The sequence below is a fragment of the Nonomuraea sp. NPDC005692 genome, from assembly GCF_040631115.1.
Taxonomy (GTDB): Bacteria; Actinomycetota; Actinomycetes; order Streptosporangiales; family Streptosporangiaceae; genus Nonomuraea.
Window position 1 is genome coordinate 153,540 of record NZ_JBEXYU010000013.1, and the last position, 56,627, is coordinate 210,166.

56 protein-coding genes and 2 riboswitches (1 of these 58 only partly in view) are annotated in these 56,627 nt (G+C 70.5%); of the genes, 20 read left to right on the forward strand and 36 right to left on the reverse strand.

All coding sequences use genetic code 11. The features are described 5' to 3' along the window. Positions 1–65: 65 nt before the first annotated feature. From ABZ459_RS26450 to disA, 4 genes are read left to right on the forward strand one after another with little or no spacing between them, the layout of a single operon-like run. Positions 66–440 (forward strand): MerR family transcriptional regulator, encoded by a 375-nt coding sequence (locus tag ABZ459_RS26450; protein WP_357975287.1) that lies wholly within the window; start codon positions 66–68, stop codon positions 438–440. Next, a complete protein-coding gene (gene trxA, locus ABZ459_RS26455; RefSeq protein WP_357975289.1) occupies positions 437–745 on the forward strand; it encodes a thioredoxin in 309 nt (102 codons plus the stop codon). The genes ABZ459_RS26450 and trxA overlap by 4 nt, the downstream gene beginning before the upstream one ends. Positions 746–782: 37 nt before the next feature. Further along, positions 783–2,189, forward strand: a complete 1,407-nt coding sequence (gene radA, locus ABZ459_RS26460; RefSeq protein WP_357975292.1) for a DNA repair protein RadA — start codon at positions 783–785, stop codon at positions 2,187–2,189. A gap of 40 nt (positions 2,190–2,229) precedes the next feature. Further along, positions 2,230–3,306, forward strand: coding sequence for a DNA integrity scanning diadenylate cyclase DisA (gene disA / locus ABZ459_RS26465; protein WP_357975295.1), 1,077 nt, complete (start codon positions 2,230–2,232; stop codon positions 3,304–3,306). Between the two features lie 11 nt (positions 3,307–3,317). Here the strand turns inward: disA and ABZ459_RS26470 are convergent, their stop codons facing one another. Further along, positions 3,318–3,989, reverse strand: coding sequence for a hypothetical protein (locus ABZ459_RS26470; protein WP_357975298.1), 672 nt, complete (start codon positions 3,987–3,989; stop codon positions 3,318–3,320). Between the two features lie 78 nt (positions 3,990–4,067). Here ABZ459_RS26470 and ABZ459_RS26475 point away from each other — a divergent pair, with 78 nt between their 5' ends. Next, positions 4,068–4,943: an A/G-specific adenine glycosylase gene (locus ABZ459_RS26475; protein ID WP_357975301.1), complete on the forward strand. Its 876-nt coding sequence runs from the start codon at positions 4,068–4,070 to the stop codon at positions 4,941–4,943. Positions 4,944–4,959: 16 nt separating this feature from the next. Here the strand turns inward: ABZ459_RS26475 and ABZ459_RS26480 are convergent, their stop codons facing one another. Together ABZ459_RS26480 and ABZ459_RS26485 are read right to left on the reverse strand one after the other, a co-directional pair. Then, on the reverse strand, positions 4,960–5,376 hold the full coding sequence (locus tag ABZ459_RS26480) for a cupin (RefSeq protein WP_357975304.1): 417 nt from the start codon (positions 5,374–5,376) through the stop codon (positions 4,960–4,962). Positions 5,377–5,437: 61 nt separating this feature from the next. Next, positions 5,438–5,815 carry a cupin gene (locus ABZ459_RS26485; RefSeq protein ID WP_357975307.1) on the reverse strand — a complete coding sequence of 126 codons (378 nt, stop codon included), beginning with the start codon at positions 5,813–5,815 and terminating at the stop codon, positions 5,438–5,440. Between the two features lie 59 nt (positions 5,816–5,874). Between ABZ459_RS26485 and ABZ459_RS26490 the strand changes: the two genes are divergently transcribed. Next, positions 5,875–6,345 (forward strand): MarR family winged helix-turn-helix transcriptional regulator, encoded by a 471-nt coding sequence (locus ABZ459_RS26490; protein ID WP_357975310.1) that lies wholly within the window; start codon positions 5,875–5,877, stop codon positions 6,343–6,345. 42 nt (positions 6,346–6,387) lie between these two features. On the opposite strand, the gene ABZ459_RS26495 is transcribed toward ABZ459_RS26490, so the two are convergent. From ABZ459_RS26495 to ABZ459_RS26520, 6 genes are all read right to left on the reverse strand, one after another. Beyond that, entirely contained in the window at positions 6,388–7,326 is a 939-nt protein-coding gene (locus ABZ459_RS26495; RefSeq protein ID WP_357702269.1) for a TIM barrel protein, read from the reverse strand. A gap of 605 nt (positions 7,327–7,931) precedes the next feature. Continuing rightward, positions 7,932–10,433, reverse strand: a complete 2,502-nt coding sequence (locus tag ABZ459_RS26500) for an ATP-dependent Clp protease ATP-binding subunit (RefSeq protein WP_357975313.1) — start codon at positions 10,431–10,433, stop codon at positions 7,932–7,934. Between the two features lie 1,069 nt (positions 10,434–11,502). Next, positions 11,503–11,835, reverse strand: a complete 333-nt coding sequence (locus tag ABZ459_RS26505; RefSeq protein WP_125641669.1) for an Lsr2 family protein — start codon at positions 11,833–11,835, stop codon at positions 11,503–11,505. A gap of 525 nt (positions 11,836–12,360) precedes the next feature. Further along, entirely contained in the window at positions 12,361–12,849 is a 489-nt protein-coding gene (locus ABZ459_RS26510) for an RDD family protein (protein ID WP_357975315.1), read from the reverse strand. Positions 12,850–12,955: 106 nt separating this feature from the next. Beyond that, positions 12,956–14,557 carry an RDD family protein gene (locus tag ABZ459_RS26515; RefSeq protein ID WP_357975318.1) on the reverse strand — a complete coding sequence of 534 codons (1,602 nt, stop codon included), beginning with the start codon at positions 14,555–14,557 and terminating at the stop codon, positions 12,956–12,958. Between the two features lie 85 nt (positions 14,558–14,642). Then, the gene (locus ABZ459_RS26520; protein ID WP_357975321.1) at positions 14,643–15,212 is read right to left on the reverse strand and encodes an amino-acid N-acetyltransferase; all 570 of its coding nucleotides are present in this window, start codon (positions 15,210–15,212) and stop codon (positions 14,643–14,645) included. A 287-nt stretch (positions 15,213–15,499) separates the two neighbouring features. Further along, positions 15,500–15,651: riboswitch (cyclic di-AMP (ydaO/yuaA leader) on the forward strand. Between the two features lie 6 nt (positions 15,652–15,657). On the opposite strand from ABZ459_RS26520, the gene ABZ459_RS26525 reads away from it, so the two are divergent. Next, a complete protein-coding gene (locus ABZ459_RS26525; protein WP_357975323.1) occupies positions 15,658–16,701 on the forward strand; it encodes an NlpC/P60 family protein in 1,044 nt (347 codons plus the stop codon). Positions 16,702–16,727: 26 nt separating this feature from the next. Here the strand turns inward: ABZ459_RS26525 and ABZ459_RS26530 are convergent, their stop codons facing one another. Beyond that, on the reverse strand, positions 16,728–16,940 hold the full coding sequence (locus ABZ459_RS26530; RefSeq protein ID WP_132597751.1) for a LuxR C-terminal-related transcriptional regulator: 213 nt from the start codon (positions 16,938–16,940) through the stop codon (positions 16,728–16,730). Between the two features lie 278 nt (positions 16,941–17,218). On the opposite strand from ABZ459_RS26530, the gene ABZ459_RS26535 reads away from it, so the two are divergent. Then, a complete protein-coding gene (locus ABZ459_RS26535; protein ID WP_357975326.1) occupies positions 17,219–18,322 on the forward strand; it encodes a cytochrome P450 in 1,104 nt (367 codons plus the stop codon). On the opposite strand, the gene ABZ459_RS26540 is transcribed toward ABZ459_RS26535, so the two are convergent. Next, complete coding sequence (locus ABZ459_RS26540) at positions 18,312–18,710, reverse strand: helix-turn-helix domain-containing protein (protein ID WP_357975329.1); 399 nt, start codon at positions 18,708–18,710, stop codon at positions 18,312–18,314. The genes ABZ459_RS26535 and ABZ459_RS26540 overlap by 11 nt on opposite strands. An 80-nt stretch (positions 18,711–18,790) precedes the next feature. On the opposite strand from ABZ459_RS26540, the gene ABZ459_RS26545 reads away from it, so the two are divergent. Next, positions 18,791–19,720: an NADP-dependent oxidoreductase gene (locus ABZ459_RS26545; protein WP_357975333.1), complete on the forward strand. Its 930-nt coding sequence runs from the start codon at positions 18,791–18,793 to the stop codon at positions 19,718–19,720. 56 nt (positions 19,721–19,776) lie between these two features. Here ABZ459_RS26545 and lysX read toward each other — a convergent pair whose 3' ends face one another. After that, on the reverse strand, positions 19,777–21,258 hold the full coding sequence (gene lysX / locus ABZ459_RS26550) for a bifunctional lysylphosphatidylglycerol synthetase/lysine--tRNA ligase LysX (protein WP_357975336.1): 1,482 nt from the start codon (positions 21,256–21,258) through the stop codon (positions 19,777–19,779). A 148-nt stretch (positions 21,259–21,406) separates the two neighbouring features. Here lysX and ABZ459_RS26555 point away from each other — a divergent pair, with 148 nt between their 5' ends. Further along, on the forward strand, positions 21,407–21,883 hold the full coding sequence (locus tag ABZ459_RS26555) for a hypothetical protein (RefSeq protein ID WP_357975339.1): 477 nt from the start codon (positions 21,407–21,409) through the stop codon (positions 21,881–21,883). 65 nt (positions 21,884–21,948) lie between these two features. Here the strand turns inward: ABZ459_RS26555 and ABZ459_RS26560 are convergent, their stop codons facing one another. From ABZ459_RS26560 to ABZ459_RS26580, 5 genes are all read right to left on the reverse strand, one after another. Beyond that, positions 21,949–22,731 (reverse strand): type III pantothenate kinase, encoded by a 783-nt coding sequence (locus ABZ459_RS26560; protein WP_352318636.1) that lies wholly within the window; start codon positions 22,729–22,731, stop codon positions 21,949–21,951. Between the two features lie 3 nt (positions 22,732–22,734). Continuing rightward, positions 22,735–25,260, reverse strand: a complete 2,526-nt coding sequence (locus tag ABZ459_RS26565) for an L-aspartate oxidase (protein ID WP_357975342.1) — start codon at positions 25,258–25,260, stop codon at positions 22,735–22,737. A gap of 84 nt (positions 25,261–25,344) precedes the next feature. Continuing rightward, complete coding sequence (gene panC, locus ABZ459_RS26570) at positions 25,345–26,178, reverse strand: pantoate--beta-alanine ligase (protein WP_357975346.1); 834 nt, start codon at positions 26,176–26,178, stop codon at positions 25,345–25,347. Positions 26,179–26,200: 22 nt separating this feature from the next. Beyond that, on the reverse strand, positions 26,201–27,091 hold the full coding sequence (locus tag ABZ459_RS26575) for a DUF2520 domain-containing protein (protein WP_357975349.1): 891 nt from the start codon (positions 27,089–27,091) through the stop codon (positions 26,201–26,203). A gap of 334 nt (positions 27,092–27,425) precedes the next feature. After that, positions 27,426–27,650: a chaplin family protein gene (locus tag ABZ459_RS26580; RefSeq protein ID WP_352358570.1), complete on the reverse strand. Its 225-nt coding sequence runs from the start codon at positions 27,648–27,650 to the stop codon at positions 27,426–27,428. Positions 27,651–27,844: 194 nt separating this feature from the next. Between ABZ459_RS26580 and ABZ459_RS26585 the strand changes: the two genes are divergently transcribed. Then, positions 27,845–28,807, forward strand: a complete 963-nt coding sequence (locus tag ABZ459_RS26585; protein ID WP_357975352.1) for an SAM-dependent methyltransferase — start codon at positions 27,845–27,847, stop codon at positions 28,805–28,807. Here the strand turns inward: ABZ459_RS26585 and ABZ459_RS26590 are convergent. Next, positions 28,791–29,990 (reverse strand): cytochrome P450, encoded by a 1,200-nt coding sequence (locus tag ABZ459_RS26590; protein ID WP_357975355.1) that lies wholly within the window; start codon positions 29,988–29,990, stop codon positions 28,791–28,793. The two genes, ABZ459_RS26585 and ABZ459_RS26590, sit on opposite strands and share 17 nt — an antisense overlap. A 75-nt stretch (positions 29,991–30,065) precedes the next feature. Further along, positions 30,066–30,181, forward strand: a riboswitch (SAM riboswitch). Positions 30,182–30,308: 127 nt separating this feature from the next. On the opposite strand from ABZ459_RS26590, the gene ABZ459_RS26595 reads away from it, so the two are divergent. Continuing rightward, positions 30,309–31,523 carry an aminotransferase class V-fold PLP-dependent enzyme gene (locus tag ABZ459_RS26595; protein WP_357975460.1) on the forward strand — a complete coding sequence of 405 codons (1,215 nt, stop codon included), beginning with the start codon at positions 30,309–30,311 and terminating at the stop codon, positions 31,521–31,523. 2 nt (positions 31,524–31,525) lie between these two features. Here ABZ459_RS26595 and ABZ459_RS26600 read toward each other — a convergent pair whose 3' ends face one another. Then, complete coding sequence (locus ABZ459_RS26600; RefSeq protein WP_357975358.1) at positions 31,526–32,212, reverse strand: DoxX family protein; 687 nt, start codon at positions 32,210–32,212, stop codon at positions 31,526–31,528. Positions 32,213–32,335: 123 nt separating this feature from the next. Here ABZ459_RS26600 and ABZ459_RS26605 point away from each other — a divergent pair, with 123 nt between their 5' ends. Continuing rightward, on the forward strand, positions 32,336–33,481 hold the full coding sequence (locus tag ABZ459_RS26605) for an NADH-quinone oxidoreductase subunit D (protein ID WP_357975361.1): 1,146 nt from the start codon (positions 32,336–32,338) through the stop codon (positions 33,479–33,481). Beyond that, complete coding sequence (locus tag ABZ459_RS26610; RefSeq protein WP_357975364.1) at positions 33,478–34,545, forward strand: acyltransferase; 1,068 nt, start codon at positions 33,478–33,480, stop codon at positions 34,543–34,545. Before ABZ459_RS26605 ends, ABZ459_RS26610 begins: the two co-directional genes overlap by 4 nt. On the opposite strand, the gene ABZ459_RS26615 is transcribed toward ABZ459_RS26610, so the two are convergent. The 11 genes from ABZ459_RS26615 to dacB form a co-directional block, all read right to left on the reverse strand. Beyond that, positions 34,542–34,994 carry a DUF3180 domain-containing protein gene (locus tag ABZ459_RS26615; RefSeq protein WP_357975367.1) on the reverse strand — a complete coding sequence of 151 codons (453 nt, stop codon included), beginning with the start codon at positions 34,992–34,994 and terminating at the stop codon, positions 34,542–34,544. The genes ABZ459_RS26610 and ABZ459_RS26615 overlap by 4 nt on opposite strands. Continuing rightward, entirely contained in the window at positions 34,991–35,494 is a 504-nt protein-coding gene (gene folK / locus ABZ459_RS26620) for a 2-amino-4-hydroxy-6-hydroxymethyldihydropteridine diphosphokinase (RefSeq protein WP_357975370.1), read from the reverse strand. The genes ABZ459_RS26615 and folK overlap by 4 nt, the downstream gene beginning before the upstream one ends. Next, a complete protein-coding gene (gene folB, locus ABZ459_RS26625; protein ID WP_357975373.1) occupies positions 35,491–35,856 on the reverse strand; it encodes a dihydroneopterin aldolase in 366 nt (121 codons plus the stop codon). Before folB ends, folK begins: the two co-directional genes overlap by 4 nt. Then, positions 35,846–36,292 carry a nuclear transport factor 2 family protein gene (locus tag ABZ459_RS26630; RefSeq protein ID WP_357975377.1) on the reverse strand — a complete coding sequence of 149 codons (447 nt, stop codon included), beginning with the start codon at positions 36,290–36,292 and terminating at the stop codon, positions 35,846–35,848. Before ABZ459_RS26630 ends, folB begins: the two co-directional genes overlap by 11 nt. Next, positions 36,289–37,095 carry a dihydropteroate synthase gene (gene folP, locus ABZ459_RS26635; RefSeq protein ID WP_357975464.1) on the reverse strand — a complete coding sequence of 269 codons (807 nt, stop codon included), beginning with the start codon at positions 37,093–37,095 and terminating at the stop codon, positions 36,289–36,291. Before folP ends, ABZ459_RS26630 begins: the two co-directional genes overlap by 4 nt. A gap of 117 nt (positions 37,096–37,212) precedes the next feature. After that, positions 37,213–37,791 (reverse strand): GTP cyclohydrolase I FolE, encoded by a 579-nt coding sequence (gene folE, locus ABZ459_RS26640; protein WP_352318609.1) that lies wholly within the window; start codon positions 37,789–37,791, stop codon positions 37,213–37,215. Next, the gene (gene ftsH / locus ABZ459_RS26645) at positions 37,788–39,782 is read right to left on the reverse strand and encodes an ATP-dependent zinc metalloprotease FtsH (RefSeq protein WP_357975381.1); all 1,995 of its coding nucleotides are present in this window, start codon (positions 39,780–39,782) and stop codon (positions 37,788–37,790) included. The genes folE and ftsH overlap by 4 nt, the downstream gene beginning before the upstream one ends. A gap of 238 nt (positions 39,783–40,020) precedes the next feature. Then, positions 40,021–40,572: a hypoxanthine phosphoribosyltransferase gene (hpt, locus tag ABZ459_RS26650; protein WP_357702217.1), complete on the reverse strand. Its 552-nt coding sequence runs from the start codon at positions 40,570–40,572 to the stop codon at positions 40,021–40,023. 10 nt (positions 40,573–40,582) lie between these two features. After that, entirely contained in the window at positions 40,583–41,587 is a 1,005-nt protein-coding gene (gene tilS / locus ABZ459_RS26655) for a tRNA lysidine(34) synthetase TilS (protein ID WP_357975384.1), read from the reverse strand. Between the two features lie 59 nt (positions 41,588–41,646). Further along, positions 41,647–42,723 carry a zinc-dependent metalloprotease gene (locus tag ABZ459_RS26660; RefSeq protein ID WP_357975387.1) on the reverse strand — a complete coding sequence of 359 codons (1,077 nt, stop codon included), beginning with the start codon at positions 42,721–42,723 and terminating at the stop codon, positions 41,647–41,649. Positions 42,724–42,770: 47 nt separating this feature from the next. After that, positions 42,771–44,186: a D-alanyl-D-alanine carboxypeptidase/D-alanyl-D-alanine-endopeptidase gene (dacB, locus tag ABZ459_RS26665; protein WP_357975390.1), complete on the reverse strand. Its 1,416-nt coding sequence runs from the start codon at positions 44,184–44,186 to the stop codon at positions 42,771–42,773. An 86-nt stretch (positions 44,187–44,272) separates the two neighbouring features. On the opposite strand from dacB, the gene ABZ459_RS26670 reads away from it, so the two are divergent. Next, positions 44,273–44,764 carry an inorganic diphosphatase gene (locus ABZ459_RS26670; RefSeq protein WP_352318598.1) on the forward strand — a complete coding sequence of 164 codons (492 nt, stop codon included), beginning with the start codon at positions 44,273–44,275 and terminating at the stop codon, positions 44,762–44,764. Positions 44,765–44,767: 3 nt separating this feature from the next. Here ABZ459_RS26670 and ABZ459_RS26675 read toward each other — a convergent pair whose 3' ends face one another. The 5 genes from ABZ459_RS26675 to ABZ459_RS26695 form a co-directional block, all read right to left on the reverse strand. Next, complete coding sequence (locus ABZ459_RS26675; protein ID WP_357975393.1) at positions 44,768–45,889, reverse strand: C40 family peptidase; 1,122 nt, start codon at positions 45,887–45,889, stop codon at positions 44,768–44,770. A gap of 68 nt (positions 45,890–45,957) precedes the next feature. Next, positions 45,958–46,659, reverse strand: a complete 702-nt coding sequence (locus tag ABZ459_RS26680; RefSeq protein ID WP_357975396.1) for a hypothetical protein — start codon at positions 46,657–46,659, stop codon at positions 45,958–45,960. 7 nt (positions 46,660–46,666) lie between these two features. Further along, the gene (locus ABZ459_RS26685) at positions 46,667–48,145 is read right to left on the reverse strand and encodes a hypothetical protein (RefSeq protein WP_357975399.1); all 1,479 of its coding nucleotides are present in this window, start codon (positions 48,143–48,145) and stop codon (positions 46,667–46,669) included. 104 nt (positions 48,146–48,249) lie between these two features. Continuing rightward, a complete protein-coding gene (locus tag ABZ459_RS26690; RefSeq protein ID WP_357975402.1) occupies positions 48,250–49,050 on the reverse strand; it encodes a hypothetical protein in 801 nt (266 codons plus the stop codon). 64 nt (positions 49,051–49,114) lie between these two features. Next, the gene (locus tag ABZ459_RS26695) at positions 49,115–50,725 is read right to left on the reverse strand and encodes an ATP-binding cassette domain-containing protein (protein ID WP_357975405.1); all 1,611 of its coding nucleotides are present in this window, start codon (positions 50,723–50,725) and stop codon (positions 49,115–49,117) included. Between the two features lie 128 nt (positions 50,726–50,853). On the opposite strand from ABZ459_RS26695, the gene ABZ459_RS26700 reads away from it, so the two are divergent. The 5 genes from ABZ459_RS26700 to ABZ459_RS26720 all read left to right on the forward strand — a co-directional run bounded on the left by ABZ459_RS26700 (position 50,854) and on the right by ABZ459_RS26720 (position 55,299). Beyond that, positions 50,854–52,023: a DUF4185 domain-containing protein gene (locus ABZ459_RS26700; protein WP_357975408.1), complete on the forward strand. Its 1,170-nt coding sequence runs from the start codon at positions 50,854–50,856 to the stop codon at positions 52,021–52,023. Continuing rightward, positions 52,020–53,030 (forward strand): DUF4432 family protein, encoded by a 1,011-nt coding sequence (locus tag ABZ459_RS26705; protein ID WP_357975411.1) that lies wholly within the window; start codon positions 52,020–52,022, stop codon positions 53,028–53,030. Before ABZ459_RS26700 ends, ABZ459_RS26705 begins: the two co-directional genes overlap by 4 nt. After that, the gene (locus ABZ459_RS26710) at positions 53,027–53,797 is read left to right on the forward strand and encodes a glucose 1-dehydrogenase (protein WP_357975414.1); all 771 of its coding nucleotides are present in this window, start codon (positions 53,027–53,029) and stop codon (positions 53,795–53,797) included. The genes ABZ459_RS26705 and ABZ459_RS26710 overlap by 4 nt, the downstream gene beginning before the upstream one ends. 177 nt (positions 53,798–53,974) lie before the next feature. Next, positions 53,975–54,394: a peptidase inhibitor family I36 protein gene (locus ABZ459_RS26715; protein ID WP_357975417.1), complete on the forward strand. Its 420-nt coding sequence runs from the start codon at positions 53,975–53,977 to the stop codon at positions 54,392–54,394. Further along, positions 54,385–55,299: a hypothetical protein gene (locus ABZ459_RS26720; protein WP_357975420.1), complete on the forward strand. Its 915-nt coding sequence runs from the start codon at positions 54,385–54,387 to the stop codon at positions 55,297–55,299. Before ABZ459_RS26715 ends, ABZ459_RS26720 begins: the two co-directional genes overlap by 10 nt. Here the strand turns inward: ABZ459_RS26720 and ABZ459_RS26725 are convergent. After that, positions 55,258–56,627: the 3' portion of a peptidase S10 gene (locus ABZ459_RS26725; protein ID WP_357975423.1), read on the reverse strand. 67 nt of this gene lie beyond the right edge of the window; only the last 1,370 of its 1,437 coding nucleotides appear in the window; its start codon lies beyond the right edge, outside the window; it ends in the stop codon at positions 55,258–55,260. The two genes, ABZ459_RS26720 and ABZ459_RS26725, sit on opposite strands and share 42 nt — an antisense overlap.

Genomic DNA, 56,627 nt, shown 5'->3' on the forward strand with positions numbered 1-56,627 from the left:
TCCAGGCGACGGCACTCCCTCGCCGGCTTGACATTGACGTCGGTGTCAACGTTTACCGTGGTGGCATGCGCATCGGGGAGCTGGCGGAACGCACCGGGGTGAGCACCCGTTCACTCCGCTACTACGAGCAGCACGGTCTGCTCTCGGCCAGACGCGGCCCCAACGGCTACCGCGAGTACGCCGAGGAGGACATCAAGCTGGTGGCCGAGATCCGGTCGCTGCTCTCGGTCGGCTTCACGCTGGAGGACACCCGTCCCTTCGTCGACTGCCTGCGCTCGGGCCACAGCTCGGGCGGTTCCTGCCGGGAGTCCGTCGAGGTCTACCAGCGCAAGATCATGCAGATCGACGAGGAGATCCGGGTGCTGCTCGCCCGCCGCGCCGAGGTCGCCGCCCAGCTCGCCGAGTCGTGTCCTGGCTGCTTCGTAAGGGGAGACAAATGATCACGCTGACCACCGACAACTTCGAGGAGCAGGTGCTCAAGAGCGACCAGCCGGTGCTGGTCGACTTCTGGGCCGAGTGGTGCCCGCCGTGCCGCATGGTGGCCCCCGTCCTGGACGAGATCGAGGCCGAGCACGGCCTGGCCATCGGCAAGCTCAACACCGACGAGAACCCCGAGATCATGTCCCGCTACGGCGTGATGGGCCTGCCCACGCTGCTGCTGTTCGAGAACGGCGAGCCCGTCAGGCAGATCGTCGGCGCCCGGCCCAAGCGCCTGCTGGTGCAGGAACTGGGCCTCACGCGGTAGTCGAGGATTGTCGGCACGGGCCGCTAGCCTGCTCGACATGGCCAAGACAGCGCAGAAGCCCGGTTACCGCTGTGCCGAGTGCGGCTGGCGCACCAGCAAGTGGGTCGGCAGGTGCGGCGAGTGCCAGGCGTGGGGCACTGTCGACGAGGAGGGCGCGCGCGCCGGGGTCAACGTCGTCCAGGGCGGCGCGACCACCGGGCCCGCGCTGCCCATCGGCCAGGTCAAGGCCGAGGTGGCCGCGGCCCGCACCACCGGGGTGAGCGAGCTCGACCGGGTGCTCGGCGGCGGCCTGGTGCCCGGCGCGGTGGTGCTGCTGGCCGGCGAGCCCGGCATCGGCAAGTCCACGCTGCTGCTGGAGGCCGCGGCCCGCATCGCCGAGCGCACCACCGTCCTCTACGTGACGGGCGAGGAGTCGGCGGCCCAGGTGCGCCTGCGGGCCGACCGCATCGGCGCCATCCAGGACAACCTCTACCTCGCCGCCGAGACCGAGCTGTCGGCGCTGATCACCCACGTCGACAAGGTCGAGCCCGGGCTGCTGGTGGTCGACTCGGTCCAGACGGTCGGCTCGGCCCAGGCCACCGGCGTGCCGGGCGGCGTGACCCAGGTGCGCGAGGTGGCCGCCAACCTGGTGCGCATGGCCAAGGAGCGCAACCTCGCCACGGTCCTCGTGGGCCACGTCACCAAAGACGGCTCGATCGCCGGCCCCCGCACCCTCGAGCACCTGGTCGACGTCGTGCTCAACTTCGAGGGCGACCGCCACTCCAGGCTGCGCATGGTCCGCGCGATCAAGAACAGGTTCGGCCCCACCGACGAGGTCGGCTGCTTCGACCTGCACGAGCGCGGCATCGAGGGCATCACCGACCCGAGCGGGCTGTTCGTCTCGCGGCGCAGCGAGCCGGTCGCCGGCACCTGCGTCACCGTCACCGTCGAGGGCACCCGGCCGCTGCCCGCGGAGGTGCAGGCGCTCGTGGCCCGCACCGAGGCCCAGCAGCCGCGGCGCACCTCCTCCGGGCTCGACACCTACCGCGTCCAGATGATCCTCGCCGTGCTGGAGCGCCGGCTCAACGCCCGGCTCGGCGGCTGCGACGTGTTCACCGCCACCGTGGGCGGCATCAAGCTGGCCGATCCGGCCGTCGACCTGGCGGTCATGCTCGCCGTCGCGAGCGCCGCGGGCGACAAGCCGCTGCCGCCCGGTCTGGTGGCCCTCGGCGAGGTGGGCCTGGCGGGCGAGTTGCGCCCGGTCAAAGACGTGCGCAGGCGGCTGACGGAGGCGTCCAGGCTGGGTTTCAAGCGGGCGCTCGTGCCCGCCGGATCCCTGGAGACGGGCGCCGGGAAGCGCAACGGGCAGCGGGCTCTGGTGCCCGTCGGGCCCGTGGCGTTCGCCCCCGGCTTCGAGGTCGTCCAGGCCGAGAACGTCTGGGACGCACTCACGCACGTCACATAGCACGGCTAAGCTGGGCGTGACCAATCGACACGGGGGTCAGGTGGACAGGAGTCTTGACGACCGCCGTCGCGACGCTTTGGCCGCTGTGGCGCCGGGCACTCCGCTGCGCGACGGCCTGGAGCGCATCCTGCGCGGGCAGACCGGCGGCCTGATCGTGCTCGGCCACAACAGGACCGTCGAAGAGGTCTGCAGCGGCGGCTTCGAGCTCGACGTCGAGTTCTCGGCCACCCGCCTGCGCGAGCTGGCCAAGATGGACGGCGCGATCGTGGTGAGCAACGACCAGAAGATCGTGCGCGCCGCCGTGCACCTCGTCCCCGACCCCGCGATCCCCACCGACGAGTCGGGCACCCGCCACCGCACCGCCCAGCGCGTGGCCAGGCAGACGGGCCTGCCCATCATCGCGATCAGCAAGTCCATGCGGATCATCGCCCTCTACCTCGACGGCATCCGCTACGTGCTGGAGGAGTCCGCGGCCATCCTGTCCAAGGCCAACCAGGCCCTGGCCACCCTTGAGCGCTACAAGCACCGGCTCGACGAGGTCTCCGGCACCCTGTCGGCGCTGGAGATCGAAGACCTCGTCACCGTGCGCGACGTGTCGGCGGTTGCCCAGCGCCTGGAGATGGTCCGGCGCATCTCCGACGAGATCAAGGGCTACGTGGTCGAGCTCGGCACCGACGGGCGGCTGCTGTCGCTGCAGCTCGACGAGCTGGTGGCGGGCGTCGACTCCGAGCGCGAGCTGGTCGTGCGCGACTACCTGCCGGCCCCCGCGGGCCGCCGCCAGAAGCGCCTGGTCGAGGCCCTGCACGACCTCGACCACCTGTCCGGCGCCGAGCTGCTCGACCTGTCGGCCGTGGCGCACGTGCTGGGCCACGGCGGCGCCGAGCGGCTCGACAGCCCGGTGAGCCCGCGCGGCTTCCGCCTGCTGGCCAAGGTGCCCCGGCTGCCCGCCACGGTGGTCGACCGCCTGGTCAACCACTTCGGCGGCCTGCAGAAGCTGCTGGCGGCCAGCATCGACGACCTCCAGGAGGTGGGCGGCGTCGGCGAGTCGCGCGCCCGCAGCGTCCGCGAGGGCCTGTCCCGCCTGGCGGAGTCGTCGATCCTCGAACGTTACGTCTGAGGCCGCGCCGCTCACCGCAGGTGGAAGACGCCCTTGCCGCTGCGGAGCACGCCCATGCGGGCGGTGGCCACGTACGTGCCGGGCAGGGCGGAGGCCGGGGTCGACCGGCAGTCGGTGCTCGACCTGCGCCGGTCCCATTCCAGGTTGCGCACGTACGGGATCCCGCGCTGCAGCTCCCTGACCTCGGTGCCCACCCCGCTGACGCAGTCGGCGGTGGACCAGATGCGGTCGGCGCCCGAGGTGATGCGGATCTCCATGGCCCGCGGCCCGACGTCGGCCGTGCACATCACCGGCCCGGTGTTGACCAGCGTGACGATGAAGCTCGGCCGCGACGCGCCGGTGTAGATCGGCTCCTTGCCGCCCTGGAGGCTCAGCACCAGGCTGTCCTGCGGGCACGGCTCCCCTGGCCGCCTCGGCTTGGCGGCCGGGCTCTCCTTGGGCGCGGGGGTGGGCGAGGGGCTGGCCGTCCCCATGGCGAGCGTGCGCAGCCCCGCGAGCAGCGGATCTGTGGCGGGCGTCGCGCTCGGTGAGCTCTGCGCGCTGGACGAGCGTTCCGGCCCGGAGCCCCCGCTGGAGCACGCCCACGCCACCACGGCCACCACGACGAGCACGGCCACCAGCACGCTCATGCGACGCCGCCAGTAGACGTCACCGCCGTCGCCACCCATCGAATCCGGATCCATAGGCACAGCATGGTAATTGATCGGCTACCAACAGTGACGACACGCCGAACGAGCCCGGCTACGAATACGCTTGACCGCGTGGTTGAGCCGAACCTCCTGCACGCCCCCGTTCTGGAGTGGTACGAGGACAACGCCCGAGACCTCCCCTGGCGCGCCGACGACGCGACCCCGTGGGGAGTGCTGGTCAGCGAGATCATGCTGCAGCAGACCCCGGTCGTGCGGGTCCTGCCGGTGTGGCTGGAGTGGATGGCCCGCTGGCCCACTCCCAAGTCGCTGGCCGCCGAGCCGCCGGGCGAGGCCGTACGGCATTGGGGCCGGCTCGGTTATCCGCGCCGGGCGCTGCGCCTGCACGCCTGCGCCCGCGCCATCGCCGACGAGCACGGCGGCGAGGTGCCCGCCGACCACGCGACGCTGCTGGCCCTGCCGGGCATCGGGGAGTACACCGCCGCCGCGGTCGCCAGCTTCGCGTACGGCGGCCGGCACGCCGTCCTGGACACCAACGTGCGGCGGGTGTTCGCGCGGGCCGTACGGGCCGAGGAGTACCCTCCCACGGCCACCTCGGCGGCCGAGCGGCGGCTGGCCGAGGCGCTGCTGCCCGAGCTGGGCGCGGCCCGCTGGGGTGTGGCCGTGATGGAGCTGGGCGCGCTGGTCTGCACGGCCCGCGCGCCGCGCTGCGCCGACTGCCCGATCGCCGACCTGTGCGCGTGGCGCCTGGCGGGCAAACCACCCCACACCGGTCCCGCCCGCAAGGGCCAGACGTACGCCGGCACTGATCGCCAGTGCCGCGGCCGCCTGCTCGCGGTGCTCCGCGCGGCCCACGGCCCGGTGCCGAAGGCGGCCCTCGACGTGGTGTGGGACGACCCGATCCAGCGCGAACGCGCCCTCGACGGCCTGGTCGCCGACGGCCTGGCCGAGGTGCTCGACGACGGCACGTACCGGCTGCCCCACTCCTGAGCCGGCCGGGCCGCCGCTAGGCCATCCACGGGGGCACGGTGCGGTCCGTGCCCTTCGGCGCCAGGTCGCAGGCGTCGGGCGCGGATTCGCCGCCGGGGTTGTAGACCTCGACCCCCGGGGGCGCGACCACGATCGAGACGAACCCGTGCTCGGGGTCGGCGAACATCTGCCGGCTCACGTCGGCCGGCAGGACCATGGTGTCGCCCGCCCCGACCTCGAACCGCTCGCCGCCCAGCTCGACGACCGCGCCGCCGGCCAGCCAGGTCCACACCAGCTCGCGGTCGGCGGCGTGCACCGGGCCCTCCATGCCGGGGTTGGCGTCCACCCGCCACATGACCTGCCCGGCCCGGCCCTGGGTGGGCGAGGCGAGCGTGGTCATCAGGGCGTTGGGGGTACGGACCGCACGCGCGTCGGCGGACATGACGACAGACATCACACAAGCTCCTTCTTCTCGGCTGGGCACGGCCCCGCGCCGCGCCCGTTCCCCATGACGATCACGCGATCCACGGCGGCGTGCCGGCGTCGGTGCCATCGGGCATGAGGGCCCTGGCGCCGCCGGCGGCAGTGACGACGGCCGTGAAGCCGGCCTGCTCGTCGGCCACCACCCTGCGCAGGACATGAGCGGGCATGACGACGGTGTCACCCGCGCCCACCGCGAACCGTTCGTCGCCCAGCTCGACGGTGGCACCGCCGGCGAGCCAGCTCCACACCTGCTCGGTGTCGATGCCGTGCTGGGGCCCCGCCACGCCCGGCTTCGCGTCGACCCGCCAGAGCGCGCACGAGGCACCGCCCTGCGTCGGCGAGGCGAAGGTGGTCATGACCCCGCTCGGCGTCTCGGAACGCCGGGAATCCGCGTCACGAATGACAGACACGTTCGAACCCCTTAAGATAGGTAACTACGTTGTCTATATAGTTAATCAGGTTGTCTATCTTGTCAAGCGACACCCCAGGCTTCGAACTGCCTCTGCGACTTCTGCTGGCCTTCCGCACGCTCATCGAGGAGCTGCACGCCGAGCTGGCCCGCCAGGGCCACCCGGAACTCCGCCCGAACCACGGGTTCGTCATGCAGGCGATCGGCACACGCGGCACGACCGCCGTCGACCTGGGCCGCACCCTGGGCGTCTCGAAGCAGGCCGCGGGCAAGACGATCGAGACCCTGGAACGCGCCGGCTACGTCGAGCGCACCAGGGACGACTTCGACACCCGGCGCAAGATCGTGCGCCTCACGCCCCTGGGCGTCGACGCACTCGACCGGTCAGCCCGCATCTTCGACGACCTGCGCGCCCGATGGGCCGCGGAGCTGGGCGAGGACCGCCTGCGGGCCCTGGAGTCGGACCTGCGCAGGATGACGCCGGCGAACATGTGGCGGCTGGACACGCCAGGCTGGTTCGCCGGCCTCTGAGGGGATCAGCTGGTCAGGCCGCCAGTTGCAGGCCGAGGCTGGTCAGGCCGCCAGTTGCAGGCCGAGGCTGGTCAGGTTCGTACGGGCCCAGGCCAGCTCCTCGGCCAGCAGCGACACCAGCGCGCCCGGCCCCTTCGCGCGCCCCGGCACGAACAGGTTGTGCGTCTCGACCTCGATGTGCGCGCTCCCGCTGACCGCGCCCGACAACATCGCGGTCAGCGTGTCGTGCAGCACCGCGCCGGTGCTCGGCGTCTCGCCCGTGTGGTTGTGCACGTGGCCCAGCTTGACGACGGGCGCGCCGGCCTCCGCCAGGCCCTTCAGCGCCGCACCGGGCTCCTCGGCCCCGCAGGCGAGGTGACAGGCGTCCAGGCACACGCCCAGGTGCTCGGAGTCGATGCCGCCCACCCGCTCCAGCGCCTGCTCGGTCGTCTCCAGGACGCACCCCGGCCACGGCTCGAAGCCGACCCTGATGGTCTTCCCGGTCACGCTGTAGATGCCGCGCAGCTCGCGGGCCAGCCGCTCCAGGCGGCGCGTGGCGATGGCGTGCAGGTCGGCGGGCCAGTCGCGGCGCCAGCCGATCGGGATCGTCGAGATGCTGCCGAACCGTACGTCGTCGGGCAGCAGGAAGGCCAGGATCTTGGCCAGCGCCATGGTGTAGCGGTAGCGCTCGGGCTTGGCCCAGTCGGGGCCGGGCACCTCCTGGTTGCGCCCGCCGGTGCCGTTGAGGCTGACGACCTCCAGGCCGCGCTCTTCCAGTGAGCGGCGCAGCCGTACGAGCTCGATGCGGTCGGCCGTGAGATGGTCGGCGACACCGGGCGACAACCACAGCCCGATGCCCATCCGCTCCACACCCAGCCTCTTGCGCACCGGGACCGCGTAGCGGGTCAGGTGCGCGATCAGGTTCTCCAGGTCCTCGGCAGGGTGGATACCTGCGTTGTAGGCGAGGTGAACGAGCGTTCCGTCGTTGTGACGCAGGCGCATCGGTTCCTCCACGGCTTGCTTGAGTGTTCCCGTCGCCCGCCTCAGACGCGCGAACCCTGTGTGAGCATGCCTGCTTCCGGGTGGCGCACGCGTCCGCCCTGAGTTGATTGCTTACTACTCCCCAGGGAGCAGCTCCGACTCTAGGAACACGCTCTTGCGGATCACTTGGATGAGACTTGGCGATGCTCTACGCAGTGTAGTACTACTACCGGTGGCGGCGTACCCACCCATCCAACAATTACGCAACAACCCACCTTCGGGCCCCTCGGATCCAGGACCGACGCGAACCCCCGCCCTTCAACGGCGGTCAGGATGAACCACTGAATCGGGACACGCACGACGTAACAGCGGCCGGCCACGTGCGGGCTCAGATCCCTTCCTCCTGAAGGCCCTCAGCCACGTACGGCGTCCGACTTCCATCCGGCCCCGCCATAAAGCCAGCGCTCGCAACCGACAACGGGGCCACAGAGCACCGGGAGAAGGGCGGTGGCGGGGAGGGCCGAGCCCTGCACCTGAAGTGCGGAGGTGTCCTCAGGCGGGCGGAGGGGATGGGGCATGGAATGCGAAAACCCCCGCCGGGGCGGGGGTTTTCGGTGGTTGGTCGGTCAGTGCTGGATCGGCGCGGCGATCGCCGCCGCCGAGTCCGGGACCGCCGTGGCGGACTCGCCCTTGAAGATGAACTTGGCGTTGTCGCCTTCGCCCTCGATCGTCACCTTCACGACCTGCCCCGGACGGAGCTCGCCGTAGAGGATCTTCTCGGACAGGGAGTCCTCCAGCTCGCGCTGGATCGTACGGCGCAGCGGCCGGGCGCCCATGACCGGGTCGTAACCGCGGTCGGCGAGCAGCTGCTTGGCCTCCGGCGAGACCTCGAGACCCATGTCGCGGTCCTTCAGCCTGGCGTCGACCTGGGCGAGCATCAGATCGACGATCTTGATGATCTCGTTCGGCGTCAGCTGGTGGAAGACCACGATGTCGTCGACACGGTTGAGGAACTCGGGCCGGAAGTGCTGCTTGAGCTCCTCCTGGACCTTCGCCTTCATCCGCTCGTAGTTGGACTCGGTGTCGTTGGACTTCGCGAACCCGACCCCGATGCCCTTGGAGATGTCACGGGTGCCGAGGTTGGTGGTCATGATGATGACCGTGTTCTTGAAGTCGACCACGCGGCCCTGGGCGTCGGTCAGGCGACCGTCTTCCAGGATCTGCAGCAGCGAGTTGAAGATGTCGGGGTGGGCCTTCTCGATCTCGTCGAACAGGACCACGGAGAACGGCTTGCGCCGCACCTTCTCGGTGAGCTGGCCGCCCTCCTCGTAGCCGACGTAGCCGGGAGGCGAGCCGAACAGCCTGGAGACGGTGTGCTTCTCCATGAACTCCGACATGTCCAGGCTGATCAGAGCGTCTTCGTCGCCGAAGAGGAACTCCGCCAGAGCCTTGGACAGCTCGGTCTTACCGACACCGGACGGGCCCGCGAAGATGAACGAGCCACCGGGACGGCGCGGGTCCTTCAGACCGGCGCGGGTACGCCGGATGGACCGCGACAGACCCTTGATGGCGTCGTCCTGGCCGATGATCCGCTTGTGGAGCTCGTCCTCCATGCGGAGCAGGCGCTGGGACTCCTCCTCGGTCAGCTTGAAGACCGGGATGCCGGTGGCGGTCGCCAGGACCTCGGCGATGAGCTCCTGGGTGACCTCGGCCACGACGTCCATGTCGCCGGCCTTCCACTCCTTCTCCCGCCGCTCGCGCTTGAGCTGGAGCTGCTTCTCCTGGTCGCGGAGCGCAGCGGCCTTCTCGAAGTCCTGCGCGTCGATCGCGGACTCCTTGTCGCGGCGGACGTTGGCGATCTTCTCGTCGTACTCGCGCAGGTCCGGCGGAGCGGTCATCCGGCGGATGCGCATCCGGGAACCGGCCTCGTCGATGAGGTCGATCGCCTTGTCGGGCAGGTAGCGGTCGCTGATGTAGCGGTCGGCCAGCTGCGCGGCGGCCACCAGGGCGTCGTCGGTGATGGAGACGCGGTGGTGGGCCTCGTAGCGGTCGCGCAGACCCTTGAGGATCTCGATCGTGTGGCTGAGAGAGGGCTCGGCCACCTGGATCGGCTGGAAGCGGCGCTCCAGCGCGGCGTCCTTCTCGAGGTACTTGCGGTACTCGTCGAGGGTGGTGGCGCCGATCGTCTGCAGCTCGCCACGGGCCAGCATCGGCTTGAGGATGCTGGCGGCGTCGATCGCGCCCTCGGCGGCGCCCGCGCCGACGAGCGTGTGCAGCTCGTCGATGAACAGGATGATGTCGCCGCGCGTGCGGATCTCCTTGAGCACCTTCTTCAGGCGCTCTTCGAAGTCACCGCGGTAGCGGGAGCCGGCGACCAGGGCGCCGAGGTCAAGCGTGTAGAGCTGCTTGTCCTTCAGCGTCTCGGGCACCTCGCCCCTGACGATCTTCTGCGACAGGCCCTCGACGACGGCGGTCTTGCCGACGCCGGGCTCGCCGATCAGCACCGGGTTGTTCTTGGTCCTCCGGGAGAGGACCTGCATGACCCGCTCGATCTCCTTCTCACGGCCGATGACCGGGTCGAGCTTGCCCTCACGGGCCGCCTGGGTCAGGTTGCGGCCGAACTGGTCGAGCACCAGGGACGTGGACGGCGCCGACTCCTGGGGACCGCCCGCGGCGGCCGGCTCCTTGCCCTGGTAACCGTGGAGCAACTGGATGACCTGCTGCCGGACACGGTTGAGATCAGCTCCAAGCTTGACCAGCACCTGGGCGGCCACACCCTCACCCTCGCGGATGAGCCCGAGCAGGATGTGCTCGGTGCCGATGTAGTTGTGGCCCAGCTGCAAAGCCTCACGGAGCGACAGCTCGAGGACCTTCTTGGCCCGCGGGGTGAACGGAATGTGCCCCGACGGAGCCGACTGGCCCTGGCCGATGATCTCCTCGACCTGCTGGCGCACACCCTCAAGGCTGATACCGAGGCTCTCCAGAGCCTTGGCGGCTACGCCCTCACCTTCATGGATCAAACCAAGAAGAATGTGCTCAGTGCCGATGTAGTTGTGGTTGAGCATCCTGGCCTCTTCTTGGGCCAAGACGACAACACGCCTCGCTCGGTCGGTGAACCTCTCGAACATCTCGTCGCTCCTCACAGAGCGGTCAGTCAGGCCGGTAAATCCGGTCCCGTCATCCCGCATGCTAGCCCTGGCTCGGCGAACCGTGCCCACTGCCGCTGACACGCTCTATAGCAGAGACGTTCCCCGAGAGCAGGGCGTTCACCCTCTATCCAACTACTGTTCGGGGGTGACGTGTTCCCGATACGCCGCAAGCGAACGATGTTTAGGCGCTTCCCGGAAGCGCCTGGAATTCGACGCCCGCGGCCCAGGGCGGACCAACACGGATCGGCCGTCGGACGCCGGGGCGAAGCCGGCCTTGGGGTGCCTGCCGGCCACGCATCTCCGATGCCCGCGCCCGTATCTGTTACGTAATCATCGTATGTGCTGCTCCAAACCGCGTCCAAGCGCGGACGCTACGCCCTGAGCACAACTCGGCACGCAACGCGCGTCGCACCTATTCCCCATCGGGTCAGCCGGGTTACCGATCGCCGGTGCGCACGGGGTCCCGCGACGGGACAATGCGCGGCACACGGGAGAGGCCGCCGGTTTTCCATCGCGCCCCACCAGCCGCACGCCCGCGTTTTGCCGGTCATCCGCGGCCCTGCCCGCCGAGTGGCCCGAACAAGCCCCAACAAGCCCGGAGAACCCCGCGCAAGACCGTAAGAAGGGTGAAGTGACCGGTGCCGGGAAGAGGGCTTGCGACAGCGCTTCGGGAAGGGCCGGCTGCCCGATTGTGTGGCGGAGCGTCACCGCTTTGCGCGTACGCCGCAGGATCGGGACGGGGAAAGTTGCGGCGGGTGACGGCATTGGCCCGTTCCGGCCGGAGGTGACGACGAAGGCGAGCGAGCCCGGCGGCCCGGAAATTGACACGGACGCCGCCCGCAAAGCCCGGCACGTTCCACTCCCGCGCGGCGCCTTGTACGGCGGCACAGGTGAGCAATACGCCCACATTTGGGCGAATTAGAAGATCAACAAGTGGTCGGGGGATTCACGAACTCCCCATAAAAACGATCATGCGCTTATGGCGCTCGCCGGGGTCCTAGGCGAACGGCATAAGCGCATGGTCAGGAGATGGCTCTCTCGACGAGGCTCAGTGAGCCGCTTCGTACTTCTCCACGACGGTGGAGGCGATCCTGCCGCGCTCGCTGACCGGCAGGCCGTGGGCCTTGGCCCACTGCCGGATCTCCGAGCTCTTCTCGCGGCTCATCGCACGGTTGCCGCCGCGACCACGGCGACGGGCGGACACGGCTCCTGCCCTGCGGGCGTGCTGCACGAAAGGCGTGAGTGCGTCCCTCAGCTTCTTGGCGTTAACGTCGCTGAGGTCAATCTCATAGGAGGAGCCGTCAATAGCGAAGCTGACCGTCTCATTGGCCTCGCCCCCATCGAGGTCATCGATGAGAATCTCCTGGATCTGCTTGGCCATCTACGCAATCCTTTCCCGGAGCATTGTTTCATTCGCTCGCCCAAACATATACCCGGAAAGGCGCGGAGACAATTCAGCGCTACGGGGATTCGGCTGACTGGCAGATCAGTTCTGGTTCTCGGCCTGATCCTGGTGGTTTGCCCGTCGCCCGGCGGCCTCCGATCGCAGCAACTTCACCGCGCCAAAGATGAAGGCACCGCCGACCACGACCGGGGGGATGAGCGCTGACAATACGTCTGTTACGGCTTCCATTCGTCCTCGCCTCCAGGGCTAGCAGGGTTTCGGGGGCGCTAAATACGCATCCCGGCGCGACCTGCGGGACCTGCGGGAGCACGCCGGACGCTCATGACGCCTAGGTGACAACTCACCCGGAACCGACCATAGCCACACACAGTCGCCCTCAGGGAGCAGGGGCACCGACATCCGGCAACCCGGACGTCCCATAGCCTAATGCCAGTCTCTCCAGGCTCCTTACCGGATCAAGGGAAAATTTTGCGAAAAGGCATCTTCCCAGGTGCGGATGCCTCAACGAAGATCTTTTACCACCCGCGTTCCGGCCAGCCTGTCATGCGGCCCGCGCTCCAACGGCTTGTCGATCAGGATGAGCAGCCCGACGCCGAACAGCAGCATTCCGGCCAGCAGATTGACCACCGGAATGCCCATCAGCATGACAGGCCCGGGATAGACCAGGGCGCGTTTCAGCAGGGCGCCACGTGGAAGGTCGTCCGGCGCCAGGCGAATCTTCATGATCGCCTGGCCGAAGGTCCGCCGGCGCAGGCAATGGGCCCGCCAGTCATAGGCCGTATAACACAGGCCGGCCAGGAACCAGGCCAAGAGCCCGGGGAGCCGCCCGCCGAACGCCTCCGCCATCCCGACAGTCCGGAAGGCGCCCCACAGCGCGATGAACAGAATGTAATAGAAGACCCCGAAGACCAGCGCCTCAATGAAGCGGGCGGCGAGGCGTTCCCACCATTCCGCGGGCACGAGGCCCGGCCACGACGGTGTCCCGGCCATATCCCACCTCACGCGGTCGGCGGTCGTACCCCCCATTTTGGTACGCCCCGCACACACAAAACAGAGGCCGGCGGGAAGCCGGCCCCTGTTTTACGCTGACGCGGGATTACTTGATCTTCACGACCACCGTGCCCGCGAACTTGTCCGCGAACGTCTGCTGCAGCGGCTTGTCCCACAGCTGCGAGGCGCCGTTGACCGCGACGCACGCCCAGGCGAGCAGCGGGCCGAGGAACGGGATGACGCTCAGGATGTAGCCGCCCCAGGTGACGCCGGCGCGCTTGATCGCCAGGTCGGAGCCGAGCCCGCCCGGAGGCAGGGCCTGCCCCACCGGGACGACCTTGATCCCCATGACCATCTTGCCGACCGTCTGGCCGTTCATCTTCGTCAGGAAGAACTCGTAGCAGACCCAGACGGCGGTCGTGACGATCGCCGACAGGATGCCGATGACGAAGCCCGACAGGATGCCGGAGGTCGAGCCGGTCGCCGAGTCGTAGCCGATCGCGAACAGGCCCAGGATGAGGCTGACCACGAAGTTCACGACGCCGAGGATGACGCCGTCGATGATCCTCGCGACCAGACGCTGCCACCACTCCGCCAGGGGGGCCGGAGCGCCCGGAGGCTGCACGCCGACGGGCTGACCGTAGGGCTGGCCGTAGCCGGGCTGGCCGTAGGGCTGCGACTGCTGCTGCTGGCCGTAGGCCTGGCCGTACTGCTGCTGGTCGCCGTACTGCTGCTGGGCGTAACCCTGCTGCTGGTCGCCGTACTGCTGCTGGGCGTAGCCGCCCTGCTGGCCGTACTGGGCGTCCTGGCCGTAGCCCTGCTGCTGGCCGTAGTCGGGCTGCGACTGCTGGCCGTAGCCCTGCTGGCCGTACTGGGCCTCCTGGCCGTAACCCTGCTGGGCCTGCTGGCCGTAGCCGGGCTGGGCGTACTGCTGGCCGGAGGACTGCGGCTGCTGGCCGTAGCCCTGCTGGCCCGCGGCCTGCTGGCCGTACTGGGCGTCCTGGCCGTAGCCCTGCTGCTGGCCGTAGTCGGGCTGCGACTGCGGCTGCTGGCCGTACTGAGGTTGCTGGCCGTAGCCCTGCTGGCCCGACGCGGCCTGCTGGCCGTACTGGGCCTCCTGGCCGTAGCCGGGCTGCGTGTACTGCTGGCCCGAGGACTGCGGCTGCTGGCCGTAGCCGGGCTGCTGGCCCGACGCGGGCTGCTGGCCGTAACCCTGCTGGCCGTAGTCGGGCTGCGACTGCTGGCCGTAGCCCTGCTGCCCGTAGCCCTGCTGGCCGGAGGACTGCGGCTGCTGGCCGTAACCCTGCTGGCCCGACGCGGCCTGCTGACCGTACTGGGCCTCCTGACCGTAGCCGGGCTGCGTGTACTGCTGGCCCGAGGACTGCGGCTGCTGGCCGTAGCCCTGCTGCTGGTCATAGCCCTGCTGCTGGCCGTAGCCCTGCTGACCCGAGGCGGCCTGCTGGCCGTACTGGGGCTGCTGGCCGTAGCCCTGCTGCTGACCGTACTGCTGCTGACCGTACTGCTGTTGCTGGCCATAGCCCTGTTGCTGCTGCTGACCGTATGGGGGCTGGCCGAAGGCATCGTCCGCCCGGTAGCCGACCACAGTCACGTCCGGGTCGGGCTCACCGGGCCGACGGCCGTGGTGCTGCCCGTACTCGGGGTTCTCGCCGGAATCGTCCTGTGGGTACGGCGGCTGTCCGGTGCTCACCGTGTCACCTCGCTTCGAGTGCGCATGTGGCACGTGTCAGGACACATGCCTGTGCTGCCCAACGTATCGACATAGGTATCAACAATCACCTTTCCAAGTGGTCAAGGTCCGCGTCACCCGATGTCAGATGCAGCAGCATGCGGGTGTTGCCAAGGGTGTTCGGTTTGACGTGTTCCAGATCAAGGAACTCCGCCACACCCTCGTCGTACGAGGCCAGCAACTCGGCGTAGACCTCGGGTGAGACCGGTGTGCCCTGGATGGGGCGGAAACCGTGCCTCGCGAAGAAGTCGACCTCAAAAGTCAGACAGAATACACGCCGCAGCCCCAGATCCTTCGCCTGCCGGACGAGTGCCGAGACGATCCGCCGCCCGACCCCCAACCCCCGGCACGCGGGATCGACGGCCACCGTACGGACCTCGGCGAGGTCCTCCCAGAGCACGTGGAGCGCGCCGCAGCCGACGACCTCCCCGCTCCGCTCGGCCACCCAGAACTCCTGGACGTCCTCGTACAGCGTGACCGTGGCCTTCTCCAGGAGCCGCGGCCCCGCGCCCGCGTAGGTGTCCACGAGACGCCTGATCGCACGCACGTCGGGCGTGCGCGCACGCCTGACCACGACCGCGGTCTCGGGGACTGCCACTTCGGCCACCTGCTCCATGGCTCTCCAGGGTACAGATCTCATTACGGCTCGGCCCTAAATCCCACGTCTCGGGCATCTCATCACATCCCGTGGTCAGGCGAACACGAGCCGACTTGGAGCTTTCCTCCAGACCTCAGCACCCTGAATGCTGGACAAAAGGTGCAGAAGCCTGCTTCCGTACGGCTACCCACGAGATCACCTTGTGACCCTTCAGTTGTGAAACCTCTACAGACTCGGCAGTTCCGGTTGAGCGTGAACCCGGAGTGCATTAGTGTCCAGCGACGATGTTCTCCGCGTAATGCGCGCGGAAAGACACGCCCAATTCCCGCAAGGGAAGCCGGGGAACCAACGGTGGCGAGCACCTCGCGCCACCACTTGGGGTGAATCCGACCATCTCGGTAGGGCTGCTCCGGCCCGAACCCGTCAGCTAACCCGGCCGGCGTCGATGAGAGGAGCTCGGTTGGTGAAGCGGACGCTCGACCGCTCGGGGAAGTCTGGGGGCAGGCACGCCCGCCCCCAGGAGCAGGCCAGGCGCACACGCCGCCTCGGCGTCATCGGCGTCACCATCGCCGCGATGCTGTTCGCCGTCCCCGTCGGTTCCGCCGCCGCCGACCCGAAGCCGTCGCTCTCCGAACTCGCCGACCAGGTGGAGAAGCTGCACGAAGAGATCGAGACGCTGGCCGAGCAGTACAACGAGCAGCGCGAACGGCTGAAGGCCGCACAGAAGGCCAACGACTCCGCCCAGAAGATCCTGGCCACCAGCGAGTCCGACCTGGCCGCCAGGCGCGCCAGGGCCTCGCTGCTCGCCCAGAACGCCTACATCACCGGCGGCCTGGACAAGGCCCTGGCCTTCGCCCAGTCCGGCGACCCCGAGACCTTCCTCGACCGGGCCGCGACCACGTACGCGCTCGAACAGCAGCAGGGCGAGGAGGTCAACCAGCTCGCCAAGGCCATGGAGGCCGCCGAGCGGGCCAGGGCCGGCGCCAAGACCCGCATCGCCGAGGTCCAGAAGATCGTCACCGATCTCGAGGGCAAGCGCTCGAAGATCACCAAGCTGGTCACCAAGGTCGAGAGCAACCTCTACCGGCGGGCCGTCGGCGAGGCGGGCCGTCCCGGCACCCGCGCCGTACGCGTCAACCTGCCGGTCATCGGCGACGGCAAGGCCGCCCAGGCCGCCAAATGGGCGCTCACCCAGCAGCTCAAGCCGTACGTGTGGGGCGCGGAGGGGCCGCGCTCCTACGACTGCTCCGGCCTGGTGATGGCCGCCTACCAGCGCGTGGGCATCTCGCTCCCCCACTACACCGGCGACCAGTGGACGGCCGGCACGCACATCAGCCGCGACCAGCTGCGCCCCGGCGACCTGGTGTTCTTCTACAGCGACCTGCACCACGTCGGCATCTACATCGGCGGCGGCATGATGGTCCACGCCCCGCAGACGGGTGACGTCGTGCGGGTCGCCTCGATAGACAGGCGGCCGTTCGCCGGCGGCGTGCGCATCGCGGACTGACCGGCGCGGCACTTCGCCGAGCGCCGCTAGATGAGCTGGCGGCGCGCCGCCCATGCCACGGCCTCGATCGCCGTGGCCACGCCGATGCGGTCGCAGATGCCCCTCAGCCTGCGCCGTACGGTCCGTCCGCTGATATCCAGCCGCCTGCCGACCCGATCGACGGTCACCCCCCTGGCCAGCTCGGCCAGTAACGCCAAATCCGCGTGGCTCAGCTCAACGCCTTCTGTGAGCACATCCACCGGGAGCCCTCCCCCCAACAGCAGAACTCGGACCTTTCAGGCGAAGCAAAGCCGCTCGTCTCGGTGAAGGTAAACGCATCGCGGAAAGGTCGTCAAGCGCGACAATCGGCGCCCTTGACCAGTGCTATTGACATGATCGCTTATATGTGACGTACTCCGCATATGTTGGCACGCCGTGGTCCGCTATGAACGGTCCAAACGATCAATTCGGCGGCCCGGTACCGCCCCCGATGAGCGCCACCGACCTGCTGGGTTTTGATCCCTCGGATCCGCAATTTGTGCGCGATCCGTACGTCCGATATCGAGAGCTGCGAGCCGCCGGGCCGATCTTCGCGACGCGCGGCGGGCTGCTCGTCGTGACCACGTACGAGTTGTGCGCGGCCGTGCTGCGCGATCCCGCGTTCGGTCACGGAACGTCCGCGCCCGCGCAGGAAGAGCCAGGTCAGCCCGGCAGGTCGTTCCTGCTCATGGACCCGCCCGATCACACCCGGTTGCGTGCTCTGGTCAGCCGCGCGTTCACGCCGCGCATGGTGGCCCGCCTCAGGCCGCGGATCGAGGTGATCACCGCCGACCTGATCGGGCGGCTGCCGGAGGAGGCGGAGCTGATTTCCGGTTTCGCCCACCCGCTGCCGGTGATGGTGATCAGCGAGATGCTCGGGGTGCCGCCGGAGGACCACGACCGCTTCCGCGGATGGAGCGAGGCCCTTGCCCGCGGACTTGACCCGATGCTGACAGACGCCCTCATGTCGGAAACGGAGCGTTCCAGGAACGAGTTCCGCGACTACTTCCGCCGCCTGATCGCGCAGCGGCGCGAGCGTCCCGGCGAGGACCTCCTGAGCGCCCTCGCACACGTCGAGGAGCTCACCGAGGCCGAGTTGCTGGCGACCTGCGTGCTGCTGCTCGTGGCCGGCCACGAGACCACCGTCAACCTCATCGCGAACGGCGTGCTGAACCTGCTGCGGCACGGCCTGCTGCACCTCGCCGCCGAGCGGCCGAGGGAGGTGGTCGAGGAGGTGCTGCGCTTCGATCCGCCGGTCCAGCTCACCTCCAGGATCGCGCTGGAGGACCGGGAACTGGGCGGGACGCCGGTGCCCGCGGGCTCGGCCGTGCTCGTGCCGATCGGCGCGGCCAATCGCGACCCGGCCGCGTTCGCCGATCCCGACCGGTTCGACCCCGGCCGCGAGCCCGGCCGGCATCTCGCCTTCGGGCTCGGCCTGCACTTCTGCCTGGGGGCGACGCTGGCCAGGATGGAAGGCGAGATCGCGCTGTCGGCGCTGGCCGCGGCGGCGCCGAAGATGGAGGCCGCCGACCCGGCGCCGCCGTACAAGGAGAACGTGGTGCTGCGCGGGCTGGCCCGGCTGCCGGTGCAGCTCAGGCGGTAGCGTCGTAGCGCTCCCTGGCGGCCTCGACGTCCTCGATGTGCTCCTCGGCCCACGCCTTGATGGCGGTGACCAGCGGCATCAGGCTCTGGCCCAGCGGGGTGAGCGCGTAGTCGACGCGCACCGGCACCTGCGGCGTGACCCGGCGCGCCACCAGGCCGTCGCGCTCCAGGCCGCGCAGGGTCTGGGTGAGCATCTTCTGGCTGACCCCCGCGATGTGCCTGGCCAGGTCGCTGTAGCGGCGCTCGCCGGCGGCCAGCGCGCTGAGCACCAGCGTGACCCATTTGTCGCTGAGCCGGTCGAGCAGCTTGCGGGAAGGGCATTCGGCGAAGTAGGCGTCGAAGGCGAGTCTCGCCTGGTCACGCCGCTGGGCCGCTGTCGTGGTCGCCACCGTCTCACTCCTCGCTGTGTGTTACGCACTTCCAGGTGCCTACTTACCGAAAGAGAGTAACTCTTCCTAGGGTCACCGGCATGACGAACATGCGTGCACTCATCGGCGGCTCCGGCGTTCCCCAGCTGGTGTCCGCGCCGCTGCCGACGGCGGGGCCCGGCCAGGTGCGGGTCAAGGTGGCAGCGGCCGGGGTCAACCCCTTCGACCTGGCCGTGGCGTCCGGGGCGCTGGCCTCGTACGGGCTGGCCAGGAAGCTGGACTCGTACGGGATCGGCTTCGACGCCGCGGGGACCGTGGACCAGGTGGGCCCGGGGACCTCCTTCACCGTGGGAGAGGAGGTCGTGGGGCTCTGCGCGCGGCTGGAGCTGCCGTACAAGGCGCAGGCCGAGTACGTCGTGCTGGACGCCCCGGCGGTGGCCCGCGCCCCGCGCGGCGTGAGCCCCGTCCACGCGGCCACGCTGCCGCTGAACGGGCTCACCGCCTGGCAGGCGCTCGACCGGACCGGCGTCGGGCCGGGCGGCACGCTGCTGGTCACGGGGGCGGCGGGGGCCGTCGGGGGGTACCTGGTGGAGCTGGCCGCCGTGCGCGGCGTCAGGGTGGTGGCCGCCGCCGGCGCCGCGGACGAGGAGCTGGTACGCGGCTTCGGGGCGGAGTGGTTCGTCCCCCGCGAGGAGGACCTGGCCGAGGCCGTACGGGCGCGGGTGCCCGGTGGCGTGGACGCCGTCGTGGACGCGGCCGTGCTGGGTCTGCCCGCACTCGACGCCGTGCGGGACGGCGGGGCGTTCGTGGCGCTCGCGTCGGGGGTCGCGCCGGTGGCGCTGCGCGGGACGGACGTGGCCACCGTCCTGTTCCGCTCGGACGCCCGGCAGCTCGCGGAGCTGGTACGCCTGGTCGAGGCCGGACGGCTGACGTTGCGGGTGGCCGGAACCTATCCGCTGGACAGGGCCGTTGACGCGCACGCCCGCCTGGCGGAGGGCGGCCTGCGCGGACGGCTCGTGCTGGTGCCCTGACCGCCCGGACCGCCCGGACCGGCGCCCCACTCTTGCGCGGGGCACCGGACGGCGGCTCAGTGGGTGGGCTTGACCAGCGGGAACAGGATGGTCTCGCGGATGTTCTTGCCGGTGAAGGCCATGATCATCCGGTCGATGCCGGCGCCCATGCCACCCGTGGGCGGCATCGCGTACTCGAGGGCCTGCAGGAAGTCCTCGTCGAGCTGCATCGCCTCGAGGTCGCCGCCCGCGGCCAGCAACGACTGCTCCACCAGCCGGTGGCGCTGGTCGATCGGGTCGTTGAGCTCGGAGTAGGCGGTGCCGAGCTCGGTGCCGAACCCGATCAGGTCCCACTTCTCGGTCAGCAGCGGGTTGTCGCGGTGGAGACGGGCCAGCGGCGAGGTCTCCAGCGGGTAGTCCATGACGAACGTCGGCTGCACGAGCGTGTGCTCGACCAGCTCCTCGAAGAGCTCCTGGACGAGCTTGCCCGACCCCCACTTGGCGTCCCAGTGGACCTCGCGGCGGTCGGCGATCTTCCGCAGCTCCTCAAGGGTGGTCTCGGTGGTGATCTCCTCGCCCACGGCGTCGGACACCAGGTCGTAGAGCCGGATCCGCGGCCACTTCTCCAGGCCGAGGTCGATCTCGACGCCGTCGTGCACGACCACGGTGGTGTCCAGGGCGGCCACGACGGCCTTCTGGTACATCCGCTGCGTCAGGTCGGCCATGTCGTTGTAGTCGAGGTAGGTGCCGTAGGCCTCGAGCATGGTGAACTCGGGGTTGTGCGTGGAGTCGGCGCCCTCGTTGCGGAAGTTGCGGTTGATCTCGAAGACCTTCTCGATACCGCCGACCACCAGCCGCTTGAGGTAGAGCTCGATCGCGATGCGGAGGTAGAGCTCCATGTCGTAGGCGTTGATGTGGGTGCGGAACGGCCGGGCCGTCGCGCCGCCGTGGATGGGCTGCAACATCGGGGTCTCGACCTCGAGGTAGCCCTCCTCGTGCCAGAAGTCGCGCACCGCGCGCACGGTCGCGCTGCGCACCCGCGCCATCTTCCTGGCCTCGTCGTTGACGATGAGGTCGACGTAGCGCTGGCGCACCCGCGCCTCGGGGTCGGTGAGGCCGACGTGCTTCTCCGGCAGCGGGCGCAGGCACTTGGCGGTGATCTGCCAGCTGTCGGCGAGGATCGACAGCTCGCCGCGGCGCGAGGTGATGACCTCGCCGGTCACGCCGACGTGGTCGCCCAGGTCGACGTCGCGCTTCCAGGCCGCCAGCGACTCCTCGCCGACCTTGTCGAGCGAGATCATGACCTGCAGGTCGGCGCCGCCGTCGCGGAGTGTGGCGAAGCAGAGCTTCCCGCCCACGCGGTTGAGCATGACGCGGCCCGCGACCCCCACCGTCTCACCGGTGGCGGTGTCGGGCTCCAGGCCCTGGTGTTTCTCCTTGACCTCGGCGTTGGTCGCCGTGCGTGGGAAGTTCACCGGGTAAGGGTCGACGCCCTCGCTGCGGAGGCGGTCGAGCTTTTCCCTCCGGATGCGCATCTGCTCTGGAAGTTCCTCGCTCACAACAACAAAGCGTAGGGGATACGGCGAACTGCAAGCGCTCGTGACGGTTCCCTGCAGGGGCGCTGCAAGGACCCTTTTGTACCAATGACTCACGAGCTCCGGGGGGAGCCGGCAAGGAGCCGGCCCGAGGGGAGCTCCGGGAGAGATCATGATGAAGAAGATCGCGACGGGCATCCTCGCCATCGCCGCCACCAGCGCCGTGGCCCTGTCGCTTCCTTCGGCCGCCAGCGCCACCACCGCCGACTTCGACGACTACTCCGACTACTGGGGCCCGGTGTACGCCAAGCACCACCTCGCCAAGGCCCAGGGTCACGTGAGCGTCGAGTGGGACGAGGAGGACTCCAACGAGGTCCACGTCACCGGCCGGCTGTACGACCTGGACAACCGCGACTACGACGAGGGCGGCAAGTGCGCGTACGTCAAGTTCCAGGCCGAGGACTCCGACGGCGACTGGTCCACGGTCTACGCCAAGAAGTACTGCGGCTTCCCCGGCTACAAGAAGTTCCACTTCGAGGAGAACGACGTCTTCACCCTGCGGGCCAAGGTCTGCCAGGTTCCCGAGCAGGGCATCTTCGCCACCAAGTGCGGCCCCTGGCGGGAGCTCTACAGCGCCGAGAACGAGTGACCCTCGCCGGCGACACCACGACCGACAGGCGGCCCCCTTCCCGAGCGGGGGCCGCTTGTCACGTTCTAAGCGGTATTGCGGTGATAAATCAGGCGCAAGCCGATGAGGGTCAGCCACGGCTCGTGCACGTCGATCGAGCGCGACTCGCCGACCACCAGCGCCGCGTGGCCGCCGGTCGCCACGACGGTCACCTCGTCGGGGTCGTCGGCCAGCTCGGCGGCCATACGCTCGACGATGCCGTCGACCTGGCCGGCGAAGCCGTAGATGATGCCGGCCTGCAGCGCCTCGACCGTGTTCTTGGCGATCACCGAGCGCGGCCTGACCAGCTCGACCTTGTGCAACTGGGCGCCGGCGGCGGCCAGGGCGTCGACCGAGATCTCGATGCCGGGAGCGGTGACCGCCCCGACGTACTCGCCCTTGGCCGACACCGCGTCGAACGAGGTGGCGGTGCCGAAGTCGACGATGATGCACGGGCCGCCGTACTGGTCGATGGCGGCCAGGGCGTTCACGATGCGGTCGCTGCCCACTTCTTTGGGGTTGTCCATGCGCACCGGCACGCCCGTGCGCACGCCGGGCTCCACGATCACGGCGGTGACGTCGCCGTAGTAACGACGGCACATCTCCCGCATCTCGTTGAGCACGCTCGGCACGGTCGAGCAGATGGCGATGCCGCTGATGTCGGCGCCCTTGAGCAGGGGTGACTGGGCCAGCAGCCCCTGGAGCACGACGGCGATCTCGTCGGCGGTGCGGCGGGCGTCGGTGGCCAGCCTCCAGTGCTCGATGACGTCCTCGCCCTCGAACAGCCCCAGCACCGTGTGCGTGTTGCCGACGTCGATCGTGAGCAGCATCAATTACTCCCGCAAATCCAGTGCGATGTCCAGGGCCGGCGCCGAGTGGGTGAGCGCTCCCGCCGCAAGGTAGTCAACGCCAGTTTCAGCCACATCACGAGCCGATTCCAAGGTCAATCCCCCACTCGCTTCAAGCGCAACCCTGTTTTTCGCCCGACTTTTCACGATTTGTACGGCATGTACGGTGTCCTCGATCGTGAAGTTGTCCAGCAGGATCTCCTCGGCGCCCTCGTCCAGCAGAGGCTCCAGCTGGTCGAGACGGTCGATCTCCACCTCGATCGGCAACTCGGGATAGCGCTCCCGCACCGCGCGGTACGCCTCGGCCACGCCGCCGGCCGCCACCACGTGGTTGTCCTTGATCAGGGCCGCGTCCGACAGCGACATGCGGTGGTTGACGCCGCCGCCGCAGCGCACGGCGTACTTCTCCAGGGACCGCAGACCCGGCAGGGTCTTGCGGCTGTCGCGCACCCGCGCCCGCGTGCCCTCGATCGCGGCCACCCATTTGGCGGTCAGCGTGGCCACCCCGGACAGGTGCGTGAGCAGGTTGAGCGCGGTGCGCTCGGCGGTCAGCACGGCCCGCGTCGGGCCCTCGACCGTCATCAGCACGTCACCGGCCGCCACCCGCTCGCCGTCCTTGGCCCGCCGCTCGGTACGGCCGGCGCCCAGCCGGAGGAAGACCGCCTCGGCCACGGCCAGCCCGGCCACCACGCCGTCCTTGCGGGCCACCACGTCGGCGGCCGAACGCTGCTCGGCCGGGATCGTGGCCAGGCTGGTCACGTCGCCCGCCTCCTGCAGGTCCTCCTCCAGCGCGCGGTCGATCAGCGCGTCGACCTCGGCCGGGTCGAGCCCGGCGGCGGTCAGCTCCTGCGCCAGGCGCGGCGGCATCGCCTCGCCGTGCGGGGTGTACGTCATGCGAAGGCCCTCCTCGGTCAGGGTCACGTCCAGGTGGCCCAGCCACTCATTGTCGTCCCGGCTCTCGTGGTCCTCGCGCCAGTGGGAACCGCGCGTCTCCAGCCTGGCCGCCGCCACGCCGGTCAGGACGGCGGCGACGGTGAGGAGGTTGCTCGCCTCCCAGGACTCGGTGCAGGCGGGCACCTCGACCGGCGTCCAGAGCGCGTCGCGCAGCGCCTTCGACGTGGCCTGCAGCGACGCGCGGCTGCGCAGCACCCCGGCGCCGGCGCTCATGTGCGCCTGGAGCCTGGACCTGACCCTGGGGTCCACCAGGCCCGTCGCGGCCCGCCCCGGAACCGGCTCGCCCGGCTCAGGACGCGTCCGGTGGATGTCCTCGGCGATGCGCTCGGCGAAGACCAGGCCCTCGAGGAGCGAGTTCGAGGCCAGCCGGTTGGCGCCGTGGACGCCGGTGCAGGCCACCTCGCCGCAGGCGTAGAGACCCTCGATCGAGGTACGGCCGGACAGGTCGGCACGGACGCCACCGCTGGCGTAGTGGGCGGCCGGGGCGACGGGGATCGGCTCGGTGGCCGGGTCGATGCCGTGCTCGCGGCAGACGGCGTAGATGGTGGGGAAGCGGCTCTCCCACATGTCCCTGCCGAAGTGGCGGCCGTCGAGGAAGACGTGGTCGCGGCCGGTCTCACGCATGGTCGTGGTGATCGCCTTGGCCACGACGTCGCGCGGGGCCAGGTCGGCCAGCTCGTGCACGCCCTGCATGAACCGGTTGCCCTCGTGGTCGACGAGGAAGGCGCCCTCGCCCCTGACCGCCTCGGAGATCAGCGGCTGCTGGCCGGTCGAGCCCTCCCCCAGCCACAACACGGTCGGGTGGAACTGCACGAATTCGAGGTCGCGCACGACCGCCCCCGCCCTGAGCGCGAGCGCCACGCCGTCGCCGGTGGACACGACCGGGTTGGTGGTCGCGGCGTACACCTGGCCCATGCCGCCGGTGGCCAGCACCACCGCCCGTGCCAGGACCGCGCCGACGCCGTCACGCGCGCCCTCGCCCATGACGTGCAGGGTCACCCCCCTGGCCCGGCCGCGGGCGTCCTTGAGCAGGTCGAGCACGAGCGCGTGCTCGATCACCTCGATCGATCCGGCGCGCACCGCCTCGACCAGCGCCCGCTGCACCTCGGCGCCCGTGGCGTCGCCGCCCGCGTGCACGATCCGGTGGCGCCGGTGGCCGCCTTCCCTGGTGAGCTGGAGCTCGCCGTCGGGGGTGCGGTCGAACCGGGCGCCGCGCTCGATGAGCCGCCGCAGCGCGCCCGGCCCCTCGGTCACCAGGGTTCGTACGGCCTTGGTGTCGCACAGCCCGACCCCGGCGAGCAGCGTGTCGCTCAGGTGCTCGTCGGGGGTGTCGCGCGGGTCGAGCACGGCGGCGATGCCCCCCTGGGCCCACTTGGTGGACCCGGCGGACAACACGTCCTTGGTGACGACCAGGACCTTGGCCGTGGGATCCAGCTCGGCGTGGCGCAGCGCCACGGTCAGCCCCGCGACGCCGGAGCCGACGACGACCACGTCCGCCTCGACGGTCCAGCCGGGTTCGGGGGCCGTCAGACGCGGGGGAATCGCCGGTGCACTCATGGGGGTCTCCTCACTGAGGCGATTTCGTCACTATGACGATAACGCCTGCCGCAGCGTGGACATGCCCCGGGGGCACCGTACGGATCAGGGGCGAAGGCTCAGGACGACGTTGTCGATCAGCCGGGTGCTGCCCACCCGGGCCGCCACGGCGAGCACGGCCGAGCCCTCGTAGGACTCGTCGACCTCCTTGAACGTGGCCGGATCGACCAGCGCCAGGTAGTCGAGGTCGAGGTCGGGCCCGGCCTCGGCGAGCACCGCGCGGGCGGTGGACCGGATCGCGCCGGCGGTGAGCTCGGCCGCACCCGCCCGCAGGGCGCGGGACAGGGCCAGCGCGACCGTGCGGTCGTGGGCCGACAGGTAACGGTTGCGGCTGGACAGGGCCAGGCCGTCGGGCTCGCGCACGGTCGGCGCCCCGACGATCTCGATGGACAGGTCGAGGTCGGCCACCATGCGGCGGATGACGGCGAGCTGCTGGGCGTCCTTCTGGCCGAAGATCGCCACGTCGGGGCGCACCAGGTTGAACAGCTTGAGCACCACCGTCAGCACGCCGTCGAAGTGGCCCGGCCTGGAGGCGCCCTCGACGATCGTGCCCATCTCGCCCGCGCAGACGCTCACCTGGCGGTCGGGGCGGTACATGTCCTCGGGCGAGGGCGCGAACACGACGTGGACGTCCTCCTCGCGGCACACGTCGAGGTCGGCGTCGAACGTACGGGGATAGCGGGAAAAATCCTCATTAGGACCGAATTGCAGCGGGTTGACGAAGATGCTGACCACGACCTGGTCGGCGCGTACCCGGGCGGCCCTGATCAGCGATCGGTGGCCCTCGTGCAGCGCGCCCATGGTCGGTACCAGCGCCACCCGGCCCGTGCCACGGGCCTTCGCCAGGTCGTCCCGGTTGCCGGCCACGATCAGATCCATTGCTGCCCTCCACACCCGACGGTCAGGTCCATATATTGCCCCCAAGCGCGTCGAGCAGCCGCTCCGCCTCCTCCGGTTTGAGCAGCCCCGCCGCCAGCGCCCGGTCGGCGGTGAGCCGGGCCAGCGCGATGTAGGCGTCGGCGGCCTCCGGAGCGGCCAGGATCAGCGCGTCGACGTGTTTGCGCACCGTGCCGGCGTCGCCGCGGACGACCGGCCCGGTCAGCCCGGCGATGCCCAGCCGCAGCACGTTGTCGAGCGCCGCGCCGAGCAGCGGGCCCAGCATGCGGCCCGGGTGCTCGACGCCGATGCGCCCGAGCAGCTCCTCGGACTCGGCGATGAGCGTGACCATGTGGTTGGCGGCGTTGGCCAGGGCCGCGTGGTAGAGCGCGCGGTCGCTCTCGGCGATCCAGACCGGCTCGCCGCCCATCTCGATGACCAGCGCCTCGGCGACCGGCCGCAGCATTTCGGGCGCGGTGACGCCGAACGAGATGCCGGTGATCTTGTTGAGGTCGTCGTCGCGGCCGGTGAAGGTCATGACCGGGTGGAGCGCGAGCGGCAGTGCGCCCACCTCGGCGGCGGGGTCGAGCACCGACAGGCCGTACGCGCCGCTGGTGTGGACGAGCAGCTTGCTCTGGAGGTCGGCGCCCGTACGGGCCAGGCCGGCCACCAGGTCGGGCAGCGCGTCGTCGGGGACGGTCAGCAGGATGAGCTGGGCGGCGGCCACCACCTCGTCGGGCCGCGTCAGCTCCACCCCGAGCCGGTCGGCGGCCCACCGCCGCGACCTGTCGGAGACCCCGCTCGCGGCCACGATCCGGTGGCCCGCCTGCGCCAGCGCGGCGCCGAGCGCGGAGCCGACCTTGCCCGCGCCGAGCACGCCGACGGTCAGCCGTGCCGGGCGATCACCTGCGTCCATGACGTCTCACCCCTGTCGACCGTGATGGCACTGCCGACCAGCGTAACCGGCGAGCGGCGCCGCGCATGTCGCGGGCCGACGAACGCGATCCGGCATGTCCGCCGCTTTACCGCCCGTTGAGTTAATGACAAATGCGACAGGGGCATACGAATCGTGCACCCCCTGTCGAAAGAGATGAGGAGAGGGGTCCACGCACGACGACGGGCGCCGGGTCCTGACAACCCGACGCCCGCCTGGATGCGACCTCTTGGAGGTGCACTGACCGGTCATCCGCCGACTGACCGGCCGGGATCAGAGCCCGGACCGCGCGCGAGCGGTCCGGGCTCTCCCTGCCTCAGCGGCTGTAGACCGCGGTGTTGGGGCTCCCCTGGCAGCCGTTGATCGGCACGGCCTGGATGCCGATGTTGTTGCCGCAGACGGGCACGACGGCGGTGATGGGGAGGTGGATCGGGCTGCCGCTCAGGATGCCGTTGTTGCCGTGGGTGACGTCGTCGGCGTACGCGGGGGCCGCCAGCGCCAGCAGGGCAATGGCACCTGCCATGACCAGAGTCTTCTTCACGGGGGGCTCCTCTCAGTATGCGGCCGTGGAGGCCGCAATGCTTTGGTGGAGCGATCCGGCTCGCCGCTTACCGCGGATGGGCGAAACGCAGTCGCTCGGTGACAGTACGTAAACGTTAGCGCAATGTAGCGACCAAGTGTAGTCAATCAATGACTTAGCGTGTTGATCGCTGGAGTCATGAGATAGTCAGCGTCATGTGGCTCACCTGGCGCGCCGCGACCGAGCGCGCGCTCTACGGCGAGGAGGGTTTCTACCTCCGCGAACGCCCCTCGGGCCACTTCCGCACCTCGGTCGGGGCCTCGTCCGTGTTCGCCGAGGCGGTCCTGGCCCTGCTGACGGAGGTCGACTCCGACCTCGGCCGCCCCGAGTGGCTCGACCTGGTCGACATCGGCTCCGGCGAGGGCATGCTGGTCCGCCGCGTCCTCGACATGGCCGAGCCCGCTCTGCGCGACCGGCTCCGCGTCACCTGCGTCGACCTGTCACCCAGGCCCCCGGGCCTGCCCGACGAGGTCGAGTGGCGCCGCTGCCTGCCGTCCAGCATCGCCGGCCTGGCCGTCGCCAACGAGTGGCTCGACAACATCCCGCTCGACGTGGCCGAGCAGACCTCCGGCGGCCCGCGTCTGGTCATGGTCAACACCCGGACCGGGGAGGAGCGCCTCGGCGGCCCGCTGCGGCCCGCCGACCGCGAATGGCTCGACCGCTGGTGGCCGCTGCCGCACGTGGGCACCCGCGCCGAGATCGGCCGTCCCCGTGACGACGCCTGGGCCTCCGTTCTGGTACGCCTCGCCCGCGGCCGGGCGATAGCCGTGGATTATGCACACCCTGTGGATAACCGACCGCTCTGTGGCACGCTGACCGGTTACCGCGACGGCGCGGTCGTCGCCCCCGTCCCCGACGGGACCTGCGACATCACCGCCCACGTCGCCCTCGACGCGTGCGCCGAGGCCGGGCGGCGGGCCGGCGCGATATCCACAACCTTGTCCACACAGCGTGACATGTTGCGGGCGCTGGGCCTCACCGGCGCCCGGCCGCCGGTCGACCTCGCCCGCACCGATCCGCGCGCCTACGTGCGCGCGTTGTCGAGGGCGTCGGAGGAGGCCGAGCTGATCGATCCGGCCGGGCTCGGCGGGTTCGGCTGGCTCAGCCAGAGCCGGTGACGTCGAGGTCGAGCGAGCGCAGGCCGCGGATGACGAAGCCCGGCTTGTAGACCGGCTCCGCGCGCAGCTCGATCGTCCCGACCCGGTCCAGCAGCGCGGTGAACGACTCCGTCAGCTCGATCCTGGCCAGCGGCGCGCCCAGGCAGAAGTGGATGCCGGCGCCGAAGGAGATGTGCGGGTTGTCCGGACGGCCCAGGTCGAGCCGGTCCGGGTCCTCGAACACCTCGGGGTCCCTGTTGGCCGAGCCGAACAGGCAGGCGACCTCCGAGCCGCGCGGGATCCGCACGCCGTGCACCTCGATGTCCTCCAGCACCCAGCGCTCGAAGAGCTGCAGCGGGGTGTCGTAGCGCAGCAGCTCCTCGATGGCGGTCGGCAGCAGCGAACGGTCGGCGCGCAGCCGGGCCAGCTCGCCGGGGTTCTTCAGCAGGGCCCGCCAGCCGTTGCCGGTGACGTTGACCGTGGCCTCGTGGCCCGCGTTGAGCAGCAGCACGCAGGTGCCGGCCAGCTCGTCGAGGGTCAGCTCGGGGATCGCGGCCAGGGCGCTGACCAGGTCCTCGCCGGGGTTCGCGAGCCGGTCGCGGGCCAGGTCCTTGAGGTAGGACTCGAACTCCTCGGCCGCGCGCACCGCCTGGTGCTGGGTCTCCAGGCTGGGGTTGAGCTCGTACATGCCGCACATGTCGGCCGACCACGGGCGCAGCAGGTGGCGGTCCTGCTCGGGGACGCCGAGCATCTCGGCGATGACCGTGACCGGCAGCGGCTCGGCGACCTCGGCGATCAGGTCGCCGCCGCCCTTCTCGACGTACGCGTCGATCAGGCTCTCGGCGATCGCCCGGACGCGCGGGCGCAGCGACTCGACCATGCGCGGCGTGAACGCCTTGGACACCAGCCGGCGCAGCCTCGTGTGGTCCGGCGGCTCGACCTCCAGCATGCCGTTCCTGCTGACCCGCCAGAAGGCCTCCTGGAACTCCGGCTGCGGCTGCCGGCCGAACTCCTCGTGCGTGGCGACGTGGGTGTAGTCGCGGCCCAGCCGCCGGTCCCGGAGCAGCGCGTTGACGTCCGCGTGCCGGGAGATCAGCCACTGGTTGGACGGCTCGAAGTAGCGGACGGGCGCCTCGCGCCTCAGCTCGTCGTACGCCGGATAGGGGTCGACGACAAAATCCGGATTCCAGGGATCAAAGCGCACTATTTCATCTTATGAGACGGGTTGACCTGCTGAGCTTGCGAATCATGCCCGGGTGTCGGTTATAGTGCCGTCGTAGGTCATGAGTGCCAGCGACAAGCCCCGGCTAGCTGGCCGGCAACCCTCGCGTCCGCGGCGGGGTGCCCCGGGTGAAGACCTGGTCCGTCACGAGGTGTGGCGGGCAAGCGCGGGCTCCGTGGCTGCTTCCAGGGGTCCGACCGACCCGTGAGGAGCTGTGCCGTGTCCACTCTGACGATCTTCAACTCCGTTCCCGCCCAGGCCGCCGCCGAGGCCACCGCCCCTGCCGCCGCCTCCGGACGGTTGATCCCCGCCGTGCTCGGCGCCGACCTCGAAGTGCCGGTCAAGGGCGGCCGGCTGGTGAGCTACGCCAACCTCGACTACGCGGCCAGCGCCCCCTGTCTCGAGCCGGTCAGCGCCGCCGTCGCCGCCGCGCTCCCGGCCTACTCCAGCGTCCACCGCGGCGCGGGCTACGCCTCCCAGCTCACCACTGCCCGTTACGAGCAGGCCCGCCACACGGTCAGGGCCTTCGTCGGCGCCCGCCCGGACGACGCCGTCATCTTCACCCGCAACACCACCGACGCCACCAACCTGCTGGCCGGCTGCCTGCCCGAGGGCACGACCGTCGTCGTCTTCGACTCCGAGCACCACGCCTCGCTGCTGCCCTGGGAGCGGTCCGTACGCCTGGCGCCGCCCGCCTTCCCCGGCGAGGCCGTCCGCGCCGCCGACGAGGCGCTGGCCGGGATCGAGGGCCCCAAGCTGCTCGTGGTCACCGCCGCCTCCAACGTCACCGGCGAGCTGTGGCCCATCGCCGCCCTGGCCCACATCGCCCACCGGCACGGCGCCCGGATTCTGGTGGACGCCGCCCAGCTCGTCCCGCACCGCAGGCTCAACCTGACCGCGCTCGACCTGGACTACGTGGCCTTCTCCGGCCACAAGCTGTACGCGCCCTTCGGCGCCGGCGTGCTGGTCGGACGCCGTGACTGGCTGGCGGCGGGCGAGCCGTACCTGAAGGGCGGCGGCGCGGTGCGCTCGGTGGGCGAGACCACCGAGTGGCACGACGACCCCGAGCCTCGCCACGAGGCCGGCACCCCCAATGTGCTCGGCGCCATCGCCCTGGCCGCCGCCTGCGACGCGCTCACCGCCACGGGGTGGACGGAGCTGGTGCGCGAGGAGGAGCGCCTGATCGCCCGGCTGCGTACCGGTCTGGCCTCGATCGACGGGGTGCGCGAGCTGTCGTTGTGGGGCGAGGACCACCCGCGGGTGGGGATCGTGTCGTTCGTCGTGGACGGCTACTCGGCCCGGGAGGTGGCCGAGGCGCTGTCCGGCGAGTACGGCATCGGCGTCCGTGACGGGAAGTTCTGCGCGCACCCCTTCGTCCGGCACCTGCTGGGCACCTCCGATGGAGGTTGCGAGGACGGCACCGCCTCGGCGGTCCGCGCCTCCATCGGCATCGGCAGCACGCAGGAGCACGTCGACCGCCTGATCGAGGCCCTGCGCGACCTGGTCAGCCGCTGAGCTCAGCGGTTGGGCGGCTTCTGCTGGTGCGGCTCGTCGGACACCAGGGCGTCGATGTCCCTCATGTCCTCGTCGTTGAGGTGCCCGGGACGCGGCGCGTTGGGCTGCCTCGGCACGTTGGGCTGCTCGGCCGCCTCGCCCTCGGGTCGGGCCGGCGTCGTCGGGCCGCCCTCCGGCCCGACCTGCGTGGCCGGTCCCTCGGTGACGACCGTCGTCGGCTCGGCGCGGCGGGCCGGCCGGTGCGCGGCGAGGTCGTCCTCGGCGATCTGGCGTTCCCTGCGGCGGCGGTACGTCGAGTGGAAGATGCCGTCGAGGCCGATGCGGCCGCCGCCCAGCGCCGCGAGCATCAAGGACAGCGCACCCAGCGCGCCCGGCAGCTCCCATCCCCCGCCTTGCGACAACACCCCGTGGCCCGCGTGCACGAAGACGATCGCGCCGATCATGTCGATGAGCAGCAGCAACGCCACCGGCCGGACCAGCAGGCCGAGGATCAGCAGCGCGCCGCCGACCAGCTCCACGATGGCGGCGAATCCGGCCGACAACTCGGGCATGGGCACGCCCATCTCCCGGAACTGCCCCGCCGCGGCACCGAGCCCGCCCTGCCACTTCTGCCAGCCGTGCGCCACGAAGATCACCCCGAGTACCACCCGGGAGATCAGGGCCGCCACATCAAACAGGACTCTCTTCACAGTGCTTTCTCCCCCCGTTCCCGGTATTGATCCCCATGTCTGGCTTCGGGATGCGTTGCCATACGATTCCTTGACCATCCCCCACGCTGGATCGCCCCGTGGGACGGTGGCAGCATGGGCCCTATGACGGAACGCGTGGTCGGGATCGGCGCCGGCGCGAAGGAGCTGGCGACCGAGGACATGATCCTCAACATCGGCCCCCAGCATCCCTCCACGCACGGCGTGCTCAGGCTCCGGCTCACCCTCGACGGCGAGCGCATCGAGACGGCCGAGCCGATCATCGGCTACATGCACAGGGGCGCGGAGAAGCTGTTCGAGGTCCGCGACTACCGCCAGATCATCATGCTCGCCAACCGGCACGACTGGCTGTCGGGGTTCGCCAACGAACTGGGCGTCGTGCTGGCCGCCGAACGGCTGCTCGGCATGGAGACGCCGGTCAGGGCCGTGTGGGCGCGTACGCTGCTGGCCGAGCTCAACCGGGTGCTCAACCACCTGATGTTCCTCGGCTCCTACCCCCTCGAACTGGGCGCGATCACCCCGGTCTTCTACGCCTTCAACGAGCGCGAACGCATCCAGGCCGTCATGGAGGAGATCTCCGGCGGGCGCATGCACTACATGTTCAACCGGGTCGGCGGCCTCAAGGAGGACCTGCCGCTCGGCTGGCTCGACCGGGTCGCCGAGGCCGTCGCCGAGACCCGCCGCCGGGTGCCCGACATCGAGGGCCTCATCCTGAACAACGAGATCTTCCTGGCCCGCACCAAGGGCGTCGGCGTGCTGACCCGCGAGCAGATCCTCCAGTACGGCGTCAGCGGGCCCATCGCGCGCGCCTCCGGCGTGGACCTCGACCTGCGGCGCGACGACCCGTACCTGGCCTACGGGGAGCTGCCGGTCACGGTCGTCACCCGGCGCGACGGCGACTGCCATGCCCGGTTCGAGGTGCTGTTCGAGCAGCTCAAGGTCTCGCTCGAGCTGGCCGACGCGTGCGTCGCCCGGCTGCGTGAGCTGCCTCCCGGGCCGGTCAACCAGCGCCTGCCGAAGGTGCTCAAGGTGCCCGAGGGCCACACGTACGCGTGGACCGAGAACCCGCTCGGCATCAACGGCTACTACCTGGTCTCCAAGGGCGACAAGACGCCGTGGCGGCTCAAGCTGCGCTCGGCGTCGTTCGGCAACGTCCAGGCGCTGCGCGAGCTGCTGCCCGGGAACCTGGTGGCCGACATGATCGCCATTCTGGGCTCGATGTTCTTCGTCGTGGGTGACATCGACAAGTGAGCACTCCCGAACGCGACAAGTACGTCGACTGGCTGCGCGCCCTCAGCCTCATCGTCGTGGTGGTCTGGCACTGGGCGTTCACGATCCTGGAATGGAAGCCCAGCGGGCCCGAGCCCACCAGCCCGCTCGGCTTCACCTCCGGGTTGTGGATCCTGACCTGGCTGCTCCAGGTGCTGCCGCTGTTCTTCTACGTCGGCGGTCACGTGCACCTGCTGTCCTGGAACCGGGCCCAGGCGCGCGGCGTCGGCATCGGGGCGTTCGTGTGGCGGCGCATCCGCGCGCTGTCCCTGCCCGCGCTGTTTCTGTGCGGCGTGTGGATCTCCGTCGGGGCGATCGTCACCTGGGCGTTCCACGTGGAGTGGATGTGGCGGGTGGTGCTGCTCGTGCTCAGCCCGCTGTGGTTCCTCGGCGTCTACCTGGTGCTGATCGCGCTGCTGCCGGTGGCCCTGTGGCTGCACAGGCGCTACGACGTGCTGGCCCTCATCTGGCTGGGCGGCTCGGCCCTGGTCGTCGACGTCGTGCGGTTCCGCTACGGCTACGAGTGGGCCGGCTGGCTCAACATGATCATCGTCTGGGGCCTGGCCCACCAGGCGGGCTTCTTCTACGACCGGATCGTCGTCCTGCCCCGGCGGTACGACGTCGGCATCCTGTGGACCGGCCTGTTCGCCCTGATCGGCCTGGTCTACTCGGGTATCTACCCGGGTTCGATGGTGGGCGTGCCGGGCGACAAGTGGTCGAACATGGCGCCGCCCACGTTCGTCATCGTCGCCCTGCTGATCTTCCAGATCGGCCTGGTCGAGGTGCTGCGCCCGGCCATGGAACGCGTGCTCGAACGCCCCCGCTGGGCCCGCGCCAACTCCTTCATCAACCGCTACGCCCTGCCGCTGTTCCTCTTCCACACGACCGGCATGGCGATCGCCTTAGGGCTGTCGTGGTGGTTGTTCGGCAACCTCGGCACGAAGATCCCGCCCGACCTGAAGTGGTGGCTGGAGCGGCCGATCGCCATCGTCGGGCCGCTGATCTGCACGCTGCCGGTCATCTACCTCTTCGGCCGCCGCCGCTAGTCGGAGTTACGGTCGTCGGAGTCCTTCGGGATCCGGCAGCAGTGTTCCAGGTACAGGGCCGCGCAGACGAGCACCACACAGGCCACGAACGACCCGGCCGCCACGAAGAACTCCGAGCGCGGCGTCTCCCGGTCGAAGAGCTCCAGCGTGTACGCGGCGAACCCGGCGAAGATCCCGGCGAACACCGCCCCCGCGTACGCCGACGCCTTGGCCAGCGCCGCCAGCCGGGCCACCGCCAGCGGCTCGACCGGCTTGGTGTCGGGCTTCCTGGCGATCCTGGCCTTGGTCACCCATCCGCTGTAACCCTCGCCGAGGGCGAGCAGCAGCACGGTCGGGATGGCCGTCCAGGGCAGCAGGAACGCGCCGTAGAAGTGCCGGACCGCCGCCCAGAAGATCAGAGCGACGACGACGAGGAGAGCGGCCAGGTGGCCGGGATGCGTCGGCTTCAATCGGGCCTCTGCAGCTTCAGGTCGTCACGCAGGCGCACGCCGTGCCGGTCGAGCCCGGCGAGCAGGTCGGCCACCCGGCCCCTGCCCGGCACCGTGGCCTCGGGGTCGATCACCGACCAGGGCACCAGCACGAACGCCCGCTCGTGGGCCCGGGGATGCGGCAACGTCAGCTCCGGGTCGTCGGACACGGTCTCGCCCACGACGATCAGGTCGACGTCGAGCGTACGCGGCCCCCACCGCTCCGCACGCACCCGGCCGAAGGCGTTCTCCACGCCCAGCGCCCGCTCCAGCAACGTACGCGGCGGCAGCGCGGTCTCGGCGACGACGACCGCGTTGAGGTACGGCTCCTGCCCTCCCGGCCCCCCGACCGGGTCGGTCTCGTAGACCGGGGACGCCTTGACGAACTCCAGGCCCGGGGCGTCGAACAACGTGTCGATGGCTCCCTGCAACGTCTGGAACCGCTCGCCCAGGTTGCTGCCGAGAGCGAGGACGGCCTTCATGCGCGGCTCCGCTCGATCGTCACGATCACATCGTCGAACGGCAGCGGGATCGGCGCCGCCGGTTTGTGCACACTCACCTCGACCTTGTGCACCAGCTCGCTGCCCAGGCAGACGTCGGCCAGCCGCTGGGCCAGCGTCTCGATCAGCTCGACCGGCTCGCCCTCGACCACCTCGACCAGCGCCTGGGCCAGCTCACCGTAGTGGACGGTCTTGGCGAGGTCGTCGCCGGCCGCCGCCGGGGCGGTGTCGAGGAACAACGTCGCGTCGATCACGAACTCCTGGCCGAGCTCCCGCTCGGCGGGCAGCACGCCGTGCCTGCCCCTGGCCCGCAGGCCCTTGAGAGCGATGCGGTCAGACCTCAAGCTCGCCCTCCTCGTCCTCGTCGTCGTCTCCCTGGAGCACCGGGGAGCCGTGGTGCATCCACAACCGCCAGCCCTGCGAGGTGCGGATGTAGACGTTGCTCGCCACCACCTTGCCCGCGGCGAAGCTGGACTCACCCTCCTCGCCCGCCGTCAGGATGTTCTCCACGCAGGTGAGCACGGCCACGTCGCCCAGCACGGTGGTGTTGACGTCGGTCAGCACGAACTGGATGTAGGTGGTGTTGGCCATGATCAGCGCCCACGACCGCAGCACCTCCGACCGGCCGCTCAGCAACGTCCAGCCCGGGTGGACGCAGCTCACCTGGTCGTCGGCGGTGTCCTCGGCCCAGATCTCGGTCATCTTGTCGAGATCGGCGCTCTCGATCGCGGTGTAGAACTCCTCGTTGACCGTCTCTATCGCGGCAGTGTCGACGCTCATGTGCCTGCTCCGGCTCTCTTCCATGCGGCCGCCACGCGCACGGCATCGGCATTGGGACCTACCTCGTGCACGCGCACGCACCAGGCCCCCGCCTGAGCCGCCAGCGCGGTGACCGCCAGCGTTGCGTCGTCGCTCCTGCTGAACGGGCGGGGCGCGCCGTCGGGGCCGGCCAGCAGCCGCCCGAGGAACCGCTTGCGCGAGGCCCCGATCAGCAGCGGGAAGCCCAGCTCGGCGAGCTGCGGGATGCCGGCCAGCAACGCCCAGTTGTGCTCGGCGTTCTTGGCGAAGCCGAGGCCGGGGTCGAGCACGATCTGCTCGGGGGACACTCCCTCGGCCAGCACGAGATCGACCCGCTTGCTGAGCTCCTCGCGCACCTCTGTCACGACGTCGGCGTAGACGGCGCGGCTGTCCATGTCATGGCTGTGACCGCGCCAGTGCATCACCACGTAGGGCGCTCCCGTCGCGGCGACCACGCGCGGCATCTCGGGGTCGGCCAGGCCGCCGCTGACGTCGTTGACGAGCCTGGCGCCCGCCTCGACCGCGGCCCTGGCCACCTCGGCGCGCATCGTGTCGACGCTGACGGCCACGCCCTCGGCGTCGAGCGCCCGGATCACCGGGACGACCCTGGCCAGCTCCTCCTCCAGCGACACCCGCGCGGCGCCGGGACGGGTGGACTCACCGCCCACGTCGACGATGTCGGCCCCCTCCCGCACCAGGTCGAGCCCGTGCCGGACGGCGGCCTCCTCGTCGAACCACAGGCCGCCGTCGGAGAAGGAGTCGGGGGTCACGTTGACCACGCCCATGACGAGGCACCGCTCCGTACCGCCCGGCACGTTGATGGGCACGCTAGTCATGGAGCAAGCCTAGGCGTTCCCCCACACCTGCCGACATCTCGGGTCCCCAGTTGTGGATAACGATCGTCACCTGCCGAGAATCAGCGCCATCGCCTCGGAGCGGGTCTTGTCGCTGGTACGGAAGTCGCCGCGGACCGCCGACGTGACCGTCTTGGCCCCCGGCTTGCGCACGCCGCGCATCGTCATGCACAGGTGTTCGGCCTCGACCACCACGATGACCCCGCGCGGCTCCAGCACCCGCATGAGGGCGTCGGCGATCTGCGAGGTCATGCGCTCCTGCACCTGCGGGCGGCGGGCGAAGACGTCGACCAGCCGGGCCAGCTTCGACAGCCCGGTCACCTGGCCACGCTCGTTGGGGATGTAGCCCACGTGGGCCACGCCGTGGAACGGGACCAGATGGTGCTCGCAGGTCGAGTAGACCTCGATGTCCCTGACCAGCACCATCTCGTCGTGGTCGACGTCGAAGACCTTGTTGAGCACGTCTTCGGGGGTCTGGCCGAGCCCGGAGAACTGCTCGGCCATCGCGCGGGCGACCCTGGCGGGCGTCTCGAGCAGGCCGTCGCGGTCGGGATCCTCGCCGATGCCGTAGAGGATCTCGCGTACGGCCTTCTCGATCCGCCCCAGGTCCACCTCGTGCTGGGTCACGCACTGTCTCCGGACTGGAAGGCGTCCTGGTGGCCGGAGGTGAGCGAGCCGTTGGCCGACTGCTCCTTCGGGGTCAGGATCGGCGGGCGGTCGGAGGGGAGCCGCTTGCCGTAGCCCGCGTAGGAGGGCCGGTGCTCCTTGACGACCACCGGGGCGAAGATCTGCAGGACTTGCTCGCGGGAGAGGGTCTCCTTCTCCATGAGCTCCAGCACCAGGTTGTCGAGCACGTCGCGGTATTCGACCAGGATGTCCCAGGCCTGGTCGTGCGCCGTCTCGATCATCCGGCGGACCTCCTCGTCGATGGAGGAGGCGATCTTCTCGGAGTAGTCGCGCTCGTGGCCCATCTCGCGGCCGAGGAAGACCTCGGCCTGGCCGGTGCCGAACTTACGGGCGCCGAGCTGCTCGCTCATGCCGTACTCGGTCACCATGCGGCGGGCGACCGCCGTGGCCTTCTCGATGTCGTTGGAGGCGCCGGTGGTGGGCTCGTGGAAGACGAGCTCCTCCGCCGCGCGGCCGCCGAGCAGCATCGCGAGCTGGTCCATCATCTCGGACCTGGTGGCCAGGAACTTGTCCTCCATCGGCAGCGTCATCGTGTAACCGAGCGCGCGACCGCGGGACAGGATGGTGATCTTGTGGACCGGGTCGGAGTTGGGCAGCGCGTGCGCCACCAACGCGTGACCGCCTTCATGGTAGGCGATCATCTTCTTCTCCTTGTCGGACATGACCCGCGACTTGCGCTCGGGCCCTGCCATGACACGGTCGATCGACTCCTCGAGGACCTCCATCGTGATCAGCTTCTGGTCGGCCCGCGCGGTGAGCAGGGCCGCCTCGTTGATCACGTTGGCCAGGTCGGCGCCGGTGAACCCGGGCGTGCGGCGCGCGATGACGTCGAGGTCGACGTCGGGCGCGAACGGCTTGCCCCGGCCGTGGACCTTGAGGATGCCCTTGCGGCCCTCCAGGTCGGGACGGTCGACGGTGACCTGCCGGTCGAACCGGCCAGGACGCAGCAGCGCCGGGTCGAGGATGTCGGGCCGGTTGGTCGCGGCGATGAGGATCACGCCGCCCTTGACGTCGAAGCCGTCCATCTCGACGAGCAGCTGGTTGAGGGTCTGCTCGCGCTCGTCGTGACCGCCGCCCAGGCCGGCGCCGCGGTGGCGGCCGACGGCGTCGATCTCGTCGATGAAGATGATCGCGGGGGCGTTGGCCTTGGCCTGCTCGAACAGGTCGCGCACGCGGGAGGCGCCGACGCCGACGAACATCTCGACGAAGTCGGAGCCGGAGATCGAGTAGAAGGGCACGCCCGCCTCGCCCGCGACCGCGCGGGCCAGCAGGGTCTTGCCGGTGCCGGGCGGGCCGTAGAGCAGCACGCCCTTGGGGATCTTCGCGCCGATCGCCTGGAACTTGGCCGGGGCCTGCAGGAACTCCTTGATCTCCTGGAGCTCCTCGATGGCCTCGTCGGCGCCGGCGACGTCGGCGAACGTGGTCTTGGGGGTGTCTTTGGTGATGAGCTTGGCCTTCGACTTGCCGAAGTTCATCACCCGGGAGCCGCCGCCCTGCATCTGGTTCATGATGAACAGGAAGATCAGCACGATGATGACGATCGGCAGGAAGCTCACCAGGATGCTGAGCAGGAAGTTCTCCTGGGGCACCTCGGTGGTGAAGCTCTTCGTCTTGTTGGCGTCGACCTGGGCCTGCAGCTCGTCGGTCAGCTTCGCGCCGTAGCCGCTGACCCAGTTGGCCTGGATCAGCTTCGCCGGGGCGTCACCCGGCCGGACGACGATCGGCTTGATGAGGGTGAGCTCGACCCGATTGTCCTTGTCGACGACCTTGGCGCTGGTGAAATTGCCGGCGCGAATCTGCTGGAGGACCGTGGACGTGTCGGCCTGCTTGAAATTGCCCCCGCCGCTCCAGAGCTGGGTGACGAGCAGGAGCAGCACGACGATGCCCAGGATCCACAGCAGTGGCCCACGTGTAAATCGCTTGAGATCCATCCGATGCGGAACCCCTTGCGGGCCCGTCCCTTCCTGACCATGGCCTGGAACCCCGGGCTGGCCCGGGGCCGCGGCATCCGACACCGCGACTTCTGACTACCCGAAGGGGACTTGCGGTCACCCTTCCGGAGTCTGAAGGTACACCGGCATGGCGCACGGAGGGACCCGCCCGCTACACCGGTCTTGCCCTATCAACGTACGTCACGTTGCGCGATGTTCCCGGCCATGGCCGGGATTACTACTTATAAACGTGCGGCGCGAGCGTTCCGATGAACGGCAAATTGCGGTAGCGCTCCGCGTAGTCGAGCCCGTAGCCGATGACGAACTCGTTGGGAATGTCGAAGCCGACGTATTTCACGTCCATCGGCACCTTCACCGCGTCGGGCTTGCGCAGCGCGGCGCAGATCTCCAACGACGCCGGATTGCGCGACTTCAGGTTTTCCAGCAGCCAGTGGAGGGTCAGGCCCGAGTCGATGATGTCCTCGACGATCAGGACGTGGCGGTTCAAGATGTCGGTGTCGAGGTCCTTCAGCACCCGCACGACGCCGGAGGACTTGGTGCCCGCGCCGTAGGACGACACCGCCATCCAGTCCATCTGCACCGGCACGTGCAGGGCTCTGGCCAGGTCGGCCATCACCATGACCGCCCCCTTCAGCACGCCCACGAGCAGGACGTCCTTGCCCGCGTAGTCCTCGTCGATGCGCCCGGCAAGCTCTTTGATCTTGGCCTGGAGGTCGTCCTCGGGGATGAGGACCTTCTCCAGGTCTTTGCCCATGTCGGCAGCGTCCACCTGTGGTTCCTTAAACGATGGGACTGATGGCGAGTATCAGGGTGCCATACCGCCGAACTGCGGACAGACCTCCGGGTAGATCCACCGCCTTCTGCCCGTGCCATTGCGTGACCAGCCGATCGACCGCCAGCACGTGGGTGGCGGAAAGCGCGCCGGACGGCGTGCCCGCCGCGATGGCCGCGCGCCGCAGCACCCTGCGGCGCACCGCGTCGGGCAGTTTCTCCAACTCCGGTACGGACAGGATGACGGACTCTCCGATATCGCTAAGAGCGCAATTCGGGAACGCCGATTCGGCCCACTGGTCGAGGGCGTCGGCGTCCTCCCGCGCCATTCCGGCGGTCCGCGCGAGCGCCTCGGTCACCCCCGGGCCGAGTTCCTCGTCGAGCATCGGCAGGATCCGCTTCCTGACGCGGACGCGGGTGTAGCGGGGGTCGTCGTTGTGCGGGTCGTCCCAGGGGACGAGGGACATGGCCGCGCAGGCGGCGACCGTCGTGGCCCTGGACAAGTCGAGGAAGGGCCGGCGGTAGCGGCCCGCACGGGCGGCCATGCCGGAGATCGAGCGCAGCCCGCTCCCCCTGGCCAGGCCCAGCAAAACGGTCTCGGCCTGGTCGTCACGAGTGTGGCCGAGCAGGACGGCGGCGGCCCGCAGGCGGTCGGCCGCCTCGGCCAGCGCGGTGTACCGGGCCTCGCGGGCGGCGGCCTCGGGACCGCCGTCGGTGCCGACGGTGACGGTGAGCACCTCGGCCGGGGCCAGGCCGAGGCCGGCGGCGATGCCGGCGACCTGCCGGGCGCGGTCGGCCGAGCCCGGCTGGAGCTGGTGGTCCACCGTGACCAGCCCCGCGCGCAGGCCGGCGCGGGGGGCGACGAAGGCCAGCGCCGCCGCCAGGGCCAGCGAGTCGGCGCCGCCGCTGCACGCGGCCAGCACCAGCGCGCCGGTGCCGGCGAGGTCGCTCAGCGCCTCGCGGACGGCCCGGCGCACGTCGGCGACGGCTGGACGGGGACCCACAGGAGCCATTGTCCCGGCCGCCGGAACCGGCCGCACGCCATGCGCCCGGGTTCCGCGGGACGGGAGGGTCAGGCGGGCAGGGCCGGCGTGCCGATGACGCGGTGGATCCAGGCGTCGGGGTCGGCGATCTCGGGGGTCGTGGGCAGGGTCTCCGGGGAGGTCCAGACCTTGTTGAAGCCGTCCATGCCGACCCGGTCGACCACCTTGCGGACGAACGCGGAGCCCTCGGCGTACTGCTTCATCTTGACCTCGATGCCCAGCAGGCGCCGCACCGTGCGGTCGAGCCGGGAGCCGCCCTCGCGGCGCTGGGCGAACTTGGCGCGGATCTCCGAGACCGACGGGACCACCGAGGGGCCCACGGCGTCCATGACGAAGTCGCCATGGCCCTCCACCAGGGTCATCACGGCCGTCAGGCGGTCGAGGATCTCCTTCTGGGCGGGCGACTGGATGGCGTCGATCAGGTTGCCCTCGCCGCCCCTCACCACGTCGGCCACCGTGTCGGCGGCGCTGCGCAGGCGGTCGAGGAGCGTGGGCAGGTCGAGGTCGGAGGCGAGCAGGAACTCGGTCATCTGCGACCTGACGTACTCGCGCAGCCAGGTGACGCCGGTGAACTGCACGCGGTGGGTCTCCTCGTGGAGGCACACCCACAGGCGGAAGTCGCGGGGCACGACGTTCATCTCGCGCTCGGCGTGGACGATGTTGGGCGCCACGAGCGTCAGGCGGCCGGTCGCCTCCTGGCCGGTCGGGTCGGGCGGCAGGAACAGCTCGTACTGGCCGAGCACCCGGGAGGCGAGGAAGGCGAGGACGGCCCCGACCTCGACGCCGGTGATGCGCGAGCCCACCGCGGTGACGATGGCGGGCGGCGGGTTGTCTCCGCCGCCCATGCGCTGGGTCAGCGGTTCGAGGACCACGCGGAAGCCCTCGACGTTGGCCTTGATCCAGCCCGGCCGGTCGACGATGGTCGCGGGCTGCGGCGCGGTCTCGGTGTGGATCTTCGTGAACTCGCGCACGTGGCCCTCGGCCTCACGTGACAGCGTGCGGAGCTCGGCGACGGCCTGCCTGGCCTCCTCCTTGCTCACCTGAGGACCGGGGCGCACCAGGCGCGTGCCGGTCGTGACGGCCAGATCCCAGTCGATCACCTGCATGACGTCCACCGTACGTTGTTCTCGTCACGCCTGCGAAGAAGCGGCGGTCAGGATCGCGCGACGATCGCGGCGAGCCTGTCGAGCACCGGCTCGGCGTTCACCGGCACGTCGTCGGCCAGGAAGGCGAAGGTGACCAGCCGGCCGTCTTTGGTGGTGGCCAGGCCGGCCAGGGTGTTGACGTTGTTGAGCGTGCCGGTCTTGGCGCGTACGAGGCCGACCTGGCCCTTGCTGTCGGCGCGGGTGAAGCGCCTGCCGTTGCCCAGCGTGCCGGAGAAGCCGGCGATCGGCATGCCCGTGTCGACGGCCCGCAGCTCGGGATGCCCGGCCGAGCCGGCGATGGCGATGATCCTGGCCATGGCGTCGGCGCTGACCCGGTTGCGGACGGACAGGCCGCTGCCGTCGGCCACGCTGACGCCCTTGGTCACGCCGAGCCGCCGCATGACCCCGATCACCGCCTCGGCGGCCCCGGCGTACGACGCCTCCTTGCCCTCCTTGATGGCGACGTGCCTGGCCAGGGCCTCGGCCATGTCGTTGTCGCTGTGGGTCAGGGTGTGCTCGACCAGGGCGTACAAGGGGGCGGAGTCGACCTTGCCCAGCTCGGCGGCGCCCGCCGCGGCCCGTTCCTGGCGGATGTCCTTGGAGACGGTGACGCCGTACCTGGGCAGCAGGCGGGCGAAGGCGGCCGCGGCGGTCGCGGCCGGGTCGGACACGCGGGGCCGGGCGCCGGGGCGCTGGCGTCCCTCGTCCATGGCCAGGGCGTGGACGGGGGCCGCCTCGCCGTCGGGCACGTAGTTGGGCTTCCAGCCGGGCGCGATGGCCGGCCCGGTGAACAGGCTGTCGTCGTAGGAGAGCGTGACCTTCCTGACGCCCTTGGCCTTCAGCGCGGCAGCGGTCCGGGAGGCCAGGGTGGCGAGGGAGGCCTGCTTGGGGTAGCCGGGCCTGGCCGACGGCCCGGCGAGCAGCGGGTCGCCGCCGCCCACCAGGACGATCGCGCCGGGCGCGCGGCCCTGGACGACGCGGGTGGAGAAACGGGTGTCGGGGCCCAGCGAGGCGAGCGCCGCGGTGGTCGTGACGATCTTGTTCGTGGAGGCCGGGGTGATGCCCGTGTCGGGGTTGGAGGCGAAGATCCGGCCGCCGGTCGCGGCGTCGAGCACGACCGCGCCCACCCGGCCGCCTAGTGCTTTGTCACCCAGCGCGTCGGTGAGCTGGCGGGTCAAAGTACTCTTAGTCGGGAGAGGTCCGTCTCCTGACGTCGCCGAAAGCTGGGCCAGCACAGGCCCCGAGGTGACCACGGGGGCGGGGGGGATTCCCCGAGGAGACGCCGTCGGCCCGATCGGTGACGGCTGCCTCGTCAGTGCGCTCAGGTTGAAGTCGCTGGTCATGGCGTAGACGCCGATGACGATCGTGACGATCTGGAGCACGGCGAGAGTGGCCAGCATCATCGAACGCTCGTGCCGCGCCACGTCGCCTGACCTCTCTCCTGGTGTTCGCCTACGAGACATTAACGCCCAGCCGGGACTTCCCGGGGGCCTTGAGCGGAGGAACCGCGGTGGAGTTCGACGTTGTCGTTGAGATTCCCAAGGGGCAACGGAACAAGTACGAAGTGGACCACGAGACCGGAAAGATCAGGCTTGACCGGCTCCTGTTCACCTCCACGCAGTACCCCGCCGACTACGGCTTCATCGAGAACACCCTCGGCGAGGACGGTGACCCGCTCGACGCGCTGGTGCTGCTCCAGGAGCCGACGTTCCCGGGGTGCTACATCACCTGCCGCGCGGTCGGCATGTTCCGGATGACCGACGAGAAGGGCGGCGACGACAAGGTCCTGTGCGTGCCCTCGACCGACCCCCGGATGCACCACATCCAGGACATCCACCACGTGTCGGAGTTCGACCGGCTGGAGATCCAGCACTTCTTCGAGGTCTACAAGGACCTTGAGCCCGGCAAGTCCGTCGAGGGCGCCAACTGGGTCGGGCGCATCGAGGCCGAGGCCGAGATCGAGCGCTCGTTCCACCGGGCCAAGGACGCGGGTCACCACTGATCCTCACCGGGGCCTGGTGGCGCCCACCAGGTCCCCTCTCCAGATCGGGGCGACCCGCACCACGTCGCCGGTCTGGGGCGCGTGCACCATCTGGCCCTGGCCGACGTAGATGCCCACGTGGTGGATCGTGCCGGGGTCGTCGGTGATGCGGCCGAAGAAGAGCAGGTCTCCGCGGCGGAGCTGGTCCAGCGGCACGTGCGGGCCGGAGGTCCACTGGGTTCCGGTCCAGTGGTCCAGGCGCACGCCCACCTGTTCCCAGGCGCGCATGACCAGGCCGGAGCAGTCGTAGGTGTCGGGGCCCGCGGCGGCCCACACGTACGGTTTGCCGAGCTGGGTCAGCGCCCAGTTGGCGGCCAGGTTGCCGCCCGCCGACCCCGCCGCCAGGCCGGCCACCGACAGGGCCAGCGCCCGCCGTCTGGCCAGCAGCTCGGCGTGGCTGCGGGCGGCGTTCACCCGGTGCTGGAGCTGCCGCCGCTCCACCCGGAGGGTGCGCGTCTCGCGTCGCTGCCGGGCCACGGCCGCCTCCGCGGCCAGCTTCGCCCGCCGGGCGCGCTCCGAGGCGGCCTGCCGGGCGTCGTAGGCGTTCTGCGCCTGGGCCCGGAGGATGGCGGCGACCTCCTGGGCGTCGCTCATCCTGCGCAGGATCTGGGCCCGCTCGTCGCCGAGCTGGCCGAGCACGCTCGCCCGGTGCAGGAAGCCGTCGACGCCGCCCTCGTCGATGAGCATGCCGACGATCGGGTCCATCGGCGTCATCCCGCCGTAGCTCTGCGCCGCGAGCAGCGCGACGGCCTGCCGGGCGCGCTCGGCCTCGGCGTCGGCCGCCGCCTGACGCGCCTGGGCCTGTGCGTACGACTGCTCGGCCTGCCGGGCCCGGACCAGCTCGCCGTTGTACGCCTCCACCTGCCGTTCCACGGCCGCCGCCAGCTCGTCGAGCCTGGACTGGGCCGCGGCCAGCCCGGCACTGGCCACCCCCAGCTCCTTCGAGCGGACGCGGGCGGCCTCGCGCGCCTTCTTCACGTCCTTGGCCGACGGCATGGGGTCGGCCAGCACCGGCGGGCCCGGAGTGAGCGGACACAGAGTGGCCAGCAGGACGCACGCCAGGAGCCCAGCCCGAAATACGCGCATAGGTCCCCCCGGAAACAGATGGTTACTCTATGCACACAGTTCCCATCGGTTTCCTGCACGTAACGTCATCACCGCAGGCGGAAGAGCCGTTCTATCCACGGACGGATGCCGGTGACCACCGGCCGGGCGGCCCGCGGGTAGGTGAAGACGGGGGTCTGGACGCCGTACGCGGCGTGCAACTCGGCGGCCTTGCACCAGTCGGTGGTCACGCGGGCCGCGGCCCACGCCGCCGCGATGGCCGGTCTGGCCTCCGGATGGCGGTCGTAGGTCTGGAAGAGGGTCATCGCGGCGTCGGCGGCGGCGTGACCGTCGCGCGGATAGGCGGTGCCCGCCAGGTAGGGGGCGGTGACCCGGCCGCCGTGGCAGGTGTCGAGCACCCAGGTCCAGTTGGCCGTCACCAGCCCGAGCACGGGCTCGGGGACGTCGGCGGCGGCGCCGTACATGCGTTCCTGGCGGGGGCCGGTCAGGCGGCGGGCGTCCCACATCCACTCGAGCTCGTCCGGCTGCGGGCCGCCGGCCAGCCAGGACAGCACCGCCAGGCCGCGCGCGGTGCGCAGGCGGCACAGGTCGAGCACGTGGCGCAGCATGCGGGGGCCGCGGTCGAGCCAGGTCGGCCAGTCGACGCGGTGACCTCTCGGCACCAGCTCGGCCACCCGCCCCGGGACGGGCAGCGGGCAGACCCGGCGCCCCAGGTGCGGATCCTGGCGCACCTCGAACGCCTCCAGGGCCCGCTCGGCGGGCCGGTCCTGGTGCGGCTTCCACGCCTCCACGGGGTGCTCAGCCGCTCTCGACGGGGGTGACGGGCTGCTCGGTGGGGGTGTGCGTGGGGGCGGGCGTGGCCGTCTCCGAGGGCGTGGTGGTGGGCGCGGGCGTCTCGGTGGGCGTCGGGGCGGGGGTGGGGGTCGGCACCGGCGGGGTCCGGGTGGGCGGGCGCGTCCCCGGGTCGCCGTGCGGCGGACGGCCCGGCTCACCGTGCGGCGGGTGACCCGGATGGCCGGTACGGCCGGGCTGACCGGGCTGGCCGGGCTGGCCGTACGTCGGGTCGCCGGGGTTCTCGCCCGGCGGTTCGGCCTGCGGCGGGCCGTCGGGCGTCGGCCGCGGCTCGCCGGGCGCGGACTCGGCGGGCGGCGAGCTCGCGTACGTGGGCACGAGCACGGCCGGCGGCACCGGCGTCGTCGAGCCGAGCATGCCGAACGGCTCGGGCGCGGCGCTGTCGAGGATGGGTTCTACGGTCAACTGGGCGTCCTGCGGGTCGGGTTGCCAGGGCAGTCTGATGCCGGGCGGCTCGCCGGTGGCGGGGAACGCGGCCGTCGCCACCCCGGCGAGACCGCCGTTGTCCTTGCCGAACTGGTTGAAGATCACTGCTATCGCCACCACGGTCGCGACCGCCGCCAGCGCGCCCGCCACCGCCTGAGGCCACCTTCGAGCCGCCGTCTGCGTGGGAACGGGAAATCCGGCGGCGTCCAGGGAGGCCGTGCGCCGGGCGACGTAGCGGCGGTAGGGCAGCAGCTCGGGGTCGGCGAAGCAGCTCATGACCCTGATGCGCAGCGCCTCGGGGAGCGCGGCGACGGGCATCAGGCCGAAGACCTTGGCGGCCGAGGCCTGGCGGGCGCGGTGGGGGGCGCAGACCTCGCAGCGGGCGACGTGCCCGACCAGGTGCTCGCGCATCTCCCTGGTGAGGTCGCCGGTGAAGCCGGCCAGGATCCGCGCCCGGCGCGGGCAGTCGTAGGGGCCCTTGCGGGCCAGGATCTCGGCGGTGACGGCGTCGGTGAGATGATCGCGCGCCTGCTCCCTGGCCTGCTCGACCTGGCGCGGCGGGATCGCGAGCACCTGGGACAGCTCGGCGGCGTCCAGCGCGTGCCTGGTCGCCAGCTCCAGCACCTCCCGGTCGGCGACGGGCAGGCTCACGACGGCGTACCAGGCCATGAGCCGCAGGTCGGCGTCGGCCGGGTCGTCGAGCGGCGGGGCCTCGGCCAGGGCCTCGTCGGCGCCGGGCGGCGCCGCCATCCGGCGGCGCAGGCATTCCTGCCTGGCCAGGGCGAGCAGCCAGACCCGGAACCTGTCGGGCTGGGCCAGCGCGCCCGCGTGCGCCTCGGCGGCGATCAGCGTGTCGCGCAGGGCCACCTGGGCGCTGTCGGTGTCGAGGAGGAGGGACCAGCAGTAGCGGTAGACACTCTCCGCGTGCGTGTCGTAGAGCGCGGCGAGGGCTCCCGGGTCACGGGTGCGGAGTGCCTCCACCAGGACGCGGTCATTCATGTGACTGAAGGTAATGGATCGGTTACTAGTAGTTCTACCGGTTCCGCCGCTTGTCTACCGCGACCCCGCCAATTTCCCAACCTATTTGTTCGGACTAATACCGATTATTGCTTTACCTGCCCCATGGCTTCGCTCCCCCGGTCCACCGCGAACGGCTCGGAGGTGGGCTTGACCGTGTGCACCGGGATCGCGCCGCCCATCGCCAGGTCCTCGTAGGGACGACCGGTCGAGCCCCAGGTCCGGGCGGTGACGTCGGTCTTGGCGACTTTGCTGCCCTTGGGCAGTCCGGCCACGGTGAGGATGAACCTGGGCGGGCTGCCGGCCTTCACGTCGTCCACGAACGTGCTGCCGCCGCCGAGCAGTTTGCCTGCCGCGTCACGCAGCAACGCGTTCACCACCAGGCTGCTCACCGGCAATTGATACGGATTCCCGACATAGCCGGTAATAAGGTAAGAGCCGTCTTTTTGGCGCATTGTCTGGACGCGCGTGATCGGGAACGACTGGAACGACGACGGGATGCGCGCGGCGGACCGCCACTGCGCCGGACGGTACTGGATGGTCACCTTCACCGGCTTCTCGGCGGAGGACGCCTGGCCGGTGAAGGCCAGGGAGCCGCCCGGCGGCACGGCGTCGAGCGGCTGGTCCATGCGCACCACCTCGGTGCCGGCGGCGTCGCGGCCCACGATGGTGGCCACCACGTGCTCACCGAAGTGCCACGGGTTGGCGTTGCTGAGCACGCCCGCCCAGTTGACGGCGTAACCGTCGGTGGACTTGGCGATGTTCGAGACCTGCTCCTTGAGAACGAGCGGCTTGAGCGATTGGGCTGGCTGGTCCTCACTTGAACAACCGGCGAGGCAGATCGCCCCGAGTGCGAGGAGGCTGACGGTTCGGCTACGCGGGATCACTTTGCCGTGATAACCCGTGCATGGGCACGGCTGGCAGATGACACGCGCCGGGCGTACCAACTCTTTAACGCCTGCGGACGACCCTCGTCTCGTCCCACACCGGCTCGGACGACTCATAGACCGTGCCGTCGGAGCCGAAGACCAGGAAACGGTCGAAGTCGGCGGCGAACCAGCGGTCGTGGGTGACCGCCATGACCGTGCCGTCGAACGCGTCGAGGCCCACCTGGAGCGCCTCGGCGCTGGCCAGGTCGAGGTTGTCGGTCGGCTCGTCGAGCAGGAGCAGCGTGGCGCCCGACAGCTCCAGCAGCAGGATCTGCAGCCGCGCCTGCTGGCCTCCGGACAGCGTGTCGAACCGCTGCTCGGCGATCAGCCCGGCCAGCTCGTAGCGGGCCAGCGTCTTCATGGCCTCGTTCTTGAGCTTGGCGTGCTCACTCATCACGATCTCGACCGGGGTGCGGCCGAGCAGGTCGGGCCTGGAGTGGGTCTGCGCGAAGTGCCCCGGGACGACCCGGGCGCCGAGCCTGGCCACGCCGGTGTGCGCGACGGGCTCGCCGGCCACCAGGCGCAGGAAGTGCGACTTGCCCGAGCCGTTGGAGCCGAGGACGGCGACCCGCTCGCCGTACCAGATCTCCAGGTCGAACGGGCGCATCAGGCCGGTCAGCTCAAGGCCCTCGCAGATGACCGCGCGCTTGCCGGTGCGGCCGCCGCGCAGGCGCATCTTGATGTTCTGGTCGGCCGGGGCCTGCTCGGGCGGGCCCGCCTCGACGAACCTGCGCAGCCGGGTCTGGGCCGCGTGGTAGGGGGCGGCCATGCCGTCGTTGTACCTGGCCTTGTTCTTCAGCATGTTGACCAGGGCCTTGAGCTTGGCGTGCTCTTCGTCCCAGCGCCTGCGCAGCTCGTCGAGCCGCTCGTTGCGGGCCTTGCGGGCCTCGGCGTAACCGGCGAAGCCGCCGCCGTGGATCCAGATGTTGCCCGACTCGACCGTGACGATGCGGTCGGCGGCGTTGGCGAGGAGCTGGCGGTCGTGGCTGACCAGCAGCACGGTCTTGGACGTCTCGCGGAGCTGCTGCTCCAGCCACTCCTTGCCGGGCACGTCGAGGTAGTTGTCGGGCTCGTCGAGCAGCAGGGTCTGGTCGGGGCCGCGCAGCAGCGCCTCCAGGACGAGCCGCTTCTGCTCGCCGCCGGACAGGGTGGCCACGTCGCGGTACTTCACCCGGTCGAACGGGACGCCGAGGGCCGAGACCGTGCAGGTGTCCCAGAGCACCTCGATCTCGTAGCCGCCGGCGTCGGTGTAGTCGCTGATGGCCTGCGCGTAGCGCATCTGCGCCTTCTCGTCATCGCGCTCCATCATCACCAGCTCGGCCGCGTCGAGCCGCTCGGCCGCCTGCCGCACGGCCGGCGGGGCGACGCCGAGCAGCAGGTCGCGGACGTTGCTCCCGTCGCGCACGTTGCCGATGAACTGGCGCATCACGCCCAGCCCGCCGGAGCTGGTCACGCTGCCCTCGACGGGCTCCAGGTCGCCCGCGACCAGGCGCATGAGCGTGGTCTTGCCCGCGCCGTTGGGCCCGACGAGCGCGGCCTTGACACCGTCGCCGATCCGAAAGGAGACGTCGTTGAGCAGGGGCCTGCCGTCGGGCAGCACGTACGTCAGATGTCCTACTTCAACGTGGCCCATCCGGGCAGGCTACCGGCCGCCGGCGACCACCGGCACCCGGTTTTCGGCCGGTGATCAGGGGGCCCTGGACAGCAAGTGATCTAATGACTAGAACTGTACGGGACTCCCCCAGCCCCTAGGAACCGGTGATGACGCGATTCCGCTCCTCCCTCGTCCCCCTCGCCGTCGCCGTGCTCGGCCTGGTCGCCGTCCCGCAGCAGGCGTGGGCCGCGCCGCCCAAGCCCGTGCCTCCCTCGGCCGCCGTGGCGCGGGAACCGTCCGGGCCGGTGTCGGCGTGCGCGCCCACCGTGCGCGGCGCATCCGTGGACGCCCGGCTGACCAGCCTGTTCACCTCGTACGGCAACGACAACAGCCGCCTGGACGACTGGACGGGAGCCGACGGCACCTACTCGCTCCGGCTGCCCAACGGCCGTGAGCTGTGGGTGTTCTCCGACACCTTCCTCGGCCAGGTCAACGCCGACGGCTCCCGGCCGCCCGTCGTCGAGGAGGGCGGCAGCACCGTCTTCCTGAACAACTCCTTCGCCGTCGAGCGGGACGGGCGGCTGTCCACCGTCCACGACGGCACGGCCGCGAAGCCCGAAGCCGTGATGCCGCCGCGCGACGACAAGCACTGGTTCTGGGCCGGGGACGCCACGCTGGCGGGCGGCCTGGTCGAGGTCACCTACCAGGAGTACGAGCGGTTCGGCTCCGGCGCGTGGGACTGGCGCTGGCACCGCAACGTGGTGGCCAGGTTCGCGCCCGGCCGGCTCGACCAGCCGATCAGCGTGCACGACCTGCCCTCTGGCCACGGCGTCTCCTGGGCCTCCGGCCTGCTGAAGGACGGCGGCTACACCTACGTGTACGGCGTCGAGGACCTCGGCTCGGCCAAGTACATGCACCTCGCCCGGGTCAGGGGCCAGAGCCTGCTGGGCATTTGGGAGTTCCGCACTGCCGACGGCTCGTGGTCACCGGACGAGACCGACTCGGCCCGGATCATGGGCGGGGTGGCGAACGAGTACAGCGTCACCCGGGTCGGATCCGGATATGTCCTGATCACGCATGACACCACCGAGGTGCTCAGCCCCAACATCGTGGCCTACTCCTCCTGCTCGCCCACCGGCCCCTTCACCGGCAAGCAGCACGTCTACACCACCCCCGAGACCAGCGGGAACGTCTTCACCTACAACGCCCACGCCCATCCCGACGTCGCCGGGAACGGCCTGGTGGTCTCCTACAACGTCAACAGCTTCGTCAACACCGACCACTACCGGGACGTGTCCATCTACCGGCCCAGGTTCCTGGATGTGACGTTCGGGTGAGGCGCAACTGGGCGGCGCGCCTGCGGCACCTCACCCTCGACGGGCTGCGGGCGGTCACGCTGGAGAACGAGCGGCTGCGCGTGACCGTCCTGCCGGACAAGGGCGGCGACGTGGTGGAGTTCCTGCACAAACCCACCGACACCGACTTCGTCTGGCTCTCCCCGCAGGGCCTGCGCGACCCGCGCGACCACCGTCACGGCGCGGCCGACGACGTCGCCCAGTTCGTCGACCACTACCAGGGCGGCTGGCAGGAGGTCTTCCCCAACGGCGGCGCGCCGAGCGAGTACCGGGGCGCGCGCCTGGCCCAGCACGGCGAGGTCGCCGGGCTGCCGTGGTCGTGCGAGGTGGTGGCCGACTGCGAGGAGAAGGTCGCGGTACGGCTCGCCGTGCGGACACGGCGGCTGCCGTACCAGGTGGAGAAGGTGTTCCGGCTCCGGGCGGGGACCGCCGCGCTGGAGGTCGAGGGGCGGGTGACCAACGAGGCGGACCTCGCGCTGCACGCCATGTGGGGCCAGCACATCGTCTTCGGGGCGCCGTTCCTGCGGGCGGGCGCGCGGATCCGGCTGCCCGAAGGCGTGCGGGTGATCCCGCACGCGGCGCCGATCGGCCCGGCCGGGCGCCGGGTGCGGGCCGGCGGGCCGTGGCGGTGGCCGGTGGTGCCCGCCGACGGGGGCGGGGAGACGGATCTGAGCGTGGTGCCGGAGCGGGGCGGGCCGAGCGACATCGTCTACCTCACGGGTTTCCCGGCGGGTTGGTACGAAATTTCAGGGGATATCGGTATCCGGGTGGAGTGGGATGCGACGCTCCTCCCCTGCCTGTGGATGTGGCAGGAGCTCGGCGCGTCCACCGGCTATCCCTGGTGGGGGCGGGCCTACACGCTGGGGCTCGAACCGTTCGCCGGCATGCCGACCGACGGCCTGGCCGCCGCCGTGGCCAACGGGAGCGCCCTGTCGCTCGGACCGCAGGAGACCAAGGTGTCGAGATGGCGCGCGGAGGTGCTGGCGTGAGTGAGTTTTCCGGCAAGGTGGCGCTGGTCACCGGCGGGTCGATGGGCATCGGGCGGGCGGTGGTCGACCGGCTGGCCGACGGCGGCGCGAACGTGGTGTTCTGCGGCGTGGACGAGACCGCGGCGCTCGACAGCGAGCACGTCACCGGCGTCGTCGCCGACGTGCGCCGGGCCGGCGACATGCGCGACCTCGTGGAGCTGGCCGTGACCAGGTACGGCGGCCTCGACGTCGTCGTCACCTGCGCCGGCGTCCAGCGGTACGGCACGGTCGAGGACACCCCGGAGGAGGTGTGGGACGAGGTCATGGACGTCAACCTCAAGGGCGTCTACCTCACCTGCAAGGCCGCCGTGCCGAGGCTCAGGGAACGCGGCGGCGGCTCGATCGTGGTCATGTCGTCGGTGCAGGCGTTCTCGTCGCAGGCGCAGGTGGCCGCCTACACCGCGAGCAAGGCCGCCCTGAACGGCCTGACCAGGGCCATGGCGCTCGACCACGCGGCCGACGGCATCCGGGTCAACGTGGTCTGCCCCGGCTCGGTGGACACCCCCATGCTGCGCTGGGCGGCCGACCTGTGGCGGGGCGACCTGTCGCAGGAGGAGCAGGTCGAGCAGTGGGGCAAGGCCCACCCGCTGGGCCGCGTGGGCCGTCCCGAGGAGGTGGCCGAGCTGGTGGCGTTCCTGGCGGGGCCGCGTTCGTCGTTCATCACCGGGGCCGAGCACCGTGTGGACGGCGGCCTGCTGGCCCGGAACCCGGCAGCGCTCCCCGACTAGGTCGAGTAAGTCCCCAGTCGCCTCCCGAACCTGGCAATCGTTGCGTCAATGCGGCGAAGTGCCAGGTGGTGAGCCTGGTAACCAAGTTCTCTGCGTGTATTCGAGGGCGGGTCCCGAGCCCCCTCACAGCACGCTTGGTACGGGTTCCGAAACGACTCACCGATCTAGGAGAGACCTGTGAGGCTCACCAAGAAGGCCGTCGGCTTCATCGCCGCGGCCGCGCTGTTCACCGTGGTCGTCCCGGCTGCCGCGGCGGAGGCCAGCCCACGCTCGACGTGCTACGGCGGCCGCGTCTGCCTGTACGCCGGTTTCGACTACAACCGTGGCCAGAGCGACCACTGGCGCGACTTCACGGCCGACGACTCCGACCTGGCCGACAACAACTGGCTGAACTGGGACTTCAGCAACACCTGGCACAGCATGGACAACGAGACCAGCTCCGTCAGGAACCGGGTCGGCTGCAGCGCCACCCTCTGGCAGCACGCCGACTACACCGGTGCCCACAGCACCTTCACCCACAACTCCAACGACGGTTACCTGTCGAACAACGCCATCGGCAACAACCGCACCAGCTCGATCGACATCTGGTGCCGCTGAGAAATAACGGGAGTGCCGGTTTCCGGGCTTGGCCGCCGGAAACCGGCTGTCGCGGCCTCCTCGCGGGCGCGCTGCTGCTGTCCGTCGCGGCCTGCGCCGCCGGCGAGCCCGTACGCGAACGGCCCCCGGCGGGCGTGACCTCGGTGTCGCAGCTCGTGTTGCCGTTCGACGCCTACAAGCCGACTCCCGAGCAGCGGGCCGTCCTGGGCAATGCCCACAACCACCTGGTCGCGCGGTGCATGAGCCGCCGCGGCCTCACCGTCACCCCACCCGCGGAGGACGCCGCCGAGCTGGCGGCGATCGACCCGGGCAACTCCCGCCGCTATGGCGTCGTGGACACCTCGGCCGCCCAGCGGTACGGCTACCACCTGGCCAGGCCCCCGTCCCCGGACACCACCGGCTCCTGGGTCAACAAACTGCCCAAGCACACCCGCCACCGCCTGTACGGCACCGCCGCCGACCGCGGCTGCCTCGACCGCGCCTCCGCGGAGCTGGAGGGCGGCACCCGCCAGGCGGACTGGCCCTGGCTGGGCCTGCAGGACTCGCTCACCCTGGAACAGGCCGCCAAGCACGGCGGCGTGGCTGCGGCGACCAGGCGCTGGCAGTCGTGCATGACCCAGGCGGGACACCCCTACCCGGACCCGGAGTCGGCCATCGCCGACTCCCGCTGGAACCTGGAGAAACCGGACGTCAGCGAGGAGGAGAAGCTGACAGCCGTCGCCGACACGACCTGCAAGTGGGCTTCGGGCCTGGTCGCCGCCTGGTTCTCGGCCGACGCCGAGCTTCAGCGCGCGGTCATCCGGGACAACCGGGAACGCTTCGACGCGCTCGCGGCCAGCCTGCGGCAACGGCTGGAGCGCGCCTCACGCCTGCTGTCCGAGCACGAAGGCCGCCAGGTCGGCTGACTGGCGCAGCCTGCTGGGCTCGTGGGCGTACATCATGTGGCCGGCCTCGTAGTACTTGAACTCGACGTTGGCCGCCAGCTCGGCGGGCACGGGCAGGTGGGCGAAGGTGTGCTCGGCCGCGTAGTACGGCGTGGCGCCGTCGTGGTAGCCGCAGGCCACGTGCACGCGCAGGTGCGGGTTGGTCCGCATGGCGGCGCCCAGCCGGTCGGTCACGCTGAGGTGCACGCCCTCGAACTCCTTGTACGACCACGGGTGCACCCGCGAGCTGAGGATCTCGTAGGGCAGGTCGTTGGCGTACTCCAGCTCGGTCCGCAGGTAGTGGTTGAGCGCGGCGCTGTAGGGGCCGGTGATGGCGTTGCTGCTCGGGTCGGAGACGAAGTGCTCGCGCCCGCCGTCGGGGTCCCAGCCGGTGAAGCGGCCGTCGAGCCTGCCGACGGTCAGCCGGCGCTCGCGCAGCAGCTCGGTGAAGAAGCGGATGTGCTCGATGCGCAGGTCCACGCGGTCGACGTAGTCCTCGGAGAGGCCGGACAGGGCCGCGACCCTGGAGACCGCGGCGGCGCGCTCGCCGGCGGTGAGGCGGTTGCCGCGGGCCAGGGCCCACGGGTAGTCGCGGGAGGCGTACTCCTCGGCCTCGCGCAGCACGTCGGCCAGCGGGCGGTCGCCGTGCAGCCCGTGGTAGTGCGCGATGGCGGCATAAGTCGGTAGATAGAGGGCGTAGGCCACGTCGTTACCCACGTTGAACTCCACGGTCGCGTAGTCGAGCACCGAGGAGATCAGCATCACGCCGTTGAGGTACATGCCGTACCGCGACTGGAGGTGGTCGGCCAGCCCGGCCGCCCTGACCGTGCCGTACGACTCGCCGGCCAGGAACTTCGGCGACATCCACCGCGCGTTCCTGGTCGTCCAGAGCCGGATCACCTCGCCGACCGACTCCACGTCGCCACTGAACCCGTGGTACGGCTCCGCCTTCTCGCCCTCGACCGCCCGCGAGTAGCCGGTGGACATCGGGTCGATGACGACCAGGTCGCTGACCTTGAGCAGGGTCTCGTCGTTGTCGGCCAGCGCGTACGGCGGCGGCAGGAGCGCGCCCGCGTCCCCCATCACGACCCTGCGCGGGCCGAGGATGCCGAGGTGCAGCCACACGCTCGACGACCCGGGCCCGCCGTTGAAGGCGAACGTGACCGGCCTGGTCAGCGGGTCGGCGTCGTCGAGCGTGTAGGAGGTGAGGAACACCTCGGCCTTCGGGCGGTGGCCGTCGAACGTGCCGTCCGTGAACACCTCCTCGCGCACCACCATGGTTCCGGTCGTGGCGGTGTATCCCTGGCCGG

Coding starts and splice junctions, on each gene's coding strand:
- radA (WP_357975292.1), top strand. CDS start 783: ATGGCCAAGACAGCGCAGAAGCCCGGTTACCGCTGTGCCGAGTGCGGC.
- ABZ459_RS26675 (WP_357975393.1), bottom strand. CDS start 45,889: ATGCGCGTATTTCGGGCTGGGCTCCTGGCGTGCGTCCTGCTGGCCACT.
- trxA (WP_357975289.1), top strand. CDS start 437: ATGATCACGCTGACCACCGACAACTTCGAGGAGCAGGTGCTCAAGAGC.
- ABZ459_RS26450 (WP_357975287.1), top strand. CDS start 66: ATGCGCATCGGGGAGCTGGCGGAACGCACCGGGGTGAGCACCCGTTCA.
- ABZ459_RS26510 (WP_357975315.1), bottom strand. CDS start 12,849: ATGGCCGGGACACCGTCGTGGCCGGGCCTCGTGCCCGCGGAATGGTGG.
- panC (WP_357975346.1), bottom strand. CDS start 26,178: ATGGATCTGATCGTGGCCGGCAACCGGGACGACCTGGCGAAGGCCCGT.
- ABZ459_RS26500 (WP_357975313.1), bottom strand. CDS start 10,433: ATGTTCGAGAGGTTCACCGACCGAGCGAGGCGTGTTGTCGTCTTGGCC.
- ABZ459_RS26495 (WP_357702269.1), bottom strand. CDS start 7,326: ATGCGCCTGCGTCACAACGACGGAACGCTCGTTCACCTCGCCTACAAC.
- ABZ459_RS26630 (WP_357975377.1), bottom strand. CDS start 36,292: ATGAGCGTCGACACTGCCGCGATAGAGACGGTCAACGAGGAGTTCTAC.
- ABZ459_RS26700 (WP_357975408.1), top strand. CDS start 50,854: ATGACGCGATTCCGCTCCTCCCTCGTCCCCCTCGCCGTCGCCGTGCTC.
- ABZ459_RS26520 (WP_357975321.1), bottom strand. CDS start 15,212: ATGGAGCAGGTGGCCGAAGTGGCAGTCCCCGAGACCGCGGTCGTGGTC.
- ABZ459_RS26545 (WP_357975333.1), top strand. CDS start 18,791: ATGACGAACATGCGTGCACTCATCGGCGGCTCCGGCGTTCCCCAGCTG.
- ABZ459_RS26470 (WP_357975298.1), bottom strand. CDS start 3,989: ATGGATCCGGATTCGATGGGTGGCGACGGCGGTGACGTCTACTGGCGG.
- ABZ459_RS26585 (WP_357975352.1), top strand. CDS start 27,845: ATGTGGCTCACCTGGCGCGCCGCGACCGAGCGCGCGCTCTACGGCGAG.
- ftsH (WP_357975381.1), bottom strand. CDS start 39,782: ATGGATCTCAAGCGATTTACACGTGGGCCACTGCTGTGGATCCTGGGC.
- ABZ459_RS26575 (WP_357975349.1), bottom strand. CDS start 27,091: ATGGACGCAGGTGATCGCCCGGCACGGCTGACCGTCGGCGTGCTCGGC.
- folP (WP_357975464.1), bottom strand. CDS start 37,095: ATGGGCGTGGTCAACGTGACCCCCGACTCCTTCTCCGACGGCGGCCTG.
- ABZ459_RS26695 (WP_357975405.1), bottom strand. CDS start 50,725: ATGGGCCACGTTGAAGTAGGACATCTGACGTACGTGCTGCCCGACGGC.
- ABZ459_RS26505 (WP_125641669.1), bottom strand. CDS start 11,835: ATGGCCAAGCAGATCCAGGAGATTCTCATCGATGACCTCGATGGGGGC.
- ABZ459_RS26555 (WP_357975339.1), top strand. CDS start 21,407: ATGATGAAGAAGATCGCGACGGGCATCCTCGCCATCGCCGCCACCAGC.
- ABZ459_RS26565 (WP_357975342.1), bottom strand. CDS start 25,260: ATGAGTGCACCGGCGATTCCCCCGCGTCTGACGGCCCCCGAACCCGGC.
- ABZ459_RS26480 (WP_357975304.1), bottom strand. CDS start 5,376: ATGTCTGTCGTCATGTCCGCCGACGCGCGTGCGGTCCGTACCCCCAAC.
- ABZ459_RS26605 (WP_357975361.1), top strand. CDS start 32,336: ATGACGGAACGCGTGGTCGGGATCGGCGCCGGCGCGAAGGAGCTGGCG.
- ABZ459_RS26685 (WP_357975399.1), bottom strand. CDS start 48,145: ATGAATGACCGCGTCCTGGTGGAGGCACTCCGCACCCGTGACCCGGGA.
- tilS (WP_357975384.1), bottom strand. CDS start 41,587: ATGGCTCCTGTGGGTCCCCGTCCAGCCGTCGCCGACGTGCGCCGGGCC.
- folK (WP_357975370.1), bottom strand. CDS start 35,494: ATGAAGGCCGTCCTCGCTCTCGGCAGCAACCTGGGCGAGCGGTTCCAG.
- ABZ459_RS26660 (WP_357975387.1), bottom strand. CDS start 42,723: ATGCAGGTGATCGACTGGGATCTGGCCGTCACGACCGGCACGCGCCTG.
- ABZ459_RS26560 (WP_352318636.1), bottom strand. CDS start 22,731: ATGCTGCTCACGATCGACGTCGGCAACACGCACACGGTGCTGGGGCTG.